The sequence below is a fragment of the Undibacterium sp. FT79W genome (assembly GCF_014284215.1).
Lineage (GTDB): Bacteria > Pseudomonadota > Gammaproteobacteria > Burkholderiales > Burkholderiaceae_D > Undibacterium > Undibacterium aquatile.
In genome coordinates, this window is sequence record NZ_JACOGB010000001.1 from 1 (window position 1) to 57,671 (window position 57,671).

The window sequence follows — 57,671 nt, forward strand, 5'->3', positions numbered from 1 at the left end:
TCTTCTGCTCTTCGATCTTACTGACCAGCGGTCAGTACGCCGGGTAAAGAAAAAGGAGCCCGCAGGCTCCTTTGTTTGCTTTGCTGCCCCGATTCTCTACCACTTAGAAGTGGTAGCCAACTTTAACTGTGGCGACATTCACCCCAGGGTTGGGCTTTTTAATAGCGCCGTTGGAGAAATGCTGAATCTTGAGGCCTGCTTCCCAGCCGTTGCTGAACACGTAGCCTACGCCGATGTGGTCTCCGAACTGGAATGCCGTCGAAAAGGCACGGCCGTTGTTGTTATAGACGTGGGAGAATAAATGCAGACCGATCCCCGCTTCGGCATAAAGCCCTTTTTTATTCTCATTCTGAAAGCGAAAGACTGGGGTGATGCCGACATCAGTAATATTTTGAGTCGCTCCCGATACTCCTTGATAGGCATTATTACGCCATTGAGTCAGCGTAGCATCCCAGTACCCGCCTACTTGTGTACCATTCGATTTGAACCAGGCATTGTCCCAGTCCCATTGAGCTCCGCCACGCACAAACTGTGACTTATTGCCACTGGCAAATTCTGCGGAAACTGAGTCTACGGCAAATGAACTGGCATGGGCTAGCAGAAGTCCAACTCCTGCCAAGAGGATTTTTTTATTAAAGGTTGTCATACGCTGCTTAAGAAGGTGGAGTAAAAGTTGAAGAATAACATGGCTGGAATTTTCATTCAGCTTCACCGGACGCGAAAAGGCGATAATATTTAATCCGTTCAGCTATCGGAAAATATAATGACAAAGAAAATACGTATAGGATTTTTAGGGATTGGTTTGATGGGACGCCCGATGGCAATTCGTTTGCTCGAGGCAGGTTATGCGCTTACGGTCTGGAACCGCACCAGTTCAAAGGCCGACGCCTTACGACAATACGGTGCGCTCACTGCAGACAGACCAGAGGATGCGGTCAATGCGGGTGACTGGTTTGCCGACGTGCTTATTACTATGCTGGACTCAGGGCCGGTAGTTGAAGATGTCATGCGACAAGTCATGCCCTACCTGAAAGCTGGCAGCATTGTTATCGATATGAGTTCAACCCGCCAATCAGAGGCGAAAGGACTAAACGAGGCATTGTTGAGCAAAGGCATTGCTTTTGCTGATGCTCCGGTTTCCGGCGGTGTGATTGGCGCGCAGGCTGGAACGCTGGCCATCATGGTTGGTGCGACACCTGACACGTATGTACGGATAGAGGAAATATTAAAAGTTCTGGGGCATCCGACATACGTCGGTGCTCCGGGTTGTGGGCAGCTGGCGAAATTGTGTAATCAGCTCATTGTGGGCGGCACAATCAATATCGTTGCGGAGGCATTGTTGCTGGCACAGGCCGGCGGCGCAGACCCCATCGCTGTACGCCAGGCTTTGCGTGGCGGATTCGCTGAGAGCCGGATTCTGGAAGTACATGGGCAGCGCATGCTGGATCGTAGTTTTATGCCCGGAGGGCAGGTCAAAACACAGACCAAAGATATGGAAAATATTCAGAGGGCGGCGTCAGATGCGGGTCTGAACTTGCCATTGACCAGCCTGGTCACGGATATTTATCGAAGCCTATCTACTCGTTATCCAACCGCAGACCATTCAGCGGCTCTGCTCGAATTAGAAAGATTGAATGCAGGAATTCGCCTCGGTACGGCACAGGATCAATTGCCTTGATTTTGTTTGCCAGAGCGAACGTCAGAGGCGTGCGCCAACGAGTGTGCCGATCAAATGGAAAAAATTTATGGATGCTCACTCACTATTTTTATTCGTGAGCCATCTTTTCAGGAGTCAGAATGAGTAGTGAAATAGTACGTTCGGTCTGTCCGCATGATTGCCCGGATACCTGTGCGCTATTAGTACATGTGCAAGATGGTAAAGCCATTGCTGTAAAAGGAGATCCTGAGCACCCGACGACTGCCGGTGTGCTGTGTACTAAGGTTTCCCGCTACACAGAGCGGACTTATCATGCCGATCGCCTGTTATATCCGCAGAAGCGGACAGGTAAAAAAGGAGAAGGTAAGTTTGAACGCATCAGTTGGGAAGAAGCGCTGAATATCATCAGCGACAAACTGAAGACAGTGGCCAGCAAAGATCCGCTGGCGATATTGCCATATAGCTATGCCGGAACCATGGGTTTGCTGCAGGGTGATGGCATGGCGCAGCGATTTTTTCATAAGATAGGCGCATCGTTTCTGGATCGTACAATATGCGCCACGGCGGGCGGTGTCGGCTATAAATATACTCTTGGTTCCCGTATCGGTACTGACACTGAGCAGACGCAAAATGCCAGACTGATTCTGATCTGGGGCGGTAATCCGATTGCATCGAATCTGCATTTCTGGATGCGGGTGCAGGAAGCCAAACGCAATGGTGCCAGATTGATTGCAATTGATCCCTATCGTTCGCTGACAGCAGAAAAATGCCATCAGCATATCGCTCTGCTGCCAGGGACTGACGCCGCACTAGCCTTGGGTTTAATGCATGTTCTGATTGCAGAAGATCTGCTTGACCACGACTACATCGCGCAGCACACACTCGGTTTCGAGCAGCTCCGCCAACGGGTTGCAGAATGGACGCCAGAGCGTGTCGCCGCCACTTGCGGTATTGCAGCAGAGGAAGTAATTCAGCTTGCACGCGATTACGGACATTGTGCGCAACGCGGTGAGGCAAGCCTGATACGTATGAACTATGGTGTACAGCGAGTTCATGGCGGCGGCATGGCTGTCAGGAATATTGCCTGCTTACCCGCATTGGTTGGCGCCTGGCGACATGCAGCCGGTGGAGCGCAGTTATCTTTATCCGATGCATTTCCGAAAAACGTGTCGTATTTGCAGAGACCAGACTTGTTTCCGCAAGGGCAGCCACGACGCACGATCAATATGAGTACGATAGGTGACGATTTGTTAAAGCACAGCAGTGCAGAGTTTGGCTCGAAAATTGACGCTGTCATTGTTTATAACTCGAACCCCGTCGCGGTCGCTCCGCAGTCTTCAAAAGTGGCACAGGGATTCGCCCGCGAAGATTTGTTCACCGTTGTCATTGAGCATTTTCAAACGGATACCGCAGATTATGCCGACATTTTGTTGCCTGCAACGACGCAGCTGGAGCACACCGATGTACACACGACCTACGGACATCTGTACATGATGGCGAACAATCCAGCCATTGCTCCGTTAGGTGAAGCCAAACCAAACAGCGAAATTTTCCGATTGCTGGCGAAGAAAATGGGTTTTGATGATGCGTGTTTTGACGAGTCTGACGATGAGATGGCGAGTCAGGCTTTTCACAAAAATGATGAACGTGCAATCCATTTTGACTGGGCGTCGCTGAAGAAGACTGGCTGGCAGAAAGTCAATGTCAAGCCAGCGCCATTTGCCGAAGCCGGTTTTGCGACACCATCCGGTAAGTGTGAGTTTTATAGCGAGAGTATGCGCAAAGACGGGTTTGACCCTTTGCCCACCTATATTCCGCCGTATGAATCCGTTGCGGCGAATCCGCAACTGGGTGCACGTTTTCCGCTGGCTATGATTTCGCCGCCAGCACGCAATTTTCTGAATTCGACGTTTGTGAATGTACAAAGCCTGCGCGATACCGAAGGCGTGCCTCATCTGGATATTCATCCTGACGATGCCACTTTTCGGCAGATCAATGACGGAGATCAGGTCAGAATTTTCAATGATCGCGGCAGTTTCGTGGCGGTGGCACGTGTCACGGATAAAGCGCGGCAGGGGCTGGTTGTGGGTTTATCTATCTGGTGGAAAAAACTTGCCAGCGACCATAAAAATGCGAATGAAGTCACCAGTCAGCAATTAACGGATATGGGCGGCGGCCCGACTTTTTACGATCTCCTGGTGCAGGTGGAGAAAGCCTGAGGCCGCATAAACCACCACGTTTTACCTGTGCAGTTTTGTGCTGTATCAGTAAAATGGCAGGATTTGAGTGCATCTTATTGTGCGTTGCAGCAAGTTACTAGAGGATGCTTTCAGGTTAGCGCAAAATGCTTGCCTTAGTTTCACTTAGCCGATAGCATCGGCTCTCGGGATATTGTTACTATTAAAAAGAACGACCATGCTTTAATATTCTGTGCAGCGACAGATGATCAACAGAACAACAATCAGAGACAAGGAAATACAGATGGAAACGACGGAAAAATTCTGGCTTAAATCCTACCCGGAAGGCATGCCCGCAGAAATAGACGTGACGCAATATCAGTCACTGGTGCAGTTACTTGAAGAGGCATTTAAGAAATTTTCTGCCCGCAATGCGTACGCTTGCATGGGGAAATATCTGACTTACGGCAAGCTGGATCTGATGTCGCAAAAAGTTGGTGCGTGGTTACAGCAGCAGGGGCTGAAAAAAGGCGCCCGTGTTGCGATCATGATGCCAAACGTTTTGCAGTATCCGGTCGTGATGGCGGCCATTCTGCGTGCCGGTTACGTGGTCGTGAACGTCAATCCACTGTACACCCCGCGTGAACTCGAGCATCAGTTAAAAGACTCGGGTGCAGAAGCGATCTTTATCCTTGAGAATTTCGCGACAACGCTGGAACATGTGATTCAGAAAACACAGGTAAAACACGTTGTAGTCGCCAGTATGGGCGACATGCTCGGCCTTAAAGGCCTGCTGGTGAATTTTGTTGTTCGTAATGTTAAGAAAATGGTGCCCGCTTTTTCTTTGCCGAACGCAAAACGATTCAATCAAGTGTTGTCGGAAGCCGATTCACTGAGCTTAAAAGCAGTCGAGATCCATCGTGATGACGTCGCGTTCCTGCAGTACACCGGTGGCACGACGGGTGTTTCCAAAGGTGCGACACTGCTGCACAGAAATGTGGTTGCGAATGTCTTACAGAACGACGCCTGGCTGACCCCGAGCATGTCTGGGCATAAAGATGATGCGCGCATCATCGTCTGTGCTCTGCCTCTGTATCATATCTTCGCGCTGACGGTCTGCAGTTTGCTGGGCACCCGTATCGGTGCGATGAATCTGCTGATTCCGAATCCACGTGATATTCCCGGCTTCATCAAAGAACTCAAAAACTACAAGGTCAATATTTTCCCTGCTGTGAATACTTTGTATAACGGCTTGTTGAATAATCCTGAATTCGCCAAACTGGATTTCTCCGGTTATGAAATCTGTAGTGGCGGCGGTATGGCAGTGCAGAAAGCCGTGGCCGACAAATGGTTGAAAATCACTGGCTGTGCAATCGCTGAAGGTTACGGTTTGTCTGAAACATCGCCAGTCGCGACTGCCAACTTGCCTGACACTAAAGAGTTTTCCGGCACGATCGGTCTGCCGATTCCATCCACAGAAATCGCGATTCTGGATGACGATGGTAATCGTCTGCCGTTGGGACATGCAGGTGAAATCGCGATTCGTGGCCCGCAGGTGATGGTGGGTTACTGGAATATGCCGGAAGAAACCGCAAAAGTGATGACACCTGATGGCTTCTTCAAAAGCGGCGACGTCGGCATCATGGATTTTCGCGGTTACACCACGATTGTCGATCGTAAAAAAGACATGATTCTGGTGTCTGGCTTCAATGTGTATCCGAATGAAATCGAAGGCGTGGTCGCATTGCATCCGGGCGTGCTTGAATGTGCGTGTATCGGCGTGCCAGATGCGAATTCCGGTGAAGCGGTGAAATTGTTTGTGGTGCGCAAAGATCCTTCATTAACGGTCGATCAGTTAATGGATTATTGCAAAGAGCAATTCACTGCGTACAAGAAACCGAAGTACATAGAATTCCGTCTCGAATTGCCGAAAACGAATGTTGGTAAAATCTTGCGTCGTGAATTACGTGATGAAAAGAAACCGGCTTGATCGTGTGATGGCAGTGGCGTTGACGCGATAATTCATCGGTATTAATTTGCTGAATGAAGGATACTCCCCCCTCTTTTATATAAAAACTACCTATTGTCGGCATAAAATAAGGGGGTATTTTATATACTGGTGGGAGTATATTTGATCGTAAAGAGACGGCGTGAAGATGCAAAAAAAGGAAGGCATTGCCTTCCTTTTTTATTACCACATCAGGTTCAGATACTGACGAGCCCGGCTTTACCGTCTTCGACCATAAAACTTTTGAGCGTACTGATTCCCGAATCCGCTTTGCTGACATCATCCAATGCGACGAACTGCGTCAGCATTTTGTTGGCGGAGATGTCCAGCAACATGAATCCGCGTTTATCGCTGCGGCCATATTTGATATGCGGATTCTGCGCAACGATCTGATCGGTGCGTTCTTGCGGGCGGGAATTGGAGGTGATCGAGGTGCCGCAAAATTCTGTCGCCAGTACCGGGTTGTCCGGCGAAGATTTTTTCCAGAAATCGCGTTTCAGATTGGCGGCATAAAACGTGTGAACGTCGCCGGAAATCACGACAGGATTTGATGGCCGGTGTTTTTCAATATCATCAAACAAACGTTGGCGTGCGGCTGGATAGCCGTCCCAGCCATCAGTCCAGAATTTTCCTTCACCGTCCACATTCACATTGCTCAGATTGGTTTGCGCCATGAAGGTTTGCTGCGTCAGAATATTCCACTTCGCCTGCGAGCTTGCCAGGCCTTGTGCCAGCCATTTTTCCTGTTCCGCACCGAGCAGCGTTAACGCGCTGTCATTGCGGCTGGTGCACTCAGCCTGCGTGACGACATTGGCGCCGCCGCGTCCCGGTTTGGCGCAGATTTGCGGCGAGCGGTATTGACGGTCATCGAGCACGTGAAAACGTGCCAGCCTGCCCCAGTCAAAGCGCTCGTAAATGCGCATGTGGGCAAATTGTGATGGCAGCACGGTCACTTTGTGCAGCCGCACAGGCATGTGTTCGTAAAATGCCTGATAGGCAGCAGCGCGGCGCAGAATGAAATTGGCATCCAGACGTTCGTCACGCTCGTTGCCGTAATCATTACAGACTTCGTGGTCGTCCCAGGTTACCAGCCAGGGTGCCGCATGGTGTGCCGCCTGCAGTTGCGGATCGGATTTGTATTGCGCATAACGGGCGCGATATTCCTCCAGATTGCTGCTTTCAATATCGCGTCGGCGCGGTTTGGCGGGATGCTTCAGGTCGTAAGGACCCCATTCGTAAATGTAATCGCCGAGGAAGGCGACCAGATCGGGATTGGCCTGCGCGATGTGGCGATGTGCCGCATATTCACCGAATTCCCAGTGTTGGCAGGACGCCACGGCCAATTTCAAGGTGCTGAGCGGTGCATCCATCACCGGTGCGGTACGTGTACGGGCGACCGGGCTGATCGCATCGCCATGAATAAATCGATACCAATACCAGCGTCCGGGCGACAAACCCGTCACATCGACATGCACACTGTGCGCCAGATCCGGCAGCGCAAACACTTCACCTTTGCTGACGATACGCTTAAATCCCTCGTCTTCAGCGACTTCCCACAAGACTTTGTAGACCATAGGCGCGAGCGCCTGAGCATTCAAAGGATCAGGCAGTAAGCGCGTCCAGATAACAACGCTGTCGTGGCGCGGCGAGCCTGACGCGACGCCCAGCGTGAATGGATAAACTTTGCTGCGTTCTGCCGCATAACCCGGAAACGCCTGCGACAACGCTGCAAGCGCAGTCAGTTGCAGGCTGCGTTGTAAAAACAGACGACGTGACGGCACTTGATTTATCCTCAGACGCCGGACGAAACGGATTCCAGTGGCGGAATCTGACGTGGTTTTCTGTCTTCACCCGTTGCAACATAAGTTAAGGTCGCCTCGGTCACCTTGACAGTGCTGGCTTGCAGACGATTACGTTCCGCGTAAACTTCGACTTCTATCGTGATAGAGGTATTGCCTACCTTGACGATCTGCGCGTAAAACGACAATAAATCGCCGACAAACACCGGTTGTTTAAACAGGAAAGAATTCACGGCAATCGTTGCTACCCGGCCGTTGGCGCGGCGGGCAGCCGGAATAGCGCCGGCAATATCGACTTGCGACATGATCCAGCCGCCAAAAACGTCGCCATGCACATTCGCATCCGATGGCATAGGCATGACGCGCAGGGTTGGCATACCTGCCGGAAGAGTGGTTTGGTGATGATCAGTCATCGGGAGTTTCCTTAAAACGTTACAATCAGAGTAAATCCATCTCTCAGATATTTATTCAACGTCGGCCTGGCTGTTCTTTTTAATCTTGCTCAGACCAAAGACGTCAAAATGATAAAAAATGAGATACGGCGTTATATGTGCCTGCACACTGGCAGAGAAAAAGTCATCGGGAATCATGCTCTGAGAAGGGTAAACGATCAGACCGGATGGTGTTGCTCAGAATTCTTTGCGCAAATTGCAGGCATTGCCGACATGATAAACCACTTCAGGAAAAGACTCTTACGATGCGTCGCAGAGAAAATACAGGTAACAGTGCTTCCCACCTACCACCGACTGACCAGCCACGCGGCGATTTCTCGACCATTAAAACTTTGTTGCCCTATCTATGGGCTTACAAATGGCGGGTATTACTGGCGTTGACATTTCTGGTCGGCGCCAAGCTGGCGAATGTCGGTGTTCCGGTTGTATTGAAAAAACTGGTCGATAGTCTGACCGTAACAGCAAGCCATCCGGCGGCGCTGATGGTATTGCCGGTGAGTCTGCTGATCGGCTATGGCGCTTTACGCTTATCGACCACCTTGTTCACCGAACTGCGCGAATTCATTTTCGCCAAAGTAACGCAAAGAGCCGTGCGCACGATTGCGTTGCGGGTGTTTCGGCATTTGCATGCATTGTCTTTGCGCTTTCATCTGAATCGCCAGACCGGCGGTGTCACCCGCGACATCGAACGTGGTACCCGCGCCGTCTCGTCGCTGGTGTCGTATGCCTTATTCAGCATCGTGCCGACCTTGCTGGAAATTTCGCTGGTACTGATTTATCTGAGTACGCATTACGACATCTGGTTCAGCGTGATCACTTTCGGCGCACTGGTGACGTATATTATTTTCACAATCACGGTGACGGAATGGCGTACGCATTTCCGCCGCACGATGAATGAACTGGACTCGAAAGCACATACCAAGGCGATCGATTCGCTGTTGAATTATGAAACGGTGAAGTACTTCGGTAATGAGGAATATGAAGCGCAGCGTTACGATCAGGGATTGAAAAATTTTGAGACGGCAGCAGTCAAATCGCAGAGCAGTTTATCGCTGTTGAACACTGGGCAATCGCTGATTATCGCGAGTGCCATCACGCTGATTTTATGGCGTGCGACACAGGGCGTGATCGATGGCACGATGAGTCTCGGCGATCTGGTGCTGGTGAATTCATTTATGTTGCAGTTGTATATGCCACTGAATTTTCTGGGGGTGTTGTACCGTGAAATCAAGCAAAGTCTGGCTGACATTGAGAAACTGTTTTCGCTGCTTGATCAGAATCAGGATATTGCTGATTCCGCTGATGCAAAACCGCTGCGGATCACCGCGCAGAATGGTGCAGAGATTCGCTTTGCACATGTGAATTTCAGTTATGAAAGTAATCGCCAGATTTTGTTTGATGTCGACTTTACGATTCCTGCCGGAACGACGACGGCGGTGGTGGGACATAGCGGCTCCGGTAAGTCAACCTTATCGCGGCTGCTGTTCCGTTTTTACGATATTCAGAGTGGTTGCATCCGCATTGCGGGGCAGGATTTGCGCGGCGTAACGCAATCATCCGTACGCGCCGCGATAGGCATCGTGCCGCAAGATACGGTGCTGTTTAACGACACGATAGAATACAACATCGCCTATGGCAAACCGGGGGCGACCAAAGATGAAATCATTGCCGTTGCCAGAGCCGCTTATATTCATGAATTTATCGAGACACTGCCCGATGGTTACAACACCATGGTGGGCGAGCGCGGTCTGAAATTATCCGGTGGTGAAAAGCAACGTGTGGCGATCGCCCGCACTTTATTGAAAAATCCATCGATACTGATTTTCGACGAAGCGACGTCGGCGCTGGATTCACGCTCAGAGCAAATGATACAGGCGCAATTAAAAGAAATCGCGCGCAGTCGTACCAGCCTGGTGATCGCGCATCGCTTATCGACCATCGTTGATGCCGGACAGATTCTGGTGATGGACAAAGGCAGAATTATCGAGCGCGGTACGCATCAGGATTTGCTGGCGCGACAAGGCGCCTATGCGCAGATGTGGGAGCGGCAGCAAAGCAGCGGTAATGATATCAGCGAAGAAGACGACAGCACACCATCTGCGCAATCTTTGTCGGCAGCGGGGGCGTAAATGGAAACCAAGTGGTTAGAAGATTTTGTCTCGCTGGCCGAGACCAATAGTTTCAGCCGTTCGGCAGAATTAAGACATGTCACGCAGCCGGCTTTTTCACGGCGCATACAATCGCTGGAAGCATGGCTGGGCAGCGATCTGATCGACCGCACTTCTTATCCGACACGCTTAACACACGCCGGCGAAGTGTTTTATGAACAGGCGCTGGCGATGCTGGGACAGATCAATAATGCCCGTGCTTTATTGCGCGGCAAACGCCCGAGCACGCAAACCACGGTCGATTTTGCAGTACCGCACACCTTGTCGTTGACTTATGTTCCGCGCTGGCTGACCGGGCTGGAATCTGAGTTTGGCGAAATCAACAGCCGTCTGCTGGCGTTGAATGTGCACGATGCTGTCATGACGCTGGTCGAAGGTGGTTGTGACCTGCTGCTGTGCTATCACCATCCGCGTCAACCCTTGTTGCTGGATGCGAGCCAGTACGACATGATCAGCATGGGTACTGAGGCCTTGCGCGCCTACACCCGGTGCAATAAACAAGGTGTGCCCGAGTTTGAGTTTCCCGGCACCGATAACGCGCCATTACCATTTTTAGCCTATGCAAATAATGCGTATCTGGGGCGTATGGTTGATCTGATTCTGAATGATGGCCGTACCCCTTTGCATCTGGAAAAGTGCTACGAAACCGATATGGCCGAGGGCTTGAAAATGATGGCGCTGGAAGGGCGTGGCATCGCCTTTTTACCCGAATCCGCCGTAACCCGGGAAGTGAAGCAAAAGTTGCTGGCACGTGCCGATGGCGGCAGCGGGGCATGGGAAGTGAACATGGAAATCCGTTTGTATCGCGAGCGCCCATCGGTACAGCGCCCGGGAAAAATGATCGTGTCACGATTGTGGGAATACCTGGAAGAGTTGCAGAAAAAAGCGGATAAGAAGCAGAAAAAATCAGCCTGATTGATGTCAGTGTTACGGCGCGCCGAATCCCGGTCAAAAAATCTCGCTTGATGGTTATGCGTTTATTGCATAGATTGATGCAAACAAAGCATTGGCTGAATTTTGCCAGAGAAGACTACTATGCATCATCTTTCGGAAGGTGCTGAAAATCGGCATTCCGGAAAAGACAGATAAAATCAGATCAATATATCAGGAGGTCATACCATGTCCAGCCAACACCAGATTCCGTCCTATCTTACCCCGACAGAGACCGGTCCTTGGTCCGTTTACCTTGAGCAAATCGATCGCGTTACCCCTTACCTCGGTCATTTGTCGCGTTGGGTAGAAACGCTGAAACGCCCGAAACGTATCCTGATCGTTGATGTACCTATTGAGCGTGACGATGGCACGATTTCTCATTTTGAAGGCTACCGTGTACAGCACAATACTTCACGCGGCCCAGGTAAAGGTGGCGTGCGTTTCCACCAGGATGTGACTTTGTCTGAAGTGATGGCCTTGTCGGCCTGGATGACGATCAAGAACTCGGCGGTGAATGTACCTTACGGTGGCGCCAAAGGCGGTATCCGCGTTGACCCGAAAACTTTATCCCGTGGCGAATTGATGCGGATGACGCGTCGTTATACCTCCGAGATCGGCATCATCATTGGCCCGGACAAAGATATTCCGGCACCAGACGTCAACACGAATGAGCAGACGATGGCGTGGATGATGGATACCTACTCGATGAACGAAGGCCGCACTGCGACTGGCGTTGTGACAGGTAAGCCTATTTCTCTTGGCGGTAGTCTTGGTCGTCGTGAAGCAACCGGACGCGGCGTGTTTGTGGTCGGTAGCGAAGCTGCTGCCAAACGTGGCCTGAGTGTGCCTGGCGCAAAAATCGCGGTACAGGGTTTCGGTAACGTGGGTGGTATTGCTGCACGTCTGTTTTCTGAAGCTGGCGCAAAAATCGTTGCGGTTCAGGATCACGGCGGCACGATTTTCCATTCTAACGGTCTGGATGTGAACAAACTTCTGGCACACGTTGCAGAAAAAGGCAGTGTCGCTGGATTCGACGGAGTTGAAGCTGTACTGCCAAATGAAGAATTCTGGGCGGTGAATTGCGACATCATGATTCCGGCCGCGCTTGAACAGCAGATCACAGCAAAAAATGCGAATCAGATCCGTGCTTCCATCATTCTGGAAGGTGCGAATGGCCCGACAACACCTGAAGCCGATGATATTTTGCGCGACAAAGGCGTGTTGGTTGTACCAGACGTGATCGCCAATGCTGGTGGTGTGACTGTGTCGTATTTCGAATGGGTGCAGGATTTCTCCAGCTATTTTTGGACTGAAGATGAAATTAATCAGCGTCTGACACGCATCATGCGTGAAGCCTTCAGTTCTGTATGGCAGGTGACTGAAGATAAGAAAGTGTCCTTGCGTACAGCCGCCTTCATTATTGGTTGTTCGCGTGTATTACAGGCACGTGAGGTACGCGGTCTGTATCCATAATCGTCACCCCGGCAAGACGATGCTGCTGATACTGCATCGTTTGCCACCGCCATAAGCTGGCGTTGTTTTTTCTTTCAATACCCATGTTTTTGTATTCTTTATCGGGATGCAGAAACATGGGTATTGTTTTTTTCAACAGCATTTCCGTGATTCTGTTGAAAATAATAAATTTATCCAAATTAAATTCTGCAAACAGATACATATTTAGTTTAAACAGGGAAAGATTTTTCATTACTATCCTGAGCATGATTAAAAGGAGTTTGTATGAAAGCCGTAACCCGCCGGATAAAGTTCTGGACCCTGTGTTGTCTCGCCTCGGGTTTTTCTCCCGCAATTATGGCCGACACACTCAGCCACATAAAAGAAACCCAGACGGTGACGATCGCTCACCGTGAGGCATCCTTACCGTTTTCTTATCTCCCCGACTCAAAGTTACCGACAGGGTATGCCGTCGATATCTGTCTTAAATTTGTCGACGCCATCAAGAAAGAACTGAAAGCGCCGAATTTAAAAGTGCATTATTTGCTGGTCACACCAAGCAGCCGTATTCCTGCAATTATTGAAGGCAAAGCAGATATGGAATGTGGTTCCACAACGAATAATGCAGAACGTCGCAAGCAAGTCAGTTTCACGATCCCCCATTTCTTTGCATCGACGCGCATGTTGGTGCGTGCGGATGCCGGGATTAAAAACTGGATCGATCTGAAAGATAAAAAAGTCGTGACGACCAAAGGCACGACGACCGTTAAGTTGTTACACGAGAGGGATAAGGCGCGTAGCCTGAATTTGCGTTTGTTGGAAGGGAATGACCATGCGGAATCGTTCAGCATGGTGGAAAAATTCCAGGCCGATGCATTCCCTATGGATGACGTATTGCTTTACGGATTCCGCGCCAATAGCAAAGAGCCGGAAAAATTTGCTGTTGTTGGCGACTCTTTATCGACCGAGCCGTATGCCGTCATGTTGCGTAAAGATGATCCTGCTTTCAAAGACTTGCTGGACCGTGAAATGGCACGGATGATGAATGACGGAGAGCTCACAAAGCTGTATGACAAGTGGTTTAAAAAGCCAATCCCGCCTAAAGGTGCTAACCTGAATATGCCGATGGGGGTTTTGTTGCGCGACACTATTCGTTTTCCTAACGATAAAGTGGGCGATTAATTGCTAAAAAGCTTAGACCATCCTACATGCGTGACCGGATTGTTCACTATTTTTGTGTCGATACGTGTTTCTACTTATTAAAATGTCTGAAAATAAGAAACTGTCATGGAGCGGTTTTGATAAACTTCGTCGTAGCGGGATGATCTTTTTGGTTTAACTTTGGGAGATAGTATGAAATTATTAAAAGTTCTGGCGCTGATGCTCAGTGCAGGTGTGATCGCTGGTTCGGCGCAAGCGCAGGAAACCGGTACACTGAAAAAAATTAAAGATACCGGCACCATTACTCTGGGTGTGCGTGATTCCTCTATCCCATTTTCGTATCTTGACGATAAGCAATCATATCAAGGTTATTCGATTGATTTGTGCATGAAGATCGTCAGCGCGGTACAAAAGCAATTAGGTTTGAGCAGCCTCAATGTCAAACTCAATCCTGTGACGTCAGCGACCCGTATTCCGCTGATGGCGAACGGCACTATCGATCTTGAGTGCGGCTCGACAACGAATAACGTTGAGCGTCAAAAACAGGTGGCATTTGCACCAACGACTTTCGTTACCGCTAACCGTATCCTGGCGAAAAAATCCTCCAACATCAAATCGCTGACTGATCTGAAAGGCAAAGCAGTTGTATCGACTTCCGGTACCGCCAATCTGAAACAATTGACGACACTGAATGCTGACCAGAATCTGGGCATCAACATTTTGCCGGCTAAAGATCATGCAGAAGCTTTCCTGATGGTGGAAACTGGCCGCGCTGTTGCGTTTGTGATGGATGATATTTTGCTTGCATCTCTGGCAGCTAATTCCAAAAATCCTGGCGAATACGAAATCAGCAAGGAAGCTTTGTCGGTAGAGCCATACGGCATCATGCTGCGCAAGGATGACGCTGCATTCAAGAAAGTGGTTGATACAGCGATCAGCAATGTCCTGACTTCAGGCGATGTGAATCGCATCTACCACAAGTGGTTCCTGCAACCGATTCCACCAAAAGGTATTTCGCTGAATTGGCCAGTCTCCGAGCAACTCAAAGCGGTAATGGCAAAACCAACAGATTCTGGTGAACCATCTGCGTACGCTGCTGTACCGGAAGCACAAAAAGCAGTATTGAAAAAGAAAAAATAAATTTTAGTGGTTGAGATCGAAGTCATCTTGACGGGAGGTGCTACTCGCCTCCCGTTTTATTTTTGGCTCGTCGGTGAGCTGATCAAGGCGTTTCGGTATTGATGCCGCCGAGTGTCATTGGCCCGGCTGAAACCAGAGACCACCGCGGACGAAAATAAGTTTGGATAACAAGATGACGGGTGTTTGCTTTAGGGGAGTGAGATGAATTACAACTGGAACTGGAACATTTTTTGGGAGGCTGCGCCCGATGGCGGTGGCACCTATTTTGATTCTTTGCTTTCCGGCGTGCTGTGGACCTTAGCCACAGCAGCTCTGGCGTGGATTATCGCCCTGGTATTAGGCGCGATCATAGGTACGATACGCACTGCGCCAAATAAATGGGCGGCGAAACTGGCGAATGGCTACGTCGAATTATTCCGTAACATTCCGCTGCTGGTGCAAATGTTTCTCTGGTATTTCGTGATGCCGGAACTGGTGCCGACGGCGATGGGAAACTGGCTTAAATCCATGCCGAATGCGCCCTTTATTACCGCCGTGCTGAGTCTTGGCTTCTTTACTTCGGCACGTGTTGCAGTACAGGTGTCAACTGGTATCAACGCTTTGCCGCGCGGCCAGCGTATGGCAGGTACGGCGTTAGGTCTGACCTTACCGCAGACGTATCGTTATGTGTTGTTGCCGATGGCGTTCCGCATCATCATTCCGTCACTTACGAATGAGTTGGCGGCGATCATTAAGAACAGCTCGGTCGCTTTGACGATAGGTCTGATGGAACTGACTGCCAGCGCCCGCTCCATGCAAGAATTTTCATTTCAGGTATTTGAAGCCTTTACTGCCGCTACCCTGATTTATCTGGTGGTATCGGTGATCGCACTGGTGCTGGCGAATGTTCTGGAAAAAATGCTCGCGGTTCCCGGCTTCATCACTTCGGGTTCTGCTAAGACAGGAGGGCATTAATCATGTTTTCTAATTTCGATTTTGATGTCATCCAACGTTCGTGGGTTTATCTTTTCACGACTGGCATGACATTTACGCTCAAGCTGACTTTGATGGCGATGATCGGTGGTACGGTGCTCGGCACCATACTGGCAATGATGCGCTTGTCCAGCAATAAGCTGATTTCACTGGTGGCGACGACCTACGTCAACATCATGCGTTCGATTCCGCTGGTGATGGTGATTTTCTGGTTTTACTTTCTGGTGCCGTACATCGGTGCCTGGCTGACCGGGGCGACCGAACCGATACAGGTCGGTGCGTTTTCATCGTGCCTGATTACCTTCGTGATGTTTGAAGCGGCGTATTACTGCGAAATCATGCGTTCCGGTATTCAGTCGATTCCGCGCGGGCAGATCTGGGCTGGTTATGCATTGGGTATGAACTACTGGCAAACCATGGGCCATATCGTATTGCCGCAGGCTTTCCGCAATATGATTCCGGTATTACTGACGCAAACGATCGTGCTGTTCCAGGACGTTTCGCTGGTCTATGTGTTATCGATTACGGACTTCGTCGGTGCGGCATCGAAAGTAGCGCAACGCGATGGTCGTCTGGTGGAAATGTATTCATTTGTCGCTGTTGTGTATTTCATCATGTGTTTTGGCTTGTCCAGTCTGGTGAAAAAACTGCAGCAGAAAGTAGCGATTATTCGCTGAGGATTATTCACTGAGAAACGCCGGAAAATGACGCGCTGCCAGGTTCTGTCGCCAGCGTATTTTCCGCCACTTCTCTCGTTGAGATATTGGAGATAAAAATGATCAAATTAAATAACGTCAGCAAATGGTATGGTCAGTTTCAGGTATTGACCGATTGCACAACCCAGGTCGCTAAAGGCGAGGTCGTGGTGGTTTGCGGCCCGTCTGGCTCAGGTAAATCGACACTGATTAAAACCGTCAATGGTCTGGAGCCGTTTCAGAAAGGTGAGATCACTGTGGATGGCGTTTCTGTCGGCGATCCGAAAACAGATTTATCCAAACTGCGCGCCCGCATCGGTATGGTGTTTCAGAATTTTGAGTTGTTTCCGCATCTGTCGATACGCCAGAATCTGACGCTCGGACAGATGAAAGTACTGGGACGCACAGAAGACGAAGCCACTGAACGCGGTTTGAAATATCTTGATCGCGTCGGCCTGATTGCGCAGAAAGATAAATTCCCCGGCCAGCTGTCCGGCGGTCAGCAGCAACGTGTGGCGATTGCGCGCGCCTTGTCGATGGACCCGATTGCGATGTTATTCGATGAACCGACATCGGCGCTTGATCCTGAAATGATTAATGAAGTGCTCGACGTCATGGTCGGTCTGGCGCAAGATGGCATGACGATGATGGTCGTGACACATGAAATGGGTTTTGCAAAAAAAGTCGCGAACCGTATCGTGTTCATGGATAAAGGCGTGATTGTGGAAGATTGCGTGAAAGATGAATTCTTCACCAATGCGCGCTCTGACCGCGCACGTGATTTCCTCGCGAAGATCATCACGCACTGATCACATCGTCAGCGCAGTGCAGTGTTGTGCTGTGCTGATCGTGATCTGAATAAAAACGCACTCCCTCAAAGGAGTGCGTTTTCCATATACTCCCCCTCATTTTTATAGAAATTGCCCTGATGTCGGCATAAACAATGGGCGTTTAAAGATACTGGGGGGAGTATATTTTTGTGCTTTCTGCGCAACGCGCGGAAAGGTAGAATGGCGGCTAGACAGAATTTGCTACTGAAAGCCACCATGACCACTTCCCCTCTCCAAACGCCGACCCAGACGCTGACGATCACACGCCCCGATGACTGGCACTTGCATCTGCGCGATGGCGACGCTTTAGCCAGTGTCTTACCGCATACCGCAGCGCAATTTGCGCGCGCAATCGTGATGCCGAATCTGAAACCACCGGTCACGACAACGGAGCAGGCCGCAGCCTATCGCCAGCGCATTCTCGCCGCGTTGCCAGCCGGAATGCAGTTTGAGCCGCTGATGACTTTGTACCTGACGGACAATACGCCGCCGGATGAAATCCGCCGCGCCAAAGACAGCGGCTTTGTACATGCAGTCAAACTGTATCCTGCCGGTGCCACCACGAATTCTGATGCTGGCGTGACTGACCTGAAAAAATGCTACAAGACGCTGGAAGTCATGCAGGAAGTCGGGTTGCCGTTTCTGGTGCATGGCGAAGTGACGGATGCTGCGATTGATCTGTTTGACCGCGAAGCCGTCTTCATCGAGCGCGTGATGCAGCCCTTGCGCAAGGATATGCCGGAACTGCGCGTGGTGTTTGAGCACATCACCACCAGCGAAGCAGCGGCGTATGTGGCCGAGGCTGCCGGCCCAGTCGCAGCAACCATCACCGCGCATCACCTGCTGTATAACCGCAATGAGATTTTCAAAGGTGGTATCCGTCCGCATTACTATTGCCTGCCTGTATTGAAACGCGAAACGCACCGCCAGGCGCTGCTGAAAGCGGCGACATCCGGCAGCCCCCGTTTCTTCCTCGGTACCGATTCTGCGCCGCACCCGAAAGGTCTGAAGGAGCACGCCTGCGGCTGCGCCGGTTGCTATACCGCCTTGCATGCGATGGAGTTGTATGCCGAAGCGTTTGATCAGGCTGGCGCTTTAGATAAGCTGGAAGCTTTTGCGAGTTTCAATGGCCCGGATTTTTACCGTCTGCCACGTAACAGCGGCACGATCACACTCACGCGCGAAGACTGGACTTTACCGGCAGAATTACCATTTGCCGGCACCACCATCGTGCCATTAAATAGCGGCGAGACGATACATTGGAAAATGCTGGCGGATTAAGTCGGATGTCGTCACGTTTTTTTGATCAGATAGACTGGTCGCAAGCCTGGTTTGAAACGGTACGTCCGGCGGCAATGCAGTTAGTCGCCGCGCCTGAGTGGCGTCCCGCGCTGAACCGTATGGCACAGGAAATGCACTTGCAGAATCACCGTTCGCTCCCGACACAATTCATTCCGCAAGAGGATTTACCGGAAGGCGTAGCGTACGAAGCGCATATCAGCACGACAGGAAATGTGCCGACCCGCGAAAATCTGCACGATTTTTTTAATGCGCTGGTATGGCTGACTTTTCCCCGGATTAAGCGTCAGCTCAATGCCTTGCAAGCCGCGCAGATTGCCGAACTCGGCATAGGAAAATCACGTGGTCCGGCGCGTGATGCGGCAACCATTTTTGATGAAAATGCCGCTTTACTGGTGGTGGAAAATTCCGCTGATGGTGATGCGCTGGTAGCGGCTTTGCGCCAGCATCAATGGACAGCGGCATTTATCGACCACAGAGCTCAGTTTGGCGTGCACGCCGAAGTGCTGAGTTTCGGTCATGCCCTGATGGAAAAACTGGTGCAACCGTATAAGGCGATTACGGCGCACAGCTGGCTGGTGCGGGTCGATGCGGATTATTTTTCTCTGAGTACGCCAGAGCGTTATGTACTGATTGATCAACTGGTCACGGCACAACTGCAAGAGCAGCCCTTAACGACGGCGGGTTACACACCTTTGCCGGTGCTGGGTATTCCCGGCTGGTGGGTTACACAGGATTTGAACTTTTATCAGGATACGCAGGTATTTCGCCCGGCACGGCAAAACAAAGCGGAACAGGCTGCGTAAGCTATATAAGCTATATAAGCTGCATAAGCCGCATTGTTTTGCCCGGCACGTTCAACGCTTTAGAGCGTTGAACGCCGGAGATGAAATCGACGCTTCAGTAACCCGCATTGATGAGCTGCTGCTTCTGTTTTTGCTGAAGCAGTGCGCCCATCTCGCCAGATGCTGAGCTTTGCTGCGACCTCACTGACACGGGCCGTATATGCGTCTGTGCTTTCTGATTGCCGAGCTTAAACACGCTGACCATCTGCGCCAGATTTTGCGCCTGATCCTGCAACGAGACTGAGGCGGTGGCAGCTTCTTCAACGAGTGCTGAATTTTGCTGCGTCGTATCGTCCATCTGCGTGATCGCCTGATTCACCTGCGCGATACCGAGGCTTTGTTCCTGGCTGGCGCTGGTGATGTCTTGCATAATCGCAGCCACTTGCCCGACGCTGTTGACAATATCGCGCATGGTTACGCCGGCCTGTTCGACCAGCTTACTACCCGCCTGCACCTGATCCAGCGAGTCACCGATCAGAACTTTGATTTCCTTTGCGGCTGCCGCGCTGCGCTGCGCCAGATTACGCACTTCGGTCGCCACCACGGCAAAGCCGCGTCCCTGTTCACCGGCGCGCGCAGCCTCTACTGCGGCATTCAATGCAAGGATATTGGTCTGAAATGCGATGCCATCAATCACGCCGATAATTTCGGTAATTTTTGAAGCGGAGCTGTTAATGCCATGCATAGTGCTGACCACTTCGCTGACGACGGCGCCACCTTTTGCCGCTACTTCTGATGCTGACGCTGCGAGCTGATTCGCCTGCCGCGCATTGTCTGCATTTTGGCGTACCGTGGCGTTTAATTCTTCCATTGAGGCCGCAGTCTCCTCCAGCGCGCTGGCTTCTGCTTCAGTGCGCGCAGATAAATCCATGTTACCGGCGGCGATCTGGTTTGACGCCGAGGCGATGGTTTCGGTGCCAGCTCTGACCTGACTGACGATATCCGCCAGACTGTCGCGCATGTGTTTCATCGCATTCAGTAAGCTGCTGTGATCGCTTGATTCAATCTTGATTTCGGTGGACAGATCACCGGCAGCGATGTGGCGCGCAATATCTGCCGCATAAGAAGGCTCACCGCCCAGCTCACGCGTGATACTGCGGGACAGCAGCCAGGCGCAGATCATGCCACAGATAAATGCTGCCAGCGACAGCGCCAGAATCGTACTTTTTGCGCTCTGATAATTATCCTGAACAGCGTTGGCAAGATGATTCAGATATCCGCGCTGCGCTTCCAGTAATTGCTGTACCAACTCCTGATATTTCTTGGCGGCAGGCATAAACACCTGTTCGATAATCCGGTTTGCTTCTTCTGCTTGCCCGCTATTTTTGGCACGTAAAATATCTTCGCGTGCAGCAGTATAAATTTTTCTCTGTTCTGTAATGTCGCTGAATAAGCGCTTTTCTTCATCAGTCGTTAATAAGGGCTCGATCTTGTCGCGCATTTCAGTCGCGCCCTTCATCGTGACCGCAGCATCTTCTGCGAAGAACGCCGTTAACGAGGGATCGCTGCTGCGCGCAATGGCGGCTGTGCGCCGGACACCAACCTGAATGTAACGATACCAATCAGAAATCATGCGCTCTTTTGCTAATGGCAGCTCCATCATCAGTTTAGTTTCTGAGGCGGTCAGTGCCAGTCGCCATTGTGCAAATCCGGTTGCGATAAATGCGAGCAACAGAATCATGAAAAAGCAAAGGCCAAGCCGTGTGCTGATTTTTAAGTTATTGAGATTCATAGTAATAGACGTGCAGATACAGCCATCGTGAAAATAAATGGAGAGAATTAAAAAAAATCAGAGTGTTGTCGGGGCGAAGAAAAAATATCCCGCAAAAAGCTACGGCAACGGGTAACGTTAAACAATATTGCTTGTGTTTGCATAACGCGAATTGTCATATCCGGCCGTCGCAGATATGAACAGCATTCAACAGGGTAACGTGGGTAAAGACCGCTTATGACGGATAAACTGTCTTATCCCACGTACTGTTGAATACCAGCTCCGGCTAGTGAAAACTATCCGGAGACACAGGCATCCCGATCAGGATGCTGTTTGCAACAAATGGAATAACTGATCTTTCAGGCTGATACGGACTTTTTTCAGATTTTCCAAGGCTTCATCGGCCAGATGTTCCACATCATTTTCTGCACGATTGACAGCTTTGTCCGCTTCGTCGTATTCAGTGAATAATTTTGCAAAGTGTGCATTCTGCAATTTCATTGTGTGAATTTTGTCTTTAAATTCAGGAAATTCCACTGCTAAAGGATGATGTTCTACTTGCATATGTGCTCCAGTTAAAATTTGTAAATGTCAGTCTGACCTTATGGTATTCGGTTCCTCTTTTTATAGCGTGATATAGATCAATTGATTCAAAGTATTTCAGCTGAGCCAAAGGTAAGTGAAAGGTGAATTATTGCAGTGCCGCCGTACTCAGCTCAGACGCAAAGCTGGCTGGCTGCTAAGTGTAGCAGCACGGTGTGTTGCTGGCAGGGTGAAAATGCTGACTGCCTGTGTCAGTGCCATCGCCTGTTCCTCCATACTTTCGGCAGCAGCAGCGGCTTGTTCCACCAGTGCCGCATTTTGCTGCGTCATTTCATCCATCTGGGTAATGGCAAGATTAATCTGTTCTATGCCGGAACTTTGTTCCATGCTGGCGGCCGTGATCTCGCTCATGATGTCCGCCACATGCTGCACACTTTTGACAATCTCATCCATGGTTTTGCCGGCGTTATCGACCAGTGCACCGCCTTGATCCACCTTGCTGACTGAATCGTCGATCAGCAGCTTGATTTCTTTGGCTGCCGTAGCACTGCGCTGTGCCAGGTTACGGACTTCGGAGGCGACGACGGCAAAGCCGCGTCCCTGTTCGCCAGCGCGTGCCGCTTCTACTGCGGCGTTCAGCGCCAGAATATTGGTCTGGAAGGCGATGCCGTCAATCACACTGATGATGTCGACAATCTTTTTGGAACTGTCTTTAATCGATCCCATCGTTGCCACGACTTCCTGCACCACGGTGCCGCCTTTTACCGCGACTTGTGTGGCCGATACTACCAACTGATTCGCCTGGCGCGCATTATCCGCATTTTGCCTGACGGTGCTGGTCAGTTCTTCCATGGAACTGGCGGTTTCTTCCAGTGACCCGGCCTGCGATTCTGTGCGGCTAGACAGATCCGCATTGCCATGAGCAATTTCCTGCGAGGCGACGGTAATCGTTTCGGTTCCCTGCTTGATCTGGCTCACTGTTGCCAGCAGGTTGTTTTGCATTTGCAGCAGCGAACGCAGCAAATCACTCAGTTCATCGCGCCCTTCAGCTTTTATGCTGGTGCTGAGATCACTGTTGGCAATACGGTCGGCAAATGCGGCAGCATTCGTGATCGGTCCGATAATGCTGCGCGCAATCATCCATGCCGCAACACCACCCAGTGCCAGGGTTAGCAAGCCGATGATCAGCATGCTGGCCAGCGATTTTCTGTAATTACTGTTGGAGCCATCGTAGGCGACTTGCATGGCTTCATGCTGTTGCTTTGCCAGTTCAGATAATTCGTTCATCCATTTTTCATGCGGCACGACGAATTCCGTTTGCAGCAAAGCAGAGGCATCGAAGTAATTTCCTTCTGCAACAAAATCACGGATTTTTTTTGAGATCGATAAGATCGCTGTTTTCTGATCCAGAGCCTGCTTCAGCGTTTTCTGACCAGCCGCATCGTCAATCAGCTTTTTCGCCAGCGTTTCAGATGTGTCGTATATTTCCAGTGTACTGGCCAGTCGCTTTGATTCCTGCGCTGCTTCGGCAAGGTCACGCGGAGAACTCATTTTTCTGAGTACCAGCGCTAAGGCGCGGCCTTGTTCGCGCATTTCGGTGGCGGCATTCAGACTCGCGACTTTGGTCTGAAAGATGTAGTCGGTTGAACCTTGTAACTGGCTCAGTTTATACAGACCGAGAATCAGCAAGACCGTTGCAAACAGTAGCACGATACCAAAGCCCAGCATCAGGCGGGTGCGAATCTTGAGTTCGGTCAGGTAGCTCATGGTCAGTTTCTTTTCTTTAAAATAGTATCTGCCAGAATAGCGGCTACGGATTCTGAAGACCGCACCGCGCGATGGTGCTTTATCTTAGTGCAAAAATTTACCTGTGGAATTATTTTCTCAAAAAAACCACTGTTGATCGTCGTGATTTTTTGCAACAACGTGCGTACCAATTCTGTGCAAGTAAAGTTAGATTTTTTTTCGTGGTGTGTATGTAAATGTTTAATCTGCAATGCTGTATGTCGCATGCTTGAAATCGTACACATCATCACATTTATTTTTTGCAAAATAAAAAAAGGAAGCGCTTGGCTTCCTTTTTTAATATCAAAATATGTGACCGGCAGGTTTATTGTTCCCGCAGCCAGACCTGTGTACGTCCAAGAAATGGCGTACCGATGTAACCGCGGACATTGAGTTTTTTATTGTTATCAGCGAGCGTCAGTTTGCTGCTGTATAACTTACCATTGCCCGGATCAAGAATTTTGCCGCCATTGTATTCGTCACCGTCTTTTTTCAGACCAAACAAAATAGTCATGCCGATAATCGGCTGATCTTTATTTGTGCCTTCGCATTTGTCGCATTTAGGATTTTTATCTGCATCGGCTTCGAGAAACAATTTTTCGATTTTTCCTTGCAGTTCACCACCGGTTTCAGTGATGCGGATCAGCGCTTTCGGCTTTCCGGTTTTATCGTCGATATTTTTCCAGAGACCGACAGCGGCTTCTTCTGCATGCGCGAAAGAGGAAAACAAGAGGGAAAGAAATGTAGCCAGAAGTGCAGTTTTTTTCATAGTCTCACCAAATAAGTTTATTTTTTTTGCGGTTTTCATCTGTGGTTACGTACATGAAAACCGCTTTCCTGAGCGCTGATTGTACGTGGCGAAACTTGCGCCACGCACAATATTTTTAGAGCAACTACTTTAATTTAACTCACTGCCTTACAGACTAAACACGCTGTTTCAAGCTGCTGGCAATTTACCGAATTGCTCGCGCAGTTTGAACAGTGTCGCAGAGAAATTCGCCATTCTTTCTTTCTCTTGGGCGACCACCGCGGCTGGTGCGCGCGCGACAAAACTTTCATTGCCGAGCTTGGCTTCTGCTTTGCCGATTTCTGTTTCCAGACGCGTGATTTCTTTACTCAGACGTTCGCGTTCGGCAGCAACATCGATCTCGACTTTCAGCATCAGCTTGGATTCGCCAACGATGGAGACTGGTGCCGGTGATTCCGGCAAAGCATCCAGTACCTGCACTTCAGACAGCTTGGCTAACGCCTGCAGATACGGTGCAAAGGATTGCAGACGCGCCTTCTCTTCTGCATTCGCTGCTTGCAATAACAGAGGTACACGCAATGCTGGTGATAATTGCATTTCACCGCGCAGATTGCGGCAAGCGTCAGTCATGGCTTTCAGCGCATGCATCCAGGCTTCGGCTGTCTCATTGATATTCTCTGCCACGGCAAGCGGATATGGCTGCACCATGATGGAGTCGCCTGCTGGATTTAAAGTCTTACCAGCCAGCGGTGCAACGGTTTGCCACAGCGCTTCGGTGACGAAAGGAATCACAGGGTGCGCCAGACGCAGCGTGACTTCGAGTACGCGCAGCAACGTGCGGCGGGTGGCGCGCTGTTGTGCTTCTGTACCTTGTTGCACCTGGACTTTAGAAACTTCCAGATACCAGTCACAGTATTCATCCCAGACGAATTTATAAATAGCGGAAGCGATATTGTCGAAACGATAGTCGGCAAAACCTTTTTCGATTTCTGCTTCTGCGCGTTGCAGTGTCGAGATGATCCATTTGTCGGCTTGCGAATAATCGAGATCGGCATCGGTCACATCTGCACCGAAACCGCAATCTTTACCTTCGGTATTCATCAGCACGAAGCGGGTTGCATTCCACAGCTTGTTGCAGAAATTGCGATAGCCTTCGCAGCGACCCAGATCGAAGTTGATATTGCGACCGAGTGAAGCGTAGCTCGCCATTGTGAAGCGCAATGCATCTGTGCCGTAGGCCGGAATGCCATCGGCAAATTCTTTGCGGGTGGCTTTTTCAATTGCCGTTGCCTGTTTAGGATTCATCAGGCCAACCGTGCGTTTGGCGACCAGATCATCGACTTTGATGCCATCGATCAGATCAATCGGATCGAGTGTATTGCCTTTCGATTTGGACATTTTCTGACCGCTGGAATCGCGCACCAGACCATGCACATACACGGTGTTGAACGGTACCTTGCCAGTGAAGTGCGTGGTCATCATGACCATGCGTGCCACCCAGAAGAAAATGATGTCGAAACCGGTGACCAGCACAGATGACGGCAGGAAGTGTTTGATGTCCGGTGTTTCTTCCGGCCAGCCCATCGTTGAGAACGGTACCAGCGCAGAAGAGAACCAGGTATCGAGCACGTCGTCATCGCGCTTCAATGCGCCGGTATAGCCAGCTGCCGCGGCTTTTGCTGTCGCCTCTGCTTCATTGCGGGCGACGAAAATTTCACCATTGTCGCCATACCATGCCGGAATCTGATGACCCCACCACAATTGACGCGAGATACACCAATCCTGAATGTTATTGAGCCATTGGTTGTAGGTATTGGTCCAGTTTTCGGGCACGAATTTGATTTCGCCGGAAGCGACTTTTTCGAGCGCGACTTCAGCGATCGATTTGCCCGGGAAATGCGTACCTTCCGGCGCAGGTTTGCTCATCGCCATGAACCACTGATCGGTCAGCATCGGTTCAATCACCACATTCGTACGGTCACCACGTGGCACCATCAATTTGTGTGGTTTAACGGATTCGAGTAAGCCTTGTGCATCCAGATCGGCCACGATTTGTTTGCGTGCCACAAATCTATCCATGCCCTGATACACCGCTGGTGCGTTTTCATTGATCTTTGCATCCAGTGTCAGGATGCTGATTTTGTCGAGATTGTGACGTTGACCAACGGCGTAATCGTTGAAGTCATGCGCTGGCGTGATCTTCACACAACCGGTACCGAAATTCTTATCCACATATTCATCAGTAATTACGGGGATTGTGCGATTGCAGAGCGGCAGGGTGAGTTGCTTGCCAACCAGCGCAGTATAGCGCTCGTCGGTTGGATCAACGGCAACAGCGACGTCTCCAAGCAAGGTTTCAGGGCGCGTTGTGGCGACGACGATGAAGTTGCGCTCTTCCCATTCTGTGGCCTTGCCATCTTCATCGAAGGCAATCGGAAATTGATAATTGCTACCATCTGCCAGAGGATAACGGATATACCACATCGAGCCGTCTTCTTCTTCCGATACCACTTCAAGGTCAGATACCGCAGTGCCGAGTACCGGATCCCAGTTCACCAGACGTTTGCCGCGATAGATCAGACCTTGCTCGACCAGACGCACGAATACTTCGGTGACGGATTTCGAGCGCTCGGCATCCATCGTGAAATATTCACGATCCCAATCGGCGGACGCGCCCATGCGACGCATCTGGCCGGTGATCGTGGAGCCGGATTTTTCTTTCCATTCCCAGACTTTTTCGAGGAATTTTTCACGGCCAAGATCATGGCGTGAAATTTTTTGCGCATCGAGCTGACGCTCCACGACGATTTGCGTCGCGATACCGGCGTGATCGGTGCCGGGTATCCACGCCGTGTTGTAACCGCGCATACGATAGTAACGTGTCAGACCATCCATGATGGTCTGGTTAAATGCGTGCCCCATATGCAGCGTGCCGGTCACGTTCGGCGGCGGCAACTGGATAGAAAATGAGGGTTTGCCATCGTCCATGCTGGCCGCGAAATAACCGCGTTTCTCCCACTCGGAGCGCCATTGTTGTTCGATTTCTGCGGGTTCGAAAGACTTCGCTAATTCCATGATTGTCTGAAAGTTGAGTGTGCTAAACCTTTGATTATAAATGACAGTGCTGTCTGATATCGCGCTATTACATAATTCTGCCCGGCTTTTTGCTGCTTAGTCCTGTCAATTGTCGTAGAAGTTTTGCTACCTGTTTTTTAGTCGCTCCCGCATTTGTCCCAAAAATGTTATTTTTTTGCGATAAAGTGTTAGGATAGATTTTCCTGCCTTTTACTTTTCGTTGCTTATAAATACCGATGGCGAACCTCAGAACGTGGACTTTTATATCTCTGTGTGTCTGTGGTGCGTTGGCCCTTTCGCTATCGGCGTCTCCTGCAAAAGCTGACGAAAAGGCCGATCTTGAACATATCAACAATATCCGGAAATTATCTGATACCGATAATACCGAAGCCTTAAAACAACTTGAGTTCCTGAAACAAAAACAGTTCGCCAAATCGACACCCAAGGTGCGTCTGGAGGCGCTCAAGGTCATCGTCAGCCTGTATTACGATGCGGGACGGATACAGTCCGCGCTTGATAGCATTGCTGAATTAAAAACACTGGCAGGATCTGAACATGATCAGGATGGTGTGGCAATCGCCCGCATCATGGAAAGTTACGCACTGATTGATGATGGTAAACCCGATGATGCGATAAAGAACTTATTACAGATACGATCTACTCTGCATGCATCCGCCAGCGCGGAGGTTCGTATGCGTTTGCACAGTGCGTTTGGCTCGGCGTATTACATTACCGGTAATTTTGCGGCGTCATTGCAGCATTTTCTCGAAGCATTACGGCTCACCGATGAGCTGACCACACGCAAAATCGAAAACCGCATGTACAAACTGGACGCCATTGCCAAGTTGTACTCCGTCATGAAAGACCCTGAAAAAGCGCTGGTGACGATAGATGAAGCTTTTTCTTTGTCGCCTTTGTCGCGCTCACCCAAAACGGCGGCATCGCTGAACATCAGCCAGGGAATTGCATTATCGGCGCTGCACAGAAATAAGGAGGCAGCCGAAGCGTATAAGCGCGCCCTGAAACTGGCCAACGAGGCGGGATTAGTCGCCATGGCGGTGACCAGCCTGATTAATATCAGCGATTATTACCTGATCATGAATCAGTACCGTCAGGCGGAAAATTATGCAAGGCAGGCACTCAAAGAAGCTGAGACACTGAAGGACAAGCAATCGATCACCATCGCCCGTGTGAATCTGGGGTTTGCGCTGGCAGGTCAGGGAAAGATTTCCCAAGGCGTTGAGTTGATTAACGACGTAGTGAAGTACTTTCTCGACTCGGATCAGAAGCCGGATGCCGAGGCTGTACTAGCCGAGCAGGCCGCGATGTATGAGCGCGCCGCTATGTACAAAGAGGCGTTACAAACCGTGCGTCAGCAGCAAGAACTCAGCAACGAACTATTTCGCTCAGACCGGGCCAAGGCCGTTGCCGCATTACAGGAACAGTTCCATTCCGAGCAAAAGCAGAAGCAGATTGAATTACTGGCGAAAGAAAATGACCTGAAGGACGCGGACATCCGCAATCATCGCTTGCAGCAAATCGTTACGCTGCTGGGGGCGATTGTGACTGTGCTGATGGTGGCATTTTTGTTCCTGTTATATCGCCGGGTAAAGAGGATTAATCTGCAATTGCGTGAAGCTAATTCACAGCTGGAATTTCATGCCATACGTGATCCGCTCACCGGGCTTTACAACCGCCGTTCTTTCCTCGACATGATGAAGGCAAGAATGGCGCAGGCCGAGGCGGAGCGGCGCGATGTGCAGGAAAATAATCCGGATTGTCTGATCTTGCTGGATATCGATTATTTCAAACAGATTAATGATGGATTGGGGCATGCCGTTGGGGACGCGGTGTTGATGGAAGTAGCGCACCGGTTGCGGAAAGTGGTGCGGGACACCGATATGGTGCTGCGTTGGGGCGGAGAGGAATTTCTGGTGTTTTCACCGAAATCGTCGCCATCCCAGAGCGCCGGTTTGGTTGAACGTCTGTTGCAAGCGGTTGGAGCTGAACCTATCGTTGCCGGCGACAAGGAAATACAGGTCACGGTAACCGCGGGCTTCATTGCCTTGCCATTTTCTGACGTACCAGAGTCGGCATTCGGCTGGGAAAAAGTATTGCAGATTGCCGATATGGCGTTGTACCTGGGGAAGGCACATGGTCGTAACCGTGCTTACGGTATTTCGCGTTTGTTGGTTCCGCCTGAGATCGCGTTGCCAGTGCTGGAAACGGATATCTCCACGGCGATTGCGAATGGCATGGTGGAGTTGATCGAAGTGTCGGGGCCACCCAGGCTGGATTTATCATTCGCTAAAACGCCAGAGCCGCATTGATACTGATATTGGTTTGTCTGATTTTCATCATGCAATCGTAAAATTGACACTCTGATTAAATCCGCAATAAACCCGCTATAATGGCGGTCTTCCGGGCAAAGACAAAAGCACTGTTTTTGCCCGGATAAAAAATGCTAGGGGTCCTGTCCGCACTTGTGCGATGACGGGTGAGAAATACCCTCGAACCTGATCTGGATAATGCCAGCGAAGGGAAGCTGCTAAAGACTGCCAACGTCGTTACCGCGACAACTGCCACCTCTTTACAAACTCCTTTGCTGGCTCCATGCCTATATGCAAAGCGCAAAGGAGCCAAAATGAATGCCAACCCACAATTTCTGTCCGCCACCGCGACAGTTGATGAAGCCGCGATACAGCCGCTGCCGAATTCCCGCAAAATCTATGTACAGGGCAGCCGCCCCGATATCCGCGTGCCCATGCGCGAAATCAGCCAGTCGGATACGCCCGCCATGTTCGGTTCGGAAAAAAATCCGCCGATTTATGTCTACGATACTTCCGGTCCGTACACTGACCCTGACGTCAAAATTGATATCCGTTCCGGCCTGTCTTCTGTGCGTGGCAACTGGATTGCAGAAAGAAACGATACCGAAGAGCTGGCTGGCCCGACTTCCGAATATGGCATAGCGCGGCTGAATGATCCCAAACTGGCTGAACTGCGCTTCAACCTGAAACGCAAACCACGTCGAGCGCTGGCAGGAAAAAATGTGACGCAGATGCACTATGCGCGGCAAGGCATCATCACACCAGAAATGGAATACATCGCGATTCGCGAAAACCTGCAACGCAAAGAATATCTGGAACAATTAAAAGCGTCCGGCCCTATGGGTAACAAGCTGGCAGATCTGATGGGGCGCCAGCATCCGGGGCAGTCTTTTGGTGCAGCCGCATTTTCCAATCCTTCGAATGAGATCACGCCGGAATTCGTGCGCTCAGAAGTTGCACGCGGCCGCGCGATTATTCCGGCGAACATCAATCATCCTGAAGTCGAACCGATGATCATTGGACGTAATTTTCTGGTGAAAATTAACGCGAATATCGGCAACTCCGCAGTGACTTCATCGATAGGTGAAGAGGTCGAAAAAATGACCTGGGCGATACGCTGGGGCGGCGACAACGTGATGGATCTGTCGACTGGAAAACACATCCATGAAACCCGCGAATGGATCATCCGCAATTCGCCGGTGCCCATCGGTACTGTGCCGATTTATCAGGCTTTAGAAAAAGTGAATGGCAAGGCAGAAGATCTGACCTGGGAAATCTTTCGCGACACGCTGATTGAGCAAGCAGAGCAGGGCGTCGATTACTTCACGATCCACGCAGGAGTGCGTCTGCAATATGTGCCGCTGACAGCGAAACGTATGACAGGCATCGTTTCGCGTGGCGGTTCTATCATGGCGAAATGGTGTCTCGCGCATCATAAAGAAAGCTTCCTGTACGAGCATTTCGAAGACATCTGCGAGATCATGAAAGCCTACGATGTGTCATTCAGTCTGGGAGACGGTTTGCGTCCAGGTTCGATTTACGACGCCAACGATGAAGCGCAGCTCGGTGAATTGAAAACGCTGGGCGAATTGACGCAGATAGCGTGGAAACACGATGTACAGGTGATGATAGAAGGGCCCGGTCATGTGCCCATGCACCTGATCAAAGAAAACATGGATCTGCAACTAGAACAGTGCCACGAAGCGCCGTTCTACACACTGGGACCATTGACGACCGATATTGCACCGGGTTACGACCACATCACTTCCGGCATCGGCGCGGCGCAAATCGGTTGGTATGGCACGGCCATGCTGTGCTACGTGACACCGAAAGAGCATCTGGGTTTGCCGAATAAAGTCGACGTCAAAGACGGCATCATCACTTACAAAATTGCCGCGCATGCCGCTGATCTCGCGAAAGGCCATCCGGGTGCGCAAATCCGCGATAACGCCTTGTCGAAAGCTCGTTTTGAATTCCGCTGGGAAGATCAGTTCAACATCGGTCTTGACCCTGACAAAGCGCGCGAATTTCACGATGAAACTCTACCGAAAGATTCTGCCAAAGTCGCGCATTTCTGCTCTATGTGCGGGCCGCATTTCTGCTCCATGAAAATCACGCAGGAAGTGCGTGATTACGCAGCGAATCAGGGTATCAGCGAAATCGATGCGCTGAAAAAAGGCATGGAAGTGAAGGCGGTGGAATTCATTCAATCCGGCGCTGAAATTTATAAAAAACAGTAAGCGGTGACGATGATGGAAATTCAGTTAAATGGCGCGCCGCATCAGATCAGGTCTGCACAACTGGTGGCTGATTTAATTGCCGATCTGAGTCTGATGGATAAAGCGATTGCGGTGGCGGTGAACCGCCAGATTATTCCGCGTTCATGCTGGGCAGATCACGCATTGCAGGCGAATGACAAAGTCGATGTGGTGCGCGCCATTGGTGGCGGCTGACGGCTGAAAAATAACTCAGGCAGTGCTGACTGTCTGACGGAAAAACAGAAAAGGATTTGAAGATGCAAACAGAAATAAATAAAGAAATCGACGCAGACAGCGGCCTGACGATTGCCGGTAAAACTTACCGTTCACGCTTGTTGGTTGGCAGCGGAAAATATAAAGATCTGAAGCAAACACGTCTGGCAACCGAAGCTGCGGGAGCGGAAATTATTACGGTCGCAATTCGTCGCGTGAACATCGGTCAGGACCCGAATGCGCCTAGCTTGCTGGATGCGGTGCCGCCATCCAAATACACAATCTTGCCGAATTCAGCCGGATGCTATAACGCAGCAGATGCGGTCTACACCTTGCAGCTCGGGCGCGAATTACTGGGCGGCCATAAGCTGTGCAAACTCGAAGTGTTGGGCGATGAAAAGACCTTGTTCCCGAATATGCCGGAAACCCTGAAAGCCGCGAAAACACTGGTGCAGGATGGCTTTGATGTGATGGTGTATTGCAGCGACGATCCGATACAGGCGCGTATGCTGGAAGACATAGGCTGCGTGGCGGTGATGCCGCTGGCGTCACTCATTGGTTCTGGTATGGGCATACTGAATCCGTGGAATCTGTCGCTGATTATCGAACAGGCCAAAGTGCCGGTGCTGGTGGATGCGGGCGTTGGCACCGCATCGGATGCAGCGATTGCGATGGAGCTGGGTTGCGATGGCGTGTTGATGAATACCGCGATTGCCGGTGCTAAAGACCCAGTCCGCATGGCGCGGGCAATGGGGCTGGCAGTCGAGGCGGGGCGCGAAGCGTTTCTGGCAGGACGCATGCCGCGTAAATTTTCCGCGTCGCCATCCTCACCGATGGCAGGGCGCATCGTCTGATGGCAGCGACGATCCCGCAGCGCCCATGTGTGCTGGTGTTTGCCGGACACGATCCCAGCGGTGGCGCGGGCATACAGGCGGATATCGAAGCGATCGCCGCGCAGGGCGCGCATGCCTTGCCGGTCATCACTGCGCTGACGGTACAGGACAATGACCATGTCTATGCGCTGGAGGCCGTGCCGCATACGCTGATACTTCAGCAAGCACAGTGCTTACTAGACAAAATACCGGTGGCTGCGATTAAAGTCGGTATCGCTGGCAATGCAGAAAATGCGTGTGCCATCGCGGCGCTGATACAGCAGTTGCGGATAAAAAATCCGCGTCTGCCGGTGGTGGTCGATACCGTGCTGGGCAGCGGTCACGGTGATCGTTTATCGGCGGATGATGCGGTCGCTGCGATACAGCCTTTGCTGAAAGTCGCGACGTTGCTGACGCCGAATCTGCCTGAATTGCAAAGACTGGTGCCGCACGCTGCCGAACCTTCGTCACAGGTAAAAATGCTGATGCAAATGACGGCAGCCGATGCCCTGCTGAAAGGCGGGCATGCAGCGGCGGCACTGGTGAGTAATTGCTGGTATTCACATGCCGGGGGTGAACAGCGCTGGCAATGGCCGCGCTTATCCGGTGAATTTCACGGCAGCGGTTGCACGCTGGCGTCTGCGATTGCCGCTCAGCTGGCGCTGGGGCATTCCATGCAACACGCTTTGCATCAGGCGCAACTCTACACACAACAAAGTCTGCAGCGTGCTTACGCAATCGCAGGCGGGCAATTTATTCCGCGCAGATAACTTCAAATGACAAAGACACATACATTACGTGGTTTATATATCGTGACCCCGGACTGGGACGATACCGCACGCTTACTCGCTGTTACGGAACAGGCCTTGCTGGGCGGCGCGGCGATTGTTCAGTATCGCCACAAAACGGCAGACATGGAATTGCGGCGGCAACAGGCCACGGCTTTGCTGGCATTGTGCCGTCGCTTTGGAAAACCTTTTATCGTCAACGACCATCTGGATTTGTGCATGGAAATTGATGCCGATGGTTTGCATGTCGGCGGCACCGATATCTCTGTGGCCGAGGCGCGGGCGCAGATCGGTGCCGATAAAATTCTTGGTGCCTCGTGTTATGGCGATATGCAGCTGGCGCGCAGCGCGGTTGCGAGTGGTGCCAGTTACATTGCGTTCGGTGGATTTTATCCGTCACGGATCAAAAAATATGCGGTCACCACACCCGCCGATATTGTGAGCGACGCGGGCAAAGAATTCGATCTGCCGCAGGTGGTGATTGGCGGCATGACGCTGCAAAACTGCCAGCCGCTGATTGCGAATGGCGCGGAAATGGTGGCAGCCATCAGCAGCGTGTATATGGCAGAAAATCCGCGTCAGGCCGCTGCCGGTTTTTGTGGCTTGTTTTGAGCACATTTTGGGTATAAATATACTCCCCGGGAGTATATTTTAAAGCCCTTTGTTTATAAGGAGATGAAGCAGGTTTTCTTATTTTTGAGGGGGAGTATGCAGAATTCCCGATATTGTTAAGGTATTTTCTGCAGATTTTTTGCTGTAGTGCGGGGCGCTGGTAACACGCAATCTTATGCGTTTTCCGGGCATGCTATTACACGCCGGTTTGCCGGATATTCTGCAGATCGGCACAGCAGCACAGGGTCTGTCCCGTATAATCGGGGTATGCAAAATTTACTTCACAATCTCAATCCAGAACAGCTAGCCGCTGTGACCTTGCCGGCGCAGTCGGCGCTGATTTTAGCGGGTGCCGGTTCCGGTAAAACCCGCGTGCTGACGACCCGCATTGCGTGGCTGATACAAACCGGCCAGGTTTCCCCGCAGGGCGTGCTGGCGGTGACATTTACCAACAAGGCCGCCAAGGAATTGCTGACGCGGCTGTCGGCGATGTTGCCGATCAATACCCGTGGCATGTGGATAGGTACTTTTCATGGCCTGTGCAATCGCCTGTTGCGCGCACATCATCGCGATGCCGGCTTGCCGCAGACGTTTCAGATTCTCGATTCCGGCGATCAGTTATCGTTCATCAAGCGCTTGTTGAAAGCGAATAATATCGACGACGAAAAATTCCCGCCTAAGACTCTGATGTATTTCATCAACAGCGCCAAAGATCAGGGTTTGCGCGCCGCGCAGGTCGATGCTTACGATGATTTCAATCGCAAACTGGTGGGGCTGTACGATCTGTATGACGCCCAGTGCCAGCGTGAAGGTGTAGTCGATTTTGCCGAGCTGTTATTACGCACGTATGAATTACTCAGTCGCAATCAGCCTTTGCGCGAACACTATCAGGCTCGCTTCAAACACATACTGGTCGATGAGTTTCAGGATACCAATGATCTGCAATACAAATGGCTGAAACTCATGGCCGGTGCTGGTAGCAGCCGTAGTGCTGCGGTGTTTGCGGTCGGCGATGACGACCAGAGTATTTACGCTTTCCGTGGTGCGAATGTTGGCAATATGTCGGCATTTGAACGCGAGTTTGAAGTGCAGAATCTGATCAAGCTGGAACAGAATTACCGCTCGCATGGCCATATTCTGGATAGCGCCAATATTCTGATTGCGAATAACAGCAAGCGTCTCGGCAAAAATCTGCGCACCGATGCCGGGCATGGCGAACCTGTACGCGTGATGGAAGCCAGCAGCGATATACAGGAGGCAAACTGGATCATAGAAGAAGCAAAAAATCTGATCCGCGAAGGTTTGCTGCGCAGTGAAATCGCGATTCTTTATCGCTCGAACGCCCAGTCGCGCGTGATAGAACATGCCTTGTTCAGCGCGAATATTCCGTATCGTGTGTATGGCGGCCAGCGCTTTTTTGAACGCGCCGAAATCAAACATGCGATTGCGTATCTGCAGTTGATGGATAACCTGCACAATGATTCCGCCTTTTTGCGGGTGGTGAATTTCCCTACCCGTGGCATCGGTGCACGTTCTCTGGAGCAGTTGCAGGATGCCGCTAAACAGCATGGCTGCTCGCTCTATGCGGCGGTGCCGTATGTCGGCGGTAAAGCGGGTTCATCGCTGGCAGCGTTCATTAAGCTGATCGAAGGTGCTCGCTTTGAAACCCAGTATCTGCCTTTGCCAGAGATGGTGCAGATCGTGATTGATCTCAGTACGCTGAAGACGCATTACCAGACAGAAAAAGAAGGCGCTGACCGCATAGAAAACTTGGATCAGCTGGTGAATGCGGCGAGTCTGTTTGTGTCGGAAGAAGGCTTTGGCAAAGATGCCCCGGCGCTGACCGGCCCGGCATCTGCCAATACCGTTTTGCTGGAGAGCGGCGATGGCAATGTCATCATCGATGCCGATGCGGCCTTACCTACGGTGATGTCGCCTTTGTCAGCTTTTCTGTCACATGCCTCGCTGGAAGCGGGTGACAACCAGGCGCAAGCCGGGCAGGATGCGATGCAACTGATGACGGTGCATTCCGCCAAAGGGCTGGAATTTGATGCGGTATTTATCACTGGTCTGGAAGAAGGCTTGTTCCCGCACGAGAACAGCGCGCAGGAAGAAAGCGGCGTCGAAGAAGAACGGCGTCTGATGTATGTGGCGATTACCCGTGCGCGGCAACGCTTGTATCTGAGTTTTTCGCAAACCCGCATGCTGCATGGGCAGACACGCTACAACATGCGCTCGCGCTTTCTGGAAGAGTTGCCGGAAGAATCCTTGAAATGGCTGTCGCCAAAAATTCAGCCGCAATGGTTTGGCAATAAAAAATCGGCATGGGATGATGCTCCTGCTGCAGGCGCGAATCGCATTGCACAGAATTTCAATCAGGTCGCGGATGCGAATGCATGGCGTATCGGGCAGGGCGTCGCGCATCCTAAGTTTGGTGAAGGGGTGATCGTAAATATCGAAGGCAGCGGCACGAATGCGCGTGCGCATATCAATTTCGGTAAGTTCGGTATGAAGCTGCTGGATCTGAGTATCGCTAAACTGGAAAAAATCTGATTTTGTGATCGAATAACCTCGCTGAATGGGTTTAACGGGTCAGCGCAGTTTATTCCGCAACGTGCTGGTGCCTGCGTTGATTGTGTGCGCGGCAGTGGTGTGTTGATCTGCCTAAATTAATGGAAAAGGACGCAGAATGACGACTGATATGTTGATTCAGTATGTGGCGGCGGCGATCTTCGGTATCGCTGTGCTGCATACTTTTTCTACCAAATTTTTTATTTCGCTGGCACACAAAAGTCGGCATCATGCCGGTCTCTGGCATTTGTTGGGAGAAGTCGAAGTCGTCTTCGGCTTCTGGGCTTTTGTGCTGGTCGCCGTGATGGCTTTATTAATGAATCAGAAAGACGCGATTCATTATCTTGAAGCGCAGAATTTTACTGAGCCTTTATTTGTATTTGTGATTCTGGTGGTGGCCGGTACCCGGCCAGTGTTGTGGGCAGTGCAGGCTTTTGTTTCTCGTATTGCGCGCGCGCTGCCGTTAAATACTCAGCTCGCTTCGTATTTTCTGTGTCTGTCTTTGGTGCCCTTGCTTGGTTCATTTATTACTGAACCGGCAGCGATGACACTGGCAGCGCTGATGTTACGCGACCGTTTTTATTCGCAAGCGATTTCCGAGCGGATGAAGTACATGACGTTGGGCGTTTTATTCGTCAACATTTCTATCGGTGGTGTACTCACTTCGTTTGCGGCACCGCCAGTGTTGATGGTTGCAGAGAAATGGGGGTGGAACAGTGCGTTCATGCTGCAGATGTTCGGCTGGAGGGCCGCTTGCGCCGTCGTATTAAATGCCTTATTGCTGAGCCTGTTCTTCCGTAAAGAACTGACGTCACTGAAAGCGCCGGAACCGACAACAGCGGATGCGCCTGTGCCTTTTTCTGTCGTGGCAATTCATTTTATTTTTCTCGCGGCCACGGTCTGGTTTGCACATTATCCGGTCGTATTTCTGGGACTGTTTTTATTTTTCCTCGGGTTCACCGAAGCGTACAAACAGTATCAGGACAGGCTGATGTTGAGAGAAGGCTTGCTGGTCGCATTTTTTCTGGCTGGCCTGGTGGTTCTTGGTGGTAAACAGGCGTGGTGGTTGCAACCGTTGCTGGCAGGCATGGATAACGCTGTCTTGTTTTTCGGCGCGGTCGCATTAACGGCGGTGACGGACAATGCCGCGCTGACTTATCTTGGGTCGCTGGTCGTTGGTTTGCCGGATGCGGCCAAATATGCGCTGGTATCTGGCGCTGTCACGGGTGGTGGTTTGACGGTGATTGCGAATGCGCCGAATCCTGCCGGATTTGCGATTTTAAAAGACTCGTTTAATGAGAAAGCGATCAGCCCGCTGGGTCTGATCGCCGCTGCAGCATTACCGACTGGTATCGCCGCTTTGTTTTTACATTTTGTGTAAGCCTCAGGCGCTGCTGGCTGACGAATAGCGGAAATTCCCTGCGGCAACAGCGACCGAGGCCACTTTCAAAAATGTGCTGTTGCGGTAGGGCGTTGGTATCTGCAGTCAGATATAGTAAGCCGTTGATGTCATCACTTTGGCCATCAGTTTCATCACCATTTTGATTGGCTGCGGCGTTTCACTTGCCCCTAAGGCTTGTGCCGCGGCACCATGTGCAACCTCGTCAACGCGCATCTGTTCGACAATCGCACGCGACCTGTTGTCATGTGCAGGCAGCGACTTCAGGTGCCCGGCCAGATGGGCTTCAACCTGCCGCTCGGTTTCAACGACAAATCCCAGGCTTGCTGCATCGCCACATTTTGCCGCGATGACGCCGCAAGTGTAGGCGCCTGCATACCAGAGCGGATTCATGAAACTGGTATGGGAGTTCAGTTCTTTCAGGCGGCTTGCCGTCCACGCCAGATGATCTTCTTCTTCGATGCAGGAATGTTGCAACTGGCGGGTCACTTCTGCTGTATGTGAAAACGCACTTTGAGCGTCATACAGCGCCTGCGCACAGATTTCCCCGACATGATTGACCCGCATCAGACCGGCGCTGTGTTTTTTTTCCTGCTCACTCAGCGCGTCTTCAGTAGTGACGGTCGCGGCGGGATAAGGGCGCGAGCTTTTCGCCTGAGCCGAAACGGTGCGCAGCGCGCGATCAAAGCTGAGGACGATACGATCTATATTTGGCAGAGACATGGTTTCGATGCGGTAAAAGTTAAGGCGCTATTGTAAAACAACAGACCCGGGGGCTGGCTTTAAGCTGGCGCAAGGCATGCGCAGATATACAGGTGCCTCACGGGTGCCTAAAAGTGACTACCGGTGTGCTGAATGCGACTGTTGTCGCCGCGCCACATTTAATTTGCTTAAACACGGTCGTTCGCAAATTCTCTTTGCCCAAATCCACGTAGTTTGGTTCAATCGTTCCTAGATTGTTTATCAATCAGTTTGGAAGAACTTGCAACACAATCAAAAAAAGCGGCCTAACTAAGAGCCGCAGACATCAAGTCAAATCACACTATAAAATCTGGAGACAATTTCAATGAAAAAATCACTCATCGCTTTTGCTGTACTGGGCGCGTTCGCATCTGCGGCGTCCGCACAATCTAATGTGACCGTCTACGGTATCGTCGATGCCGCTGTTATGTACACCAATAATCAAGCGGGCGGCACCAATAAAGCCGTTATGGAAGCTGGTCAGCTGTTGACATCTCGCTGGGGTATTAAAGGCAGCGAAGATCTGGGCGGCGGTCTGAAAGCTAACTTTAATCTGGAAGGCACCCTGGCGAATGATACAGGCGCAGCAGGTGCCGGTTTTGGTGGCAGCAACCTGACGCAAAATTTCAGCCAGGCCGGTAATAACACTTCCCTGTTTGACCGCCTTTCCTGGGTTGGTCTGTCTGGCGATTTCGGTGCTGTTACGATGGGTCGTAACAATATTCTGGGTGTGGATTCCGTTGGTCTGGCTGATCCTATGAGTCTGGCACATGCAGGTACAAATCCTAACGTAGCGTTGGTGGGCTTGAACTCTGGCGCATTCTTCGGCGGTTTCGGTACAAATCAGGGCGGTACAGCTCTGCGTCAAAATAATTCGGTTAAGTATGTTTCTCCTTTCATTTCTGGCTTCGCTGGCGCAGCGATGTACGGTTTCGGTGAAAAAGCAGGCGAAATTTCTTCCAGTTCTTATGCTGGTCTGGCAGGTATCTTCACCGATGGCACGAATGGCGCCGCATTGTCTTTCGCGAAATTGAAAGATCCTACAGGAAATGTTTCTCTGAGCGGTTGGGCTGGTGGCATTAAATACAAAGTTGTACCATCGACTATGTTGCGCTTTACCTATGGCCACAATACAATTGAAGGCAATCTGGGTGCTCCGGTTGCAGTGACATCGCCAAACAATAATCGCAAGATTACCGTTATTGGTCTGGGTGTTGACTATGCGGTTTCTGATCAGTTGACTCTGACTGGCGCTTACTACAATACAAAACGTTCGGGCGATTTTGATGGTAAGGCTGATCAGTACATCGGTCTGGCTAAGTATGCATTCAGCAAACGCACTACTGCTTACGCATCGCTGACATATGCTAAAGCGGGCTCTTCAGCCTTGAAAGATACAACATTGGCACTGGGTATCATCGGTACTGATGGTGTTCAAAATAAAGCGACTCGTGCAGCATTTGGTATCTTGCACGCATTCTGATATGTAGTTTCATCAGTTAGCGCAATTAAAAAGCCAGCGAATCGCTGGCTTTTTTTTCTTTAAACAACGAAATTTATTAATGATGTTGTGTTGATGTTCTTGTGCTTTTTAATGTTTTTTCGTCATTTTAATTTTAAAAAGCTCATATTCAGATACTCGAAATTTGTCTTTTCCAACTTTCTTATCCTCCAGAGCAATATCGATTATCCATTATAGTCTGTTGTGGAATTGAGACATCAATTTCGCTTATTTACCCTCGAACGTCGATTTAACTTGGCTGTTCTTCTTCAAATTTGGTCAAATACGACTGTTGATATTAGCAGTTCATATATTTTGACGTTTCATTTTTAGTATCACTTGCCAGCAAGTTGAAATGAATGATCGAAACTCAACGCAATTGTCTTAAACCCTTTGGAGAAATAAAAATGAAAAAATCACTTATCGCATTGTCAGTATTGGCAGCAGTTGCAGGTACGGCTCAGGCGCAGTCTTCTGTTACCGTTTACGGCGTACTGGATATGGCTCTTCAGAATGAAAATAACGGTGCCTTTTCTAAAGGTGGTAAAGGTGCAATTACGTCATTGGACAGTGGCGTGCAATCTGGCTCCCGTCTGGGTTTCAAAGGTAGTGAAGATCTGGGTAATGGCTTGAAAGCAAATTTCAAATTGGAAATGGGTATTCAGGCTGATACTGGTGCGTCTGCTCAAGGCGGACTGGCATTTGGTCGTGCAGCATGGGTGGGCTTGTCCGGTGATTTTGGCGCGATTCAACTGGGTCGTCAAAACAAACCAATGTTCGATGCTGTAGATTCTATCGATCCGTTCGGTACAGGCATTATCGGTGGTAGCGCAACAGACAGCACAAGTGCAACAGGCTTGGGTAATCTGTTTTTTGCAACAAATCCACGTTCCACCAACACAGCAAACTATACAACCAACAACCTGAGTGGTTTTACTGGTTCTCTGGCTTACACATTTGGCGAACAAGCTGGTGATAACAGCAAAAACCGTGGTATCGGTGCATCTGGGTCTTACGCAGCAGGACCGTTGCTCGCAACAGTGGCATACCACACAGAAGATGTATCTGCTGCTGCAAAGCCAACGAATGCTGTTAAGCATATTTTCGCTGGTGCAACTTATGACTTCACAGTTGTGAAAGCAGCGCTTGCTTATGGTAAAGTGAAATCAGATGACAACTCTGTTGCCTACAAACTTTGGAATCTTGGTGCGACTTTCCCGGTCAGCGCAGCAGGTACTATCATCGCTGGTGTAACACGCGTTTCTAGTGATGTAGTCAGTACTGATCGCAATAGCACACAACTGGCTTTAGGTTATACACACTCTCTGTCTAAACGTACTAATGTTTACACATCTTTTTCTCGGTTGTCTAATGATGCAAACGTAAATGCAGGTGGCTTAGCATCTGGGCTGGGACGTACAGAGCGTATGGTTAACGTTGGTATCCGTCACGCATTCTAATCTTCAGCAGGCGTGAGCTTGCTGTCTTAGAAAATAAAAAAGCACCTTTGGGTGCTTTTTTATTTTGTGTATGGAATTCGGGCAATCGACAATTTGTTTGACTCACTTTTGATGAACGAAAGAGGCCAATTATTTGCTTATCGTGATCATTGGGTGTCCTTGCGTCAGTATTTGAAGTGATTTTGTATTTACGCCGGAAGCAATCGATTTCTGGCTGTCACTCATTCTCTGGCGGTACAAGATTAAAATGTTCGTAAGCCAAAGTGGTGGCAATTCTCCCGCGAGGAGTACGTTGCAGGTAACCTTGTTGTATCAGATAGGGTTCCAGCACATCTTCAATGGTGTCACGTTCCTCACCGATTGCCGCCGCGACATTGTCCAGCCCGACGGGGCCGCCACCGAATTTAAACAGGATGGCTTCAAGTAGCTTTCTGTCCATCAGATCGAAGCCAACGGTATCCACATCCAGCATTTTCAGCGCGGCATCGGCAATATCTTTGGTGATCTCGCCATTGCCTTTCACCTCGGCATAGTCACGTACCCGCCGCAGCAGGCGATTGGCAATACGCGGTGTGCCACGCGCGCGATTAGCGATTTCTCGCGCGCCAGCTTCGTGTATCGGTGCATTCAGGAGGGAGGTCGAACGTGTGACGATACGCGTCAGTTGTTCCGGCGTATAAAATTCCAGACGGGCGACGATACCAAAGCGATCACGCAAAGGATTCGTCAGCATGCCCGCCCGCGTTGTTGCACCGACCAGCGTGAACGGTTGCAGATCCAGTTTAACCGAGCGTGCAGCGGGGCCTTCGCCTATCATGATGTCGATCTGATAGTCTTCCAGCGCAGGATATAAAATTTCTTCAACGACGGGAGACAAACGGTGAATTTCATCGATAAACAGCACATCGTTCGCTTCCAGATTCGTCAGTAGTGCGGCCAGATCGCCTGCACGCTCCAGAACCGGCCCCGAAGTCTGACGCAGGTTTACTCCCATTTCACGGGCAATAATGTGTGCCAGCGTGGTTTTACCTAAGCCCGGAGGCCCGAACAGCAGGGTGTGATCGAGTGCTTCTCCGCGCTGGCGTGCAGCGGTGATAAAAATTTCCAACTGGTCACGGATTTTTTCCTGCCCAACATATTCGTCGAGTTGCTTTGGCCGTAACGCCCGTTCAATCGCTTCTTCATTAACGGACACTGGTGTTGCCGCAATGATGCGCTGTTCGCTGAAATTGATCGAAAGATTATCTGTCTGTATGCTCATGATGTAATTTTTCAGCCTTTAGACAGTGATTTCAGGGCGAGCTTGATTCCTTCCGAGACGCCTGTGTCTTTTGGTACGGATTTCATCGCCAGCATCGCTTCTTTATCGGAATAACCCAGGGCTAACAAGGCATTCAGAATGTCGGCGCTATGATCACCTGCCGCGGCCGCCATACTGGACGTAAATAAATCGGCACCGAGTTTACCTTTGAGTTCCAGTAACAGGCGCTCGGCGGTTTTTTTGCCTATTCCCGGAATGCGGGTTAAGCGACCGACTTCCTGCATCGTAATCGCTTGCGACAGATCTGCCACGGACATTCCTGAGAGAATAGACAATGCCGTGCGTGCACCGACGCCACTGATTTTAACCAGTTGACGGAAGGTCGCGCGTTCTTCTGCTGTGCCAAAACCAAACAACACATGTGCATCTTCGCGTATGGCCAGATGCGTCAGCAAAACCACTTTTTCACCTAATGGCGGCAGGTTATAAAACGTGCTCATCGGCACATCGACTTCGTAGCCCACACCCTGACAATCAATCAGTAATTGCGGGGGATTTTTCTCTAGCAGAGTGCCTGCGATGCGACCTATCATGAGACTGCTTTCATACTGTATGAATAAGCAGTGATAGTAAACGATTCTCTCCGGCTTGACGAGAGTGTGTCAGCGAAATTCCACGACTTAGGACTGCTGTTGCTTTCCTGAGTGGCGATCAGAGATAAAAATATAAGCGGAGAGAAACGTCGCTGTATTTGCAAGGGTTTTCAGGCAAAAAGGTTTGCTGAGGCGCATCAATATTGAGGGAGACTAAGCTGAGAATGAGTGTCAGGCATAGAATCTGATCCGACAGAATGGGGACATTTACCCTATCAGTCTGCCGGCTTTCACACGCAAGCCTTTTTTGGCCAGTTCGGGCGCAATGGCACTCAAGGTTGCCAGGGCTTCACCACTATGGGCGTGGCAAATCGCTACGCCGAGTGCATCAGCGGCATCCGCACTTGGTGTGCCGGATAGCATTAACAGACGTTGCACCATATCCTGCACCTGCTCCTTGCTGGCACGCCCCTGGCCGACAACCCCTTGCTTGACCTGCAGCGCCGTGTATTCGGCGACCATCAGATTAGCGGCGACTAATGCACAAATCGCGGCGCCACGCGCCTGTCCCAGCAATAAGGTGGATTGAGGATTGACGTTGACGAAGACTTTCTCTATCGCCGCACAATCAGGCTGATAAGTGCGGACAATTTCAGAAACACCGGAAAGGATAGTTTTCAGCCGCTCAGGTAAAGAACCTTCGACCGTTTTGATGGTGCCAGATGCCACGTAAGTGAGCTTCTGTCCCTGCTTATGAATAACCCCGAATCCAGTTGTCCGCAATCCGGGGTCGATACCTAAAATCTTCATGTGTGCCTTGCCCCGCAAAAGAGCAAGGCGAATGATTAATGACGGAAATGACGTGTGCCAGTATAGACCATCACCACACCGCGTTCATCTGCGGCATCAATGACTTCCTGATCGCGCATAGAGCCACCCGGATGAATCACACAAGTCGCGCCTGCATCGACCACTACATCCAGACCGTCACGGAACGGGAAGAATGCATCTGACGCTACAGCAGAACCTATCAGCGACAGCCCGGCATTTTGTGCTTTGATCGAAGCGATACGCGCAGAATCAATACGGCTCATCTGACCGGCGCCGACACCCAGCGTCATACCGTTGCCACAGAATACGATCGCATTCGATTTAACGTATTTCGCGACACGCCATGCAAACATCATGTCGGCCATTTGTTGTGGTGTCGGTTGAAGTTTGGAGACGACGCGCAATTCTTCCTGCAAAACGTTTTTCGCGTCCGGTGCCTGTACCAGCAAGCCACCGCCGACGCGTTTGACGTCGTATTGATTGACTTCGTTGCCCAAGGCAATTTCCAACAAACGCACGTTTTGTTTCGCCGCAAAAATCGCTTTTGCTTCTGCTGTGAACGATGGTGCGATCAGCACTTCAACGAATTGTTTAGCGACGATTTCTGCTGCTTTGCCATCGAGTTCACGGTTGAATGCAATGATGCCGCCAAAGGCTGATGTGGGGTCGGTTTGCAATGCTTTGCTGTATGCGTCAAATGGTGTCGGGGCTACAGCTACGCCGCAAGGATTCGCATGCTTAACGATGACGCAAGCGGATTCTTTGAACGACTTAACGCATTCCCACGCTGCATCGGAGTCAGCGATATTGTTGTAAGACAGTTCTTTGCCTTGCAATTGTTTGTAGTTGGCGAGTGCACCATCCACTGTTTTCAAATCACGATAAAAAGCTGCCGACTGATGCGGGTTTTCGCCATAACGCATTTCCTGCACTTTGTCGAAATGCAGATTCAGTGTCTGCGGATAAGCGCTGCGTGTCGTGTGTGCTTTATCTTCACCGAGGCTGGTCAGATAGTTAGTGATTGCACCGTCATATTGTGCGGTATGCGCAAAGACTTTTTTTGCCAGCGTGAACTTGGTGTCATAGCTGACGACATTGTTATTCGCCTTCATTTCAGCGAGAACCACGGTGTAGTCGCTGGGGTCAACAATCACGGTCACGTCTTTGTGATTTTTTGCCGATGAGCGCAGCATCGTCGGTCCACCGATATCGATGTTCTCAATCGCATCTTCAAGTGAGCATTCTGCTTTGGCTACCGTTTGCTGGAAAGGGTAGAGATTCACAACGACCATATCTATCGTCGGAATGCCATGCTGTTCAAGCGCTGCAACATGCTCAGGAAAATCGCGGCGCGCCAGAATACCGCCGTGTACTTTCGGGTGCAGTGTTTTCACACGTCCGTCGAGCATTTCAGGAAAGCCCGTGTAGTCCGCTACTTCGGTTACAGCCAAACCATTATCGGCCAATAATTTAGCGGTGCCGCCGGTGGAGAGCAACTTGACACCGAGTGCAGACAATTCACGTGCAAATTCGAGCACACCGGTCTTGTCGGAGACGGAGATAAGAGCTTGTTTGATCATGATGAAGATAAGTGATTAAGGAAATCGGTGTCAGGCGCTGGCGGCAAATAATTACAGCAAACCGTGCTGCTGCAATTTCTTGCGCAAGGTATTGCGGTTAATGCCGAGCATGTCTGCTGCTTGTGACTGGTTGCTGGAGGCGCGTATCATCACCATTTCCAGCATAGGTTTTTCTACTGCTAATACAACCATGTCGTAAATATTGGAGGCGGGTTGTTCGCCGAGATCGCGGAAATATTTTTCCAGATTTTTATGGACGGCGTCCTGAATGCTATCTTTGCTCATGCTGTTTTTGTCACTGTTCGGTTATGCCGGTCGGCGCTTTCATTTCAATGCTGAAGGCGCTGATGTTATGCGGTCGGATTACAAATATCGGTTTGTTTTACGCCGCCATTTTTTCTTCAAAGGGGCGGTATTGTAACCGTTCCCCCGCCATGCGATCAAAAAAATGACTGACGGCATCAAGTTGTTCATCGCACGAGGTCAGCAAATTCATTTGCTGCCGGAATTCCTCGCCGTTGACGAGTTCCTGCACGTACCAGCCTATGTGTTTGCGCGCAGTCCTGACACCAAGATACTCACCGTAAAACTCATAATGTGCTTTCAGATGGTTATCCATCAGGTGCCGGACTTCGCTGATCAATGGCGGCGGTAAGTGTTCGCCAGTTGCGAGGAAATGTTCGATTTCGCGAAAGATCCAGGGCCGCCCTTGTGCCGCTCGTCCTATCATGATCGCATCTGCACCGGTGACTTCTAACACGTATTTTGCTTTTTCCGGCGTGGTGATATCGCCATTGGCAACCACTGGAATAGTCACCGCCGCTTTGACGGCGGCAATGGTGTCGTATTCGGCATCGCCTTTGTAGCCGTCAGCACGGGTACGGCCATGCAAGGTCAGCATTTGTATGCCAGCAGATTCCGCCATACGTGCAATCGTCAGCGCGTTTTTATTTGCTCTATCCCAGCCGGTACGGAATTTCAGTGTGACAGGCACATCGACAGCACCGACCACGGCATCGAGAATGTCGCCAACCAGAGCTTCGTTTTGCAGTAACGCCGAGCCACACCACGCATTGCATACTTTCTTGACCGGGCAACCCATGTTGATGTCGATGATCTGCGCGCCCTTATCCACATTATGTTTTGCGCAATCTGCAAGCATTTGTGGGTCTGCGCCTGCGATCTGTACTGCCTTGGGTTCCATCTCTCCGGCATGGTTAGTGCGTCGGGTCGATTTTTCGGTTTCCCATAATTTCGGATTCGATGCCGCCATTTCCGAAACGGCATAACCTGCACCAAGTTCTTTGCATAACTGACGGAAAGGTCTGTCGGTGACCCCAGCCATGGGAGCCACAAAAATATTGTTACGCAAGACGTAGGAACCAATTTGCACGATGAGGTGGGAGGGAATTTGAAGAAGCGCTATTTTACCTGAAACCTGCCTAAATAATTAGCAAATACGCTGTTTTCTGAAGGAATATTTATTTCAATCAGGTCGCGATTTTGATAGCTTTAGACTTGCTTTTCTAAATTTCGACAGCCAGTCGGTACTGGCTTGTCGTCATGTTTTGTTTGGTTGAAGTTTGGCTGAAAATTGGGCAGCATGTGTGGGGCTTGGTGTAGAGCGGATGCGGTGCTTGCATCAGCGCTATCAGTGGAAATGAGCGATATGAACGACGTCAGGATGCTTTATCGTTTTGATTAATTTCATCCATGGCGTCAGTATCGAGATGGGCAGTGTCTCCCCACTGGATCAGTTGCAAAGCATGGTCTTTGTACTCAAAGCGGTTAATGCTTGCGTTGTAAATCGTCACCTCACGCGGAGCATTCAACGGTAATCCTTTGGCTGCACGATACGCGCATTCGAGTACACCACCGTGGGCGACCAGGGCGATTTTTTTTCCTTCGAATTGTTGTGCGTAGTGCTCAATGTGCTCGATGATACGTTGATGAAACTGACGTGTCGTCTCACCTTTATTTTCCCCCGGAGGAAATTCTGCATCAGGATCATGCGATTTCCAGGCCGCATAGGCTTCCGGAAAAACATGTGGAATCTCGCTGTACAGTTGTCCTTCAAAGCCGCCATAGCAACGTTCGCGTAAGCCAGCATCGATGCGGGTACTGATGCCTTGCAAGCGCGCGATTTCACCGGCAGTCTGCACTGCCCGTTGTAAATCACTGGAAATGATGGCATCCAGTTTTTCATTTTGCAGCGACCACGCCAGCGCCTTTGCCTGCTGCGTTCCTTGTGCATTCAATGGAATATCAAGGTGCCCCTGCAAGCGTTTAATAGCATTCCAGGGTGTTTCACCGTGGCGGATAAGGAGAATTTCAGTCATCTGATTTGTGGATAGTTGCAGGCACGTCGAGACAGCTACGTAAATGTCGTTACGCCGATTTTTTTGTTTCCAACCAAAATGTGACAGGGCCGTCGTTGGTCAGCGACACTTTCATGTCGGCACCAAAACGGCCAGTCTCGACTGTGCTGTGTTTGCTTTTTGCTTGCCGGACAAAATAGTCGAACAATTGGCGCGCGACATCAGGTGGTGCGGCTGGTGTGAACGAAGGGCGGGTGCCGGCGTTGGTATTGGCCGCCAGCGTGAATTGCGGTACCAGCAATAAGCCGCCCTGCGTATCTGTAATGCTGAGGTTCATTTTTCCAGCATCATCACTGAATACGCGGTAGGTCAGCAGCTTATTGAGTAAGGCATCCGCCTCGGTTTCACTGTCGCCGCGTTCTGCGCAGACCAATACCATTAAGCCTGCCGTGATCGCGCCGGTGGTTTCACCATCGACGACGACACTGGCATGGCTGACGCGTTGCAATAGTCCGATCATGCTGACAAAGTCACGCGGGCAAATTTTCGTTTGCCGACTTGTAATACAAATGTCCCGGCTTCGACTTTCAAGCCTTTGTCACTGAGAACGGTGCCGTCAATACGTACGCCGCCTTGCTCAATCATACGCAAAGCTTCAGAGGTCGATGCACACAGATTTGCTTGTTTCAATAATTGCGCGATGCCGACTGGCGCACCGCTCAAGCTGACTTCCGGCACGTTGTCCGGTATACCACCTTTCGAGCGGTTAACGAAATCGGACAGTGCATCTTCACCAGCTTGTTTATTATGGAAGCGGGCAACGATCTCCTGCGCCAGCGCAACCTTGATATCGCGTGGATTCTGGCCGTCAGCAACGGCTTTTTTATAGTTCGCAATTTGCTCAATAGAGCAGAACGAAAGCAGGTCGTAATACTTCCACATCATCTCGTCTGAAATACTCATGATCTTGGCGAACATGTTATTTGCCGGTTCCGTGATGGCGATGTAGTTATTTTTTGATTTCGACATCTTTTCAACGCCGTCCAGACCTTCCAGCAGTGGCATGGTCAGAATACATTGTTGCTCTTGTCCGTAATCTTTTTGTAGTTCGCGTCCGACCAGTAAATTGAATTTCTGATCTGTGCCACCCAGTTCGAGGTCGGCATGTAATGCGACGGAATCATAGCCCTGCATCAGCGGATACAGAAATTCGTGTACCGAAATCGGCGTGCCTGCTTTGAAACGTTTGGTGAAGTCATCGCGCTCCATCATACGAGCCACAGTATATTTTGATGACAACTGAATCATGCCGCGTGCACCCAGCGGATCACACCATTCTGAGTTGTAACGGATTTCAGTTTTTGCCGGATCTAATACCAGGCTCGCTTGCCGGAAGTAAGTTTTGGCGTTTTCCTCGATCTGCTCACGCGTCAGCGGCGGGCGGGTGATATTGCGTCCGGAAGGATCGCCGATCATCGATGTGAAATCACCAATCAGAAAGATAACCTGATGGCCTAAATCTTGCAACTGCCGTAATTTATTCAGAACGACAGTATGACCAAGGTGCAAATCTGGTGCAGTCGGATCCAGCCCCAGTTTGATACGTAAAGGTTTGCCAGTTTGTTCGCTGCGGGCGAGTTTTTGCGCAAATTCGCTTTCGATGAGCAATTCGTCAACGCCACGTTTGGTGACCGCGAGGGCGTGTTGTACGGCATCGGATAGTGGCAAGGCTTTGGCTGGCGTGATGATGCTGGAACTGGAGTTGGAATTGTGTGCAGAAGTCATAGGTATTTAAACGAGATTTTTTGTAACATCGCTGGTCAGGGTTCTCATTCTGAATCAATAATCAGCGTTTTGCCAGATTCTGGGTGTCGGTTTAATTTTGCTGGGATCAAGTTTTCTTGCTTTATAATCCAGCCTTGGTTTGTCGCCGATCATATTCTTCGAGCATGTTTTGCTTAGAATATTATTGCTGCAGCGACCCCCGAATTTTCGATAAAAACAGTCAATTTTAACTTATTGCATGCGACCATCAGATAAATTACTTCGTGTGGCTACCGGCAGCTCCAGACTGTTGTTAGGTTCCACCCGCGTTTCCCGTATTGTTTCCGTCACTGCTTTATTCTTCGCTGTCTGTGCTGTAGGTGCGACGGCCGTTGCGCCTCTGGCACCGGATGCGGCAGATTTGCCGGTTAAAAAAATTACCAAAGAATTGCCTTTACCCAGCCTTGATGAACAAGTCGCTGCATTGGCCAATGCTGATCAGCAGTATGTTCGCGAAGAGATAGTCCGTCGTGGCGACACGCTCAGTGGCTTATTGTTGCGCCTGGGCGTGGATGACGCCGACGCGAATACTTTCATTAAAACCGATAATGTGGCGCGCAGCTTATTACAGTTGCGTACCGATAAGTCCGTTCGCGTCAAAACGAATGAAGACGGCGAGCTGGAATGGTTGCAGACGACAGTCGTGGACGGTACAGATAAGCCGGCCCGGAATATCGAAGTCAAACGCGATGCTTCGGGGCATTTCGTGGCAACCGATGCGCCTGCTGCGCTGGAGCGTCGCGTTGAAATGACCTCCGGCAATATCGTTTCCTCGCTGTTTGCAGCGACGGATGAGGCGAACATCGCTGATAATGTGGCGTCGCAGATTGTCAGTATGTTTGAAACGAACATTGATTTTCGCAAGCTGCAACGCGGAGATCAGTTTAATGTGGTCTATGAAAGTTTCTGGCAAAACGGCCAACTTGTGAAAACTGGCCGGGTACTCGCAGGTGAATTCACTAATGCCGGAAAAACTTACCAATCTGTGTGGTTTGATGAAGCCGGTGGTCAGGGTGGTTATTACACTTTCGACGGTAAGTCTCTCAAAAAGTCTTTCCTCAAATCGCCGTTGGAATTTACCCGTATCTCTTCGGGATTCTCGATGCGCGTACACCCGATTTCAGGTCAGTGGAAAGCGCATAAAGGTGTCGATTTTGCCGCCGTGACAGGAACGCCGATTCGTGCGACTGCTGATGGTATTGTGGATTCTGTTGGACCAAGCAATGGTTACGGTAATCTGGTGGTGGTGAAGCATCATTCCAATTACAGCACAGCCTATGCGCACATGAGCCGTTTCGCGGCTGGCATACATAAAGGCAGCCGTGTTAGTCAGGGTGAAGTCATCGGCTATGTCGGCTCAACTGGCTGGGCAACTGGCCCTCATCTGCATTATGAGTTCCGTGTGAATAATGAGGCACGGGATCCTATGGGCATCAGTTTGCCAGAGGCTCCGCCATTGGCAGGAAACGATATGCCGCGTTTCAAAGTAGTTGCTGCTGAAATGCATCACCGCTTCAATTTGCTGCGTCCTGAACGTTTAGCGGAAACGATGAAACTGGCATCCCGTTAAAGCGATAAGCTCAATACAGGCCGAACATTGCGTTCGGCCTTTTTCATTTTAGTGATGTGCATATGCAGAATGCTTCTTTGTATATTGGTTTAATGTCTGGCACCAGCCTTGACGGTGTGGATGGGGTGCTCGTGCGCTTACCTGAAACACCGGGAAAGCCTGTGGAGTTGCTTGCCAGTGCTTACCTTCCGTTTTCAACAGAGATACGACAGCAGGCAATGATGTTGCAGAGTAATTGCAATGATGAACTGCATCAGGAAGCCTTGCTGGCCAACGCGCTGGCGCGAGCCTATGCTGAGTGCGTTCATCTTTTGTCTGAGCAATATCCTCTTCAGGATGTCCGGGCAATCGGTGTACACGGACAAACGATACGGCACCGGCCCGAGCTGGGTTATACCCGTCAAACGAACAACCCCTCTTTACTGGCCGAATTAACCGGCATTGATGTGATTGCTGATTTCCGCAGTCGCGATATCGCTGCAGGCGGACAAGGCGCACCGTTGGTGCCGGCATTTCATCACGCCGTATTTGCGGCCGACAATGAATGCAGAGTCGTCGCCAATATCGGCGGCATCAGTAATATCAGTATTCTCGGCGCGGATGGCAGCACGACTGGTTTTGATACCGGGCCAGGCAATGTGCTGATGGATTACTGGATACATCAGCATCAGGCAAAAAACTATGATGCCGACGGTGCCTGGGCATCGCAAGGTGATGTGAATTCAGCATTGCTTGAGAAACTCATGGCTGAGCCTTATTTGCATCTTGCTCCGCCCAAAAGCACCGGACGTGATCTGTTTCATCCCGCATGGTTGCAACAGCAATTACAGGGATTTGATACCGTACCCGCTGCCGACGTACAGGCGACATTGTGCGCTTACACCGCGATGAGTCTGGCGCAGGCGATTTGTACTTACGGCGGACAGCAGGCAAAGGCCGTTTATGTGTGCGGCGGCGGTGCGTTTAACCGTCGTCTGATGCTGATGTTGCAGACTTTTTTGTTTGAGGCCGGATCGTCCGCGTTGGTGTGCAGCACGGATGCGCTTGGTGTCGCACCGGAGCAAGTTGAAGCGATGGCTTTTGCCTGGCTGGCGCAACAATTTTGTTTGCGCCGTCCGGGTAATCTGCCGGTAGTCACTGGCGCCAAAGGCCCGCGTATTCTTGGTGCGCTGTATCCAGCATAAATTGCGTACACTCTGACCCCTATTTGATTTTTTTCTCGCTATGAAAAGAGATATCGCATGATTCAACTGATCTACGTCGCTGACCCTATGTGTTCATGGTGCTACGGTTTTGGTCCGGAGTTGCAAGCCTTGCTGGAACTGATGCCGGAGGCGAATCTGGATATCGTCGTCGGTGGCTTGCGCGCCTATAACCAGGAGATCATGGGTGAGGAACAACGACAAACCATACGCGGTCACTGGACGCATGTCGCCGAAGCTACCGGTCTGCCGTTTGCCGCAACAGGGATGACGCAAGAAGGTTTTAAATACGATACTGAGCCCGCATGCCGGGCAGTTGTGGCGACCAAAATGCTGGCGGATCATCTTGCACCAGTGCAGTTGTTATCGGTCTTTCGCGCTATTCAACATGCGTTTTATGCCGAAGGCAAAGACGTAACCGATTTACATATTCTTTCGGATGTTGCGGTCAATGCCCTGAATGGGATGGACGGCGACGATAGTTTTGATGCGTCCAGTTTTTACGAAACACTCGTGTCACCGATGTGCATGGCGGACACGCGGCAGGAATTTGAGCAATGCCAGCGCTGGGGAATACGCGGCTTCCCCGCACTGTTATTGGTTCACGACAATGCCTTGCACATGATTGCATCCGGCTTCACGAAAACAGCGGAATTAGTTTCCGCGATTCAGGAAATAAAAAAAATATGAATACCTCATTGATTTCCCCACGTATTCAGATTGCCCCCGGTGGTCCGGAATTTTCCCGTATCGTTCTTGGCCTGTGGCGACTCGCGAGTTGGCAAAAAACACCGCAAGAACGGGTCAGTTTTTTGCAAGAGGCGCTGGAACTCGGTATTACAACCATAGATCAGGCGGATATTTACGGCGATTACCAGAGTGAACGCCTGCTCGGAGAGGCGTTGCATATAGCGCCTGAATTAAAAAAAGAATTTCAGTTCGTGAGTAAGTGCGGTATCAAACTGGTGTCGCAGCATCGCCCTGAGCATCATCTTAAGCACTACGATACCAGTCGCCAGCACATCATTGCTTCTGCCGAAAATTCTTTGCGGGCAATGCAGATTGATCGTCTGGATCTGCTGTTGATTCATCGTCCCGATCCTTTGATGGATGCCGATGAAATCGCTGAGGCATTTCATCATTTACAGCAAAGTGGCAAGGTCGCACATTTCGGCGTGTCGAATTTTACGCCGTCGCAATTTGATTTACTGGCATCACGTTTTCCATTGGTCACAAATCAGGTCGAACTCTCGCTGTTGCATCTGTCGCCTTTGCATGACGGCACACTAGATTTGTGCCAACGATTGCGTATTGCGCCGATGATCTGGTCGGCATTGGGTGGTGGTGCTTTATTATCGGATGCCACAGCGAATGCCGATGTGCAGCGTGTCCGCGTTGCTTTGGGTCAGGTGGCCGCAGAACTTCAGGTGCCTCTGGCAACGGTTGCGATTGCCTGGGTATTACAACATCCGTCCAAGCCGATGGTGCTGACTGGATCTGGGCGTATGTCGGCATTGCGTGAAGCTGTTCTTGCATGTAGCCAGACATTGAGCCGTGAGCAATGGTTTTCTCTCTGGTGTGCCGCAGCCGGAAAAGGAGTTGACTGATCTTAGTCAACGCCCTGTCTGCAAGGGATACAGCCTTGATAAAGATTTTTATTTTGACTGTGCCGGATCAATTGATAACGTGGTAGCACCAGGCTGGCGCTGCCCGCATTAATCCTTAAAGACAGACTGCATCCATTCGATGAACAGTGCTACTTCCGGTCTCAGGCTTGGCTGTGCTTCGTGTACCAGATGGTAGGCGTGCGGCGGCGTTGCCAGTTGTGTGTCAAACAGGCGAATGACTTCTCCGTTGTCTATCATTTCCTGCGCAAAGTGCTGGCGTGTTAAACCAACACCATGACCATGTTTAATCGCCTCAAGTAATAATCCCAGATCATCTACGCGTAATCCATGCGTTGGTTCAGCCCAGTCTAAACCGGCGACTTCAAACCAGGGTTGCCATGGTTCCAGCGCCGAGCGTAGCAAACAGGCATGGCGTAAATCAGCCGGTGTGCTGATCTTCGGAATCGTTTTCAGATAGGCTGGGCTGGCAACAGCAAAGCTTGGTTCGATAAACAGTTTTTTAGTGACGAGATTAGGATATTCTCCCGCGCCGAATCTGACCTCGACATCACTTTCTGACAGGCTGAGATCGTATAAGGGAACAAACAGATAGACTTCCACTTCGATGTCAGGATGTTTGCTGGTGAATTCTGCCAGACGTGGCATGAACATGTAGCGGGCAAACGTTGGTGGCACCGTGACTTTGACTCGCATCTGATTTTGCGTTGCTTTATTGGGCAACGGAAAATCAGACAAAGTGCGCAACACATTCCGCACCACGTCAAGATAGCGACGACCGAATTCAGTCAGTGTGACGCTGCGGCCTTCTCTGACAAACACACGTTCGCACAAATGTTCTTCGAGTAAACGTATGCGGTGGGAAAGCGCGGAAGGGGTGATGCACAGCTCTTCTGCTGCAACGGCAAATGATCCAAAGCGGGCGGCCGCTTCAAAAGCGGAAAGAGCGTGAACCGGAGGTAATCTTGTAGCCATTCTGTATCCTGATTATTCTTCATCCCATGCGCTCAGTGGCGCACATGCATGCAGTGTGTCTCGTTTATTGGCATAGCGAAGGCGGCGCGAATAGCCGCTAATCCACCATTATGACGCGCATTTCTGACAGCAGCCTTATAAGCCTCTCAGCATTGCAGTTATTAAGTACACCCGGATCTGGCCTACGATAACGCTGGTTTTTTATTTTATGCTGGTAAGCAGCATATTCGATGGTGTCTATTATGATGCGTTCCCGACGTTTTTGGCTTATGCTCTGCGACTTCAGTCCGAATTATATGAGCTATGGGTAACCGACTTTCAAAAATTGCGACACGTACCGGCGATACTGGTACCACTGGTCTGGGTGACGGCAGTCGTGTCGATAAAGACGCGTTACGGGTGCACGCGATGGGTGATGTGGATGAACTGAATTCACATATCGGCGTCTTGTTGTGTGAAAACTTATCGCCGCAGTTGCGGCATGAGCTGATCTCTATTCAGCATGATTTATTTGATATGGGCGGCGAGTTGTGTATTCCCGGCTATAGCCTGATTACTGAGGCGCAGGTCGCACGTCTGGACGCTTTGCTGGAAAAATACAATGCCGATTTGCCGCCGTTGCGGGATTTTATTCTGCCCGGGGGAAACCGGCCAGCAGCGCTGGCGCATGTGTGCCGCACCGTTTGCCGGCGCGCTGAGCGGGCGATTGTGAGTGTCGGGAAAAATGAAGCCATCAATGATCATCCGCGTCAGTATATGAATCGTCTGTCTGATTTGCTGTTCGTTTTATCGCGGGTTTTGAATCGGGTTGATGGCGGCAGCGATGTTCTGTGGGAAAAAGAACGCGAGCGCTGATTGCTGCTGCACTGTGATGCTCAGTGTTATTTTTTTGGTTGTTGATGGCGCTCTAGCAGGCGTGACAGTGCCGCAAGCAGATCCGTGTTCTGGGATGTGTTTTCCAGATTCTGTTCCAAGGTGCTGAATGCCTGCAGTGCTTTGCCTGAGAGTGCCAGTTGTTTCACAGGCGGGGCTTTTTCTACGACCCGCCTGACTTGTACTTTGATGCGGACTGCGTTAATCTGCCAGCCCCGCTCTTGCAAGCTGCTCAGCAATTTCGGGCATTGTTGTTTCAGTTTGGTTGCTAATGCCGCATTCGGCGCAGACAGCGTCAGCAGACCATCTGCCAGTTGCATGACTTCACAGGTATCAAATATCGGCGGCAAAATCGCACCGCAATCTTTTTGCAGCGACAAATGACGTTGTATCGTAGGTAGCAGCGGCGAAATTTTATCGTTGCTACGCAAAAAATCGCCAGCGCCAGTGGCACCCATAACCGGGCGTCCGCGCTTGATATTGATTCGGTACGGAGGTCGCGATGGTGTGAATGGTGTTGACATGGGCAGCACATTACCACAAACCGGGCGGCGTTACAGCCGCATTCCACACAGTTTTTAAGGGGTAGTATTGATGCAAATTATATTAATGCACTCCCGCTTTACCCAAGCGAAATCGGTGACCTTGTCGTCACATCATGTAGTGCTGGCGATACTGGGTTTTATGCTCATCACGATTATTTGCGGTGCGCTGATGGCGGCGCTCACATTCCGGTTGGCGAGTGCCGATTTACCTTTCTTGCGAAATATCCTGCCGGCCAGCGCCGCTCTGCCAAACGATCCGAATGCGAAAGACCGCTATGT

Annotated in this window: 50 protein-coding genes and 1 riboswitch (1 of these 51 running past the window's edge); of the genes, 29 read left to right on the forward strand and 21 right to left on the reverse strand. The window is 50.6% G+C overall.

Going from position 1 to position 57,671, the window contains the following annotated elements; genetic code table 11:
• Positions 1–103: 103 nt before the first annotated feature.
• Positions 104–646 (reverse strand): acyloxyacyl hydrolase, encoded by a 543-nt coding sequence (locus tag H8K38_RS00005; protein WP_186882744.1) that lies wholly within the window; start codon positions 644–646, stop codon positions 104–106.
• Positions 647–763: 117 nt separating this feature from the next.
• Here H8K38_RS00005 and H8K38_RS00010 point away from each other — a divergent pair, with 117 nt between their 5' ends.
• The 3 genes from H8K38_RS00010 to H8K38_RS00020 all read left to right on the forward strand — a co-directional run bounded on the left by H8K38_RS00010 (position 764) and on the right by H8K38_RS00020 (position 5,824).
• Positions 764–1,678 carry an NAD(P)-dependent oxidoreductase gene (locus tag H8K38_RS00010; RefSeq protein ID WP_186882745.1) on the forward strand — a complete coding sequence of 305 codons (915 nt, stop codon included), beginning with the start codon at positions 764–766 and terminating at the stop codon, positions 1,676–1,678.
• 119 nt (positions 1,679–1,797) lie between these two features.
• Positions 1,798–3,876: a molybdopterin-dependent oxidoreductase gene (locus tag H8K38_RS00015; RefSeq protein WP_186882746.1), complete on the forward strand. Its 2,079-nt coding sequence runs from the start codon at positions 1,798–1,800 to the stop codon at positions 3,874–3,876.
• Between the two features lie 262 nt (positions 3,877–4,138).
• Positions 4,139–5,824 carry a long-chain-fatty-acid--CoA ligase gene (locus H8K38_RS00020; protein ID WP_186882747.1) on the forward strand — a complete coding sequence of 562 codons (1,686 nt, stop codon included), beginning with the start codon at positions 4,139–4,141 and terminating at the stop codon, positions 5,822–5,824.
• 215 nt (positions 5,825–6,039) lie between these two features.
• Here the strand turns inward: H8K38_RS00020 and H8K38_RS00025 are convergent, their stop codons facing one another.
• Positions 6,040–7,623: an alkaline phosphatase D family protein gene (locus H8K38_RS00025; protein ID WP_186882748.1), complete on the reverse strand. Its 1,584-nt coding sequence runs from the start codon at positions 7,621–7,623 to the stop codon at positions 6,040–6,042.
• A gap of 11 nt (positions 7,624–7,634) precedes the next feature.
• On the reverse strand, positions 7,635–8,054 hold the full coding sequence (locus tag H8K38_RS00030) for an acyl-CoA thioesterase (protein WP_186882749.1): 420 nt from the start codon (positions 8,052–8,054) through the stop codon (positions 7,635–7,637).
• Between the two features lie 284 nt (positions 8,055–8,338).
• On the opposite strand from H8K38_RS00030, the gene H8K38_RS00035 reads away from it, so the two are divergent.
• The 3 genes from H8K38_RS00035 to H8K38_RS00045 all read left to right on the forward strand — a co-directional run bounded on the left by H8K38_RS00035 (position 8,339) and on the right by H8K38_RS00045 (position 12,667).
• Positions 8,339–10,222 (forward strand): ABC transporter ATP-binding protein/permease, encoded by a 1,884-nt coding sequence (locus H8K38_RS00035; protein ID WP_186882750.1) that lies wholly within the window; start codon positions 8,339–8,341, stop codon positions 10,220–10,222.
• Entirely contained in the window at positions 10,223–11,176 is a 954-nt protein-coding gene (locus tag H8K38_RS00040; protein WP_186882751.1) for a LysR family transcriptional regulator, read from the forward strand.
• A gap of 204 nt (positions 11,177–11,380) precedes the next feature.
• The gene (locus tag H8K38_RS00045) at positions 11,381–12,667 is read left to right on the forward strand and encodes a Glu/Leu/Phe/Val dehydrogenase (protein WP_186882752.1); all 1,287 of its coding nucleotides are present in this window, start codon (positions 11,381–11,383) and stop codon (positions 12,665–12,667) included.
• On the opposite strand, the gene H8K38_RS00050 is transcribed toward H8K38_RS00045, so the two are convergent.
• A complete protein-coding gene (locus H8K38_RS00050) occupies positions 12,612–12,899 on the reverse strand; it encodes a hypothetical protein (RefSeq protein WP_186882753.1) in 288 nt (95 codons plus the stop codon). The two genes, H8K38_RS00045 and H8K38_RS00050, sit on opposite strands and share 56 nt — an antisense overlap.
• A gap of 32 nt (positions 12,900–12,931) precedes the next feature.
• Between H8K38_RS00050 and H8K38_RS00055 the strand changes: the two genes are divergently transcribed.
• The 7 genes from H8K38_RS00055 to H8K38_RS00085 all read left to right on the forward strand — a co-directional run bounded on the left by H8K38_RS00055 (position 12,932) and on the right by H8K38_RS00085 (position 19,549).
• Positions 12,932–13,828: an amino acid ABC transporter substrate-binding protein gene (locus H8K38_RS00055; RefSeq protein ID WP_186882754.1), complete on the forward strand. Its 897-nt coding sequence runs from the start codon at positions 12,932–12,934 to the stop codon at positions 13,826–13,828.
• A gap of 171 nt (positions 13,829–13,999) precedes the next feature.
• Positions 14,000–14,947: a transporter substrate-binding domain-containing protein gene (locus H8K38_RS00060; protein WP_186882755.1), complete on the forward strand. Its 948-nt coding sequence runs from the start codon at positions 14,000–14,002 to the stop codon at positions 14,945–14,947.
• Between the two features lie 201 nt (positions 14,948–15,148).
• Positions 15,149–15,901, forward strand: a complete 753-nt coding sequence (locus H8K38_RS00065; RefSeq protein ID WP_186882756.1) for an amino acid ABC transporter permease — start codon at positions 15,149–15,151, stop codon at positions 15,899–15,901.
• 2 nt (positions 15,902–15,903) lie between these two features.
• Complete coding sequence (locus H8K38_RS00070) at positions 15,904–16,596, forward strand: amino acid ABC transporter permease (RefSeq protein WP_186882757.1); 693 nt, start codon at positions 15,904–15,906, stop codon at positions 16,594–16,596.
• A gap of 98 nt (positions 16,597–16,694) precedes the next feature.
• Positions 16,695–17,423: an amino acid ABC transporter ATP-binding protein gene (locus H8K38_RS00075; protein WP_186882758.1), complete on the forward strand. Its 729-nt coding sequence runs from the start codon at positions 16,695–16,697 to the stop codon at positions 17,421–17,423.
• A gap of 237 nt (positions 17,424–17,660) precedes the next feature.
• The gene (gene pyrC / locus H8K38_RS00080) at positions 17,661–18,725 is read left to right on the forward strand and encodes a dihydroorotase (RefSeq protein ID WP_186882759.1); all 1,065 of its coding nucleotides are present in this window, start codon (positions 17,661–17,663) and stop codon (positions 18,723–18,725) included.
• A gap of 5 nt (positions 18,726–18,730) precedes the next feature.
• Complete coding sequence (locus H8K38_RS00085; protein WP_186882760.1) at positions 18,731–19,549, forward strand: DUF3025 domain-containing protein; 819 nt, start codon at positions 18,731–18,733, stop codon at positions 19,547–19,549.
• Between the two features lie 94 nt (positions 19,550–19,643).
• Here the strand turns inward: H8K38_RS00085 and H8K38_RS00090 are convergent, their stop codons facing one another.
• From H8K38_RS00090 to H8K38_RS00110, 5 genes are all read right to left on the reverse strand, one after another.
• Positions 19,644–21,320, reverse strand: coding sequence for a methyl-accepting chemotaxis protein (locus H8K38_RS00090; RefSeq protein WP_186882761.1), 1,677 nt, complete (start codon positions 21,318–21,320; stop codon positions 19,644–19,646).
• Positions 21,321–21,620: 300 nt separating this feature from the next.
• Positions 21,621–21,863: a YdcH family protein gene (locus tag H8K38_RS00095; RefSeq protein ID WP_186882762.1), complete on the reverse strand. Its 243-nt coding sequence runs from the start codon at positions 21,861–21,863 to the stop codon at positions 21,621–21,623.
• Positions 21,864–22,010: 147 nt separating this feature from the next.
• Positions 22,011–23,609, reverse strand: a complete 1,599-nt coding sequence (locus tag H8K38_RS18610) for a methyl-accepting chemotaxis protein (RefSeq protein WP_186882763.1) — start codon at positions 23,607–23,609, stop codon at positions 22,011–22,013.
• 343 nt (positions 23,610–23,952) lie between these two features.
• Positions 23,953–24,396: a DUF2147 domain-containing protein gene (locus H8K38_RS00105; protein ID WP_186897109.1), complete on the reverse strand. Its 444-nt coding sequence runs from the start codon at positions 24,394–24,396 to the stop codon at positions 23,953–23,955.
• A 168-nt stretch (positions 24,397–24,564) separates the two neighbouring features.
• Positions 24,565–27,450: a valine--tRNA ligase gene (locus H8K38_RS00110; RefSeq protein ID WP_186882765.1), complete on the reverse strand. Its 2,886-nt coding sequence runs from the start codon at positions 27,448–27,450 to the stop codon at positions 24,565–24,567.
• A 287-nt stretch (positions 27,451–27,737) separates the two neighbouring features.
• On the opposite strand from H8K38_RS00110, the gene H8K38_RS00115 reads away from it, so the two are divergent.
• The 8 genes from H8K38_RS00115 to H8K38_RS00150 all read left to right on the forward strand — a co-directional run bounded on the left by H8K38_RS00115 (position 27,738) and on the right by H8K38_RS00150 (position 38,475).
• Entirely contained in the window at positions 27,738–29,780 is a 2,043-nt protein-coding gene (locus H8K38_RS00115) for a diguanylate cyclase (RefSeq protein ID WP_186882766.1), read from the forward strand.
• A gap of 126 nt (positions 29,781–29,906) precedes the next feature.
• Positions 29,907–30,010, forward strand: a riboswitch (TPP riboswitch).
• A gap of 84 nt (positions 30,011–30,094) precedes the next feature.
• Entirely contained in the window at positions 30,095–32,020 is a 1,926-nt protein-coding gene (thiC, locus tag H8K38_RS00120) for a phosphomethylpyrimidine synthase ThiC (protein ID WP_186882767.1), read from the forward strand.
• A gap of 12 nt (positions 32,021–32,032) precedes the next feature.
• Complete coding sequence (gene thiS / locus H8K38_RS00125; protein ID WP_186883309.1) at positions 32,033–32,233, forward strand: sulfur carrier protein ThiS; 201 nt, start codon at positions 32,033–32,035, stop codon at positions 32,231–32,233.
• A 62-nt stretch (positions 32,234–32,295) separates the two neighbouring features.
• Positions 32,296–33,105: a thiazole synthase gene (locus tag H8K38_RS00130; protein ID WP_186882768.1), complete on the forward strand. Its 810-nt coding sequence runs from the start codon at positions 32,296–32,298 to the stop codon at positions 33,103–33,105.
• Entirely contained in the window at positions 33,105–33,893 is a 789-nt protein-coding gene (locus H8K38_RS00135; protein ID WP_186882769.1) for a hydroxymethylpyrimidine/phosphomethylpyrimidine kinase, read from the forward strand. Before H8K38_RS00130 ends, H8K38_RS00135 begins: the two co-directional genes overlap by 1 nt.
• A gap of 6 nt (positions 33,894–33,899) precedes the next feature.
• Complete coding sequence (gene thiE, locus H8K38_RS00140; protein ID WP_186882770.1) at positions 33,900–34,523, forward strand: thiamine phosphate synthase; 624 nt, start codon at positions 33,900–33,902, stop codon at positions 34,521–34,523.
• 267 nt (positions 34,524–34,790) lie between these two features.
• Positions 34,791–37,076 carry a UvrD-helicase domain-containing protein gene (locus H8K38_RS00145; protein ID WP_186882771.1) on the forward strand — a complete coding sequence of 762 codons (2,286 nt, stop codon included), beginning with the start codon at positions 34,791–34,793 and terminating at the stop codon, positions 37,074–37,076.
• 136 nt (positions 37,077–37,212) lie between these two features.
• Entirely contained in the window at positions 37,213–38,475 is a 1,263-nt protein-coding gene (locus H8K38_RS00150; protein WP_186882772.1) for a putative Na+/H+ antiporter, read from the forward strand.
• Positions 38,476–38,580: 105 nt separating this feature from the next.
• On the opposite strand, the gene coq7 is transcribed toward H8K38_RS00150, so the two are convergent.
• The gene (gene coq7 / locus H8K38_RS00155) at positions 38,581–39,210 is read right to left on the reverse strand and encodes a 2-polyprenyl-3-methyl-6-methoxy-1,4-benzoquinone monooxygenase (RefSeq protein ID WP_186883310.1); all 630 of its coding nucleotides are present in this window, start codon (positions 39,208–39,210) and stop codon (positions 38,581–38,583) included.
• A 349-nt stretch (positions 39,211–39,559) separates the two neighbouring features.
• On the opposite strand from coq7, the gene H8K38_RS00160 reads away from it, so the two are divergent.
• On the forward strand, positions 39,560–40,717 hold the full coding sequence (locus tag H8K38_RS00160) for a porin (protein ID WP_186882773.1): 1,158 nt from the start codon (positions 39,560–39,562) through the stop codon (positions 40,715–40,717).
• Positions 40,718–41,094: 377 nt separating this feature from the next.
• Positions 41,095–42,195 carry a porin gene (locus H8K38_RS00165; RefSeq protein WP_186882774.1) on the forward strand — a complete coding sequence of 367 codons (1,101 nt, stop codon included), beginning with the start codon at positions 41,095–41,097 and terminating at the stop codon, positions 42,193–42,195.
• 217 nt (positions 42,196–42,412) lie between these two features.
• On the opposite strand, the gene ruvB is transcribed toward H8K38_RS00165, so the two are convergent.
• The 9 genes from ruvB to tyrS all read right to left on the reverse strand — a co-directional run bounded on the left by ruvB (position 42,413) and on the right by tyrS (position 50,563).
• Positions 42,413–43,456 (reverse strand): Holliday junction branch migration DNA helicase RuvB, encoded by a 1,044-nt coding sequence (ruvB, locus tag H8K38_RS00170; RefSeq protein WP_186882775.1) that lies wholly within the window; start codon positions 43,454–43,456, stop codon positions 42,413–42,415.
• Between the two features lie 11 nt (positions 43,457–43,467).
• Positions 43,468–44,049 (reverse strand): Holliday junction branch migration protein RuvA, encoded by a 582-nt coding sequence (gene ruvA, locus H8K38_RS00175; protein WP_186882776.1) that lies wholly within the window; start codon positions 44,047–44,049, stop codon positions 43,468–43,470.
• A 267-nt stretch (positions 44,050–44,316) separates the two neighbouring features.
• Positions 44,317–44,859, reverse strand: a complete 543-nt coding sequence (gene ruvC / locus H8K38_RS00180; RefSeq protein ID WP_186882777.1) for a crossover junction endodeoxyribonuclease RuvC — start codon at positions 44,857–44,859, stop codon at positions 44,317–44,319.
• Between the two features lie 35 nt (positions 44,860–44,894).
• A complete protein-coding gene (purH, locus tag H8K38_RS00185) occupies positions 44,895–46,460 on the reverse strand; it encodes a bifunctional phosphoribosylaminoimidazolecarboxamide formyltransferase/IMP cyclohydrolase (protein WP_186882778.1) in 1,566 nt (521 codons plus the stop codon).
• Positions 46,461–46,511: 51 nt separating this feature from the next.
• Positions 46,512–46,745, reverse strand: coding sequence for a helix-turn-helix domain-containing protein (locus tag H8K38_RS00190; protein WP_186882779.1), 234 nt, complete (start codon positions 46,743–46,745; stop codon positions 46,512–46,514).
• Between the two features lie 97 nt (positions 46,746–46,842).
• Positions 46,843–47,853 (reverse strand): tRNA dihydrouridine synthase DusB, encoded by a 1,011-nt coding sequence (gene dusB / locus H8K38_RS00195; RefSeq protein WP_186882780.1) that lies wholly within the window; start codon positions 47,851–47,853, stop codon positions 46,843–46,845.
• Positions 47,854–48,139: 286 nt separating this feature from the next.
• Positions 48,140–48,799 (reverse strand): histidine phosphatase family protein, encoded by a 660-nt coding sequence (locus tag H8K38_RS00200; RefSeq protein ID WP_186882781.1) that lies wholly within the window; start codon positions 48,797–48,799, stop codon positions 48,140–48,142.
• Between the two features lie 49 nt (positions 48,800–48,848).
• Positions 48,849–49,298 (reverse strand): D-aminoacyl-tRNA deacylase, encoded by a 450-nt coding sequence (dtd, locus tag H8K38_RS00205; protein ID WP_186882782.1) that lies wholly within the window; start codon positions 49,296–49,298, stop codon positions 48,849–48,851.
• On the reverse strand, positions 49,295–50,563 hold the full coding sequence (gene tyrS, locus H8K38_RS00210; protein ID WP_186882783.1) for a tyrosine--tRNA ligase: 1,269 nt from the start codon (positions 50,561–50,563) through the stop codon (positions 49,295–49,297). Before tyrS ends, dtd begins: the two co-directional genes overlap by 4 nt.
• Positions 50,564–50,801: 238 nt before the next feature.
• On the opposite strand from tyrS, the gene H8K38_RS00215 reads away from it, so the two are divergent.
• From H8K38_RS00215 to H8K38_RS00230, 4 genes are all read left to right on the forward strand, one after another.
• Positions 50,802–52,172: a peptidoglycan DD-metalloendopeptidase family protein gene (locus tag H8K38_RS00215; RefSeq protein ID WP_186882784.1), complete on the forward strand. Its 1,371-nt coding sequence runs from the start codon at positions 50,802–50,804 to the stop codon at positions 52,170–52,172.
• Positions 52,173–52,234: 62 nt separating this feature from the next.
• Complete coding sequence (locus H8K38_RS00220) at positions 52,235–53,356, forward strand: anhydro-N-acetylmuramic acid kinase (protein WP_186882785.1); 1,122 nt, start codon at positions 52,235–52,237, stop codon at positions 53,354–53,356.
• A 57-nt stretch (positions 53,357–53,413) separates the two neighbouring features.
• Positions 53,414–54,064, forward strand: coding sequence for a DsbA family protein (locus H8K38_RS00225; RefSeq protein ID WP_186882786.1), 651 nt, complete (start codon positions 53,414–53,416; stop codon positions 54,062–54,064).
• Positions 54,061–54,981, forward strand: a complete 921-nt coding sequence (locus H8K38_RS00230) for an aldo/keto reductase family oxidoreductase (protein ID WP_186882787.1) — start codon at positions 54,061–54,063, stop codon at positions 54,979–54,981. The genes H8K38_RS00225 and H8K38_RS00230 overlap by 4 nt, the downstream gene beginning before the upstream one ends.
• Before the next feature lie 108 nt (positions 54,982–55,089).
• Here the strand turns inward: H8K38_RS00230 and H8K38_RS00235 are convergent, their stop codons facing one another.
• Positions 55,090–55,974, reverse strand: a complete 885-nt coding sequence (locus H8K38_RS00235) for a LysR substrate-binding domain-containing protein (RefSeq protein WP_186882788.1) — start codon at positions 55,972–55,974, stop codon at positions 55,090–55,092.
• Between the two features lie 303 nt (positions 55,975–56,277).
• On the opposite strand from H8K38_RS00235, the gene H8K38_RS00240 reads away from it, so the two are divergent.
• Positions 56,278–56,829, forward strand: a complete 552-nt coding sequence (locus tag H8K38_RS00240; RefSeq protein WP_186882789.1) for a cob(I)yrinic acid a,c-diamide adenosyltransferase — start codon at positions 56,278–56,280, stop codon at positions 56,827–56,829.
• A gap of 26 nt (positions 56,830–56,855) precedes the next feature.
• On the opposite strand, the gene H8K38_RS00245 is transcribed toward H8K38_RS00240, so the two are convergent.
• Positions 56,856–57,371: a DciA family protein gene (locus H8K38_RS00245; RefSeq protein ID WP_186882790.1), complete on the reverse strand. Its 516-nt coding sequence runs from the start codon at positions 57,369–57,371 to the stop codon at positions 56,856–56,858.
• A gap of 70 nt (positions 57,372–57,441) precedes the next feature.
• Here H8K38_RS00245 and H8K38_RS00250 point away from each other — a divergent pair, with 70 nt between their 5' ends.
• Positions 57,442–57,671: the 5' end (the start) of a M23 family metallopeptidase gene (locus H8K38_RS00250; protein WP_186882791.1), read on the forward strand. 727 nt of this gene lie beyond the right edge of the window; only the first 230 of its 957 coding nucleotides appear in the window; its start codon is at positions 57,442–57,444; its stop codon lies off the right edge, out of view.

Excerpts from the sequence above, each read along its gene's own strand:
- H8K38_RS00005 (WP_186882744.1), bottom strand. The coding sequence starts at position 646 with ATGACAACCTTTAATAAAAAAATCCTCTTGGCAGGAGTTGGACTTCTG.
- H8K38_RS00010 (WP_186882745.1), top strand. The coding sequence starts at position 764 with ATGACAAAGAAAATACGTATAGGATTTTTAGGGATTGGTTTGATGGGA.
- H8K38_RS00015 (WP_186882746.1), top strand. The coding sequence starts at position 1,798 with ATGAGTAGTGAAATAGTACGTTCGGTCTGTCCGCATGATTGCCCGGAT.
- H8K38_RS00020 (WP_186882747.1), top strand. The coding sequence starts at position 4,139 with ATGGAAACGACGGAAAAATTCTGGCTTAAATCCTACCCGGAAGGCATG.
- H8K38_RS00030 (WP_186882749.1), bottom strand. The coding sequence starts at position 8,054 with ATGACTGATCATCACCAAACCACTCTTCCGGCAGGTATGCCAACCCTG.
- H8K38_RS00035 (WP_186882750.1), top strand. The coding sequence starts at position 8,339 with ATGCGTCGCAGAGAAAATACAGGTAACAGTGCTTCCCACCTACCACCG.
- H8K38_RS00040 (WP_186882751.1), top strand. The coding sequence starts at position 10,223 with ATGGAAACCAAGTGGTTAGAAGATTTTGTCTCGCTGGCCGAGACCAAT.
- H8K38_RS00045 (WP_186882752.1), top strand. The coding sequence starts at position 11,381 with ATGTCCAGCCAACACCAGATTCCGTCCTATCTTACCCCGACAGAGACC.
- H8K38_RS00050 (WP_186882753.1), bottom strand. The coding sequence starts at position 12,899 with ATGAAAAATCTTTCCCTGTTTAAACTAAATATGTATCTGTTTGCAGAA.
- H8K38_RS00055 (WP_186882754.1), top strand. The coding sequence starts at position 12,932 with ATGAAAGCCGTAACCCGCCGGATAAAGTTCTGGACCCTGTGTTGTCTC.
- H8K38_RS00060 (WP_186882755.1), top strand. The coding sequence starts at position 14,000 with ATGAAATTATTAAAAGTTCTGGCGCTGATGCTCAGTGCAGGTGTGATC.
- H8K38_RS00065 (WP_186882756.1), top strand. The coding sequence starts at position 15,149 with ATGAATTACAACTGGAACTGGAACATTTTTTGGGAGGCTGCGCCCGAT.
- H8K38_RS00070 (WP_186882757.1), top strand. The coding sequence starts at position 15,904 with ATGTTTTCTAATTTCGATTTTGATGTCATCCAACGTTCGTGGGTTTAT.
- H8K38_RS00075 (WP_186882758.1), top strand. The coding sequence starts at position 16,695 with ATGATCAAATTAAATAACGTCAGCAAATGGTATGGTCAGTTTCAGGTA.
- pyrC (WP_186882759.1), top strand. The coding sequence starts at position 17,661 with ATGACCACTTCCCCTCTCCAAACGCCGACCCAGACGCTGACGATCACA.
- H8K38_RS00085 (WP_186882760.1), top strand. The coding sequence starts at position 18,731 with ATGTCGTCACGTTTTTTTGATCAGATAGACTGGTCGCAAGCCTGGTTT.
- H8K38_RS00090 (WP_186882761.1), bottom strand. The coding sequence starts at position 21,320 with ATGAATCTCAATAACTTAAAAATCAGCACACGGCTTGGCCTTTGCTTT.
- H8K38_RS00095 (WP_186882762.1), bottom strand. The coding sequence starts at position 21,863 with ATGCAAGTAGAACATCATCCTTTAGCAGTGGAATTTCCTGAATTTAAA.
- H8K38_RS18610 (WP_186882763.1), bottom strand. The coding sequence starts at position 23,609 with ATGAGCTACCTGACCGAACTCAAGATTCGCACCCGCCTGATGCTGGGC.
- H8K38_RS00105 (WP_186897109.1), bottom strand. The coding sequence starts at position 24,396 with ATGAAAAAAACTGCACTTCTGGCTACATTTCTTTCCCTCTTGTTTTCC.
- H8K38_RS00110 (WP_186882765.1), bottom strand. The coding sequence starts at position 27,450 with ATGGAATTAGCGAAGTCTTTCGAACCCGCAGAAATCGAACAACAATGG.
- thiC (WP_186882767.1), top strand. The coding sequence starts at position 30,095 with ATGAATGCCAACCCACAATTTCTGTCCGCCACCGCGACAGTTGATGAA.
- thiS (WP_186883309.1), top strand. The coding sequence starts at position 32,033 with ATGGAAATTCAGTTAAATGGCGCGCCGCATCAGATCAGGTCTGCACAA.
- H8K38_RS00130 (WP_186882768.1), top strand. The coding sequence starts at position 32,296 with ATGCAAACAGAAATAAATAAAGAAATCGACGCAGACAGCGGCCTGACG.
- H8K38_RS00135 (WP_186882769.1), top strand. The coding sequence starts at position 33,105 with ATGGCAGCGACGATCCCGCAGCGCCCATGTGTGCTGGTGTTTGCCGGA.
- thiE (WP_186882770.1), top strand. The coding sequence starts at position 33,900 with ATGACAAAGACACATACATTACGTGGTTTATATATCGTGACCCCGGAC.
- H8K38_RS00145 (WP_186882771.1), top strand. The coding sequence starts at position 34,791 with ATGCAAAATTTACTTCACAATCTCAATCCAGAACAGCTAGCCGCTGTG.
- H8K38_RS00150 (WP_186882772.1), top strand. The coding sequence starts at position 37,213 with ATGACGACTGATATGTTGATTCAGTATGTGGCGGCGGCGATCTTCGGT.
- H8K38_RS00160 (WP_186882773.1), top strand. The coding sequence starts at position 39,560 with ATGAAAAAATCACTCATCGCTTTTGCTGTACTGGGCGCGTTCGCATCT.
- H8K38_RS00165 (WP_186882774.1), top strand. The coding sequence starts at position 41,095 with ATGATCGAAACTCAACGCAATTGTCTTAAACCCTTTGGAGAAATAAAA.
- ruvB (WP_186882775.1), bottom strand. The coding sequence starts at position 43,456 with ATGAGCATACAGACAGATAATCTTTCGATCAATTTCAGCGAACAGCGC.
- ruvA (WP_186882776.1), bottom strand. The coding sequence starts at position 44,049 with ATGATAGGTCGCATCGCAGGCACTCTGCTAGAGAAAAATCCCCCGCAA.
- ruvC (WP_186882777.1), bottom strand. The coding sequence starts at position 44,859 with ATGAAGATTTTAGGTATCGACCCCGGATTGCGGACAACTGGATTCGGG.
- purH (WP_186882778.1), bottom strand. The coding sequence starts at position 46,460 with ATGATCAAACAAGCTCTTATCTCCGTCTCCGACAAGACCGGTGTGCTC.
- H8K38_RS00190 (WP_186882779.1), bottom strand. The coding sequence starts at position 46,745 with ATGAGCAAAGATAGCATTCAGGACGCCGTCCATAAAAATCTGGAAAAA.
- H8K38_RS00200 (WP_186882781.1), bottom strand. The coding sequence starts at position 48,799 with ATGACTGAAATTCTCCTTATCCGCCACGGTGAAACACCCTGGAATGCT.
- dtd (WP_186882782.1), bottom strand. The coding sequence starts at position 49,298 with ATGATCGGACTATTGCAACGCGTCAGCCATGCCAGTGTCGTCGTCGAT.
- tyrS (WP_186882783.1), bottom strand. The coding sequence starts at position 50,563 with ATGACTTCTGCACACAATTCCAACTCCAGTTCCAGCATCATCACGCCA.
- H8K38_RS00215 (WP_186882784.1), top strand. The coding sequence starts at position 50,802 with ATGCGACCATCAGATAAATTACTTCGTGTGGCTACCGGCAGCTCCAGA.
- H8K38_RS00220 (WP_186882785.1), top strand. The coding sequence starts at position 52,235 with ATGCAGAATGCTTCTTTGTATATTGGTTTAATGTCTGGCACCAGCCTT.
- H8K38_RS00225 (WP_186882786.1), top strand. The coding sequence starts at position 53,414 with ATGATTCAACTGATCTACGTCGCTGACCCTATGTGTTCATGGTGCTAC.
- H8K38_RS00230 (WP_186882787.1), top strand. The coding sequence starts at position 54,061 with ATGAATACCTCATTGATTTCCCCACGTATTCAGATTGCCCCCGGTGGT.
- H8K38_RS00235 (WP_186882788.1), bottom strand. The coding sequence starts at position 55,974 with ATGGCTACAAGATTACCTCCGGTTCACGCTCTTTCCGCTTTTGAAGCG.
- H8K38_RS00240 (WP_186882789.1), top strand. The coding sequence starts at position 56,278 with ATGGGTAACCGACTTTCAAAAATTGCGACACGTACCGGCGATACTGGT.
- H8K38_RS00245 (WP_186882790.1), bottom strand. The coding sequence starts at position 57,371 with ATGTCAACACCATTCACACCATCGCGACCTCCGTACCGAATCAATATC.